Genomic DNA, 57,168 nt, shown 5'->3' with positions numbered 1-57,168 from the left:
CATGCGCCGTCCCGCCGCCCTCCTCCTCGTCGCCCTCGCCGCGGCGGCCCTCTCCGGCTGCTCCCCCGCGGCCGACCCGGAGCCGAGCGCGAGCGGCGCCGTCAGCGGCACGCCGATCCCCCTCGCCTGCGAGCAGCTGGTCCCGGCCTCGGCGCTCGCGGGCCTGTGGGGCGGATTCTCCCCGGACGACGGCATCGGGACCACCGCCGTCTCCGAGGAGATCGCCCAGTACGACGGCCTGGTCTGCGGATGGTCCGACGATTCGGGCGCCGAGCTGCAGCTGGCCGTGGCCCACCTCGACCCCGCGGTGATCGAGGCGCTCAAGAACGAGTTCTTCACCACCAGCAAGGCCGTCCCCACCTACGGCAAGCCGCCGGAGATCGAGGGCTACTACCAGGTGGCCGAGGGGCGGGGCGTCGCGGACGCCTTCGTCGGCGAGTACTGGATCGAGGCGTCCAGCGCCTCCTTCGTCGAGCCGGGCGACCCCGAGCCGCTCGTGCGGTCGGCGATCGGCGTCCTCGCCGGCTGAGCCCGGGCGTCAGCCCAGGCGCACCGGCGAGACGTGGTCGTCGACGAGCGCCGCGTCGCAGTCGGCCTCCACGCTCATCCCGGTCAGGCGCAGGTCCGTCAGGTAGCTGCTGAGGAACGCGGTGTCCGCCGTGTCCCGGCCGGACGAGATGCGCAGCATCGACCCGCGCGGAGCCAGCCGGGTCGCGTCCACGACGTGCCAGGCGCCGCCCACCCAGGCCTCCGTGACCGCGTGGAAATCCCGCGGCTCGAGGCCCGGCGCGTAGACCGCCGTCACCCGGGCGGGGATGTCGAGGGCGCGGAGCAGCCCGGCGACCGTGTGCGCGAAGTCCCGGCACACGCCCTGGCCGCTCTCGATGACCTGCGCCGCTCCCCCGGTGCCGACCGTCGACCCGTAGACGTACGACAGGTGGCCGTGCACCCATTCCTCGACGGCCGTCAGCGCCTCGAAGCCCCGGGCCCGCCCGAATTCGCGCCGGGCTATCCCGCCGAGCACGTCCGCCTCGGCGTACCGGCTCGGCCGCAGGTACTCGACGAGCTCGAGCTCGCTCGGCTCGTCCGGAGCGCCGTGCCCGGCGACCCGCGCCCGGTACTCGACCCGCAGGTCGCCCTCGTTCCCCGCGACGCGGTGCACGCGGGCGCCGTGCCGCGCCGGGAACTCCCGCACCGGCACGTCCTGCCCGTCGAGCCGGACGGTGAAGGAGTCCTCGAACGAGTCGCCCGTGGGCGTCGCCGCCACCAGGAAGATCAGGTCGGTCGGGCCGTTGAGACGCAGATCCAGCGAGGCGGAGACGGTGCGCAGCATGGCTCCATCGTGGCATGCGGGAGGACCGCTCCCGGCGTCGGGGCCCGCCCCGCCCGGGTGCTAATGTGGTCAGGCACTCCTGGCCCCCATAGCTCAGGGGATAGAGCACTGCCCTCCGGAGGCAGGGGCGTAGGTTCGAATCCTACTGGGGGCACATCTGCGGTCCTCCGCTCCCCTCCCTCGCCTGCGGGAGCTCAGCTCCGGTGCTCGACGCCCCTCGAGGCGCACCCCTCCACCACGGACCGAGCGGCGTCACCCGGTGGGCGACCGAGTCCGACCGTGGCGCTCCTCACCCGGCGCTCCGACCCTCCCCGGACAGCACGAAGGCCCGCGATCGTCGATCACGGGCCTTCGAAACGTTCACCACCGGCACTCGGCCGGTCGGGCTCACTCGTAGAGGTGGAAGGTGCCGGCGCAGTCGGCCGAGCAGAAGCCGTCGCGGCGACGGGCCGAGGCCGCTCCGCAGGCTTCGCAGCGGCGGCGTCCGAGCATCCGCGAGATCAGGCTCTGAGGCGCCGACGCGACCACCGAGACCGGGGTGTCGGGGCGCACGGGGGATCCCGTGGTCGAATCGAGCTGGATCCCAGCGGTGTCGCGCGTGGCGCGAAGCATCCGTGTTCCTTCCGATCGGTGAACCATGTGCGAGCGCTGTATTGCCAGTCCCTGAGATTCTGCGAAGGGCTTGACGCGGCTCGCGATCGAGAGGAGCCGATATCGACATCTGTCGGTCAGTCGGGATCGACCCGGGGAACGACGAACAGCCGCGCCCCCTCCTGGCGGAGAGAGGCACGGCTGTTCGGGCGTCGGGGATCGGTGGGCGGACGACGCCGGAGCTCATGGGAGCGGGGCGTCGAGCCCGGAACGACCGGGAAGTGGGCCTGGTACGCGCCGCTGGTGCTCCGGGTGTCGATCGCCACCGTCGGTGCGGGAACCGGCACCGGTCGCAGGGCGGGGAGCGAGGCGCTCCTGCCCGTGCGGAACGGCAGCAGGACGAGCATGACGGGAAGAAGGACGATCCACAGGAGGACCGACAGCGCGAGACGCGCCCAGATGGAAAGAATATTGAGCACTTTGTGCCGCCTTCGGGTGACGGTAGAGGTGAACTTCGCGAACAGGATCATCGGGCCGACGGGGAGAGAAGAGTAGAAATGCGCCACTGATCGCGCCTCTCCCGCCACGCCCCCGAGCGGTCTGTTGCTCCTCATTCGTCGCCCAGCGCCGATCGGATGGGTCGATCCCGCATCCGATCGACACACGGCCCGCCCAGTGCGTCCTCCTGGGAGCCGGGCCGTAGGGTGAGCGCGTGAAGATCCTTGTCGTCGAAGACGATCCAGCCATGGGTGAGGCCCTCGTCGGCGGCCTCGAAGACGCCGGCTACGAGGCCGTGCTGACCACGAACGGCATCGACGCGCTCGTCGCGTTCAGCAACGCCGAGTTCTCGGCCGCCATCGTGGACGTCATGCTCCCGGCGATGTCGGGCTTCGAGATCTGCCGCCGGATCCGCGAGCTCGGCCGGCCCACGCCGATCATGCTGCTGACCGCGCGGGACGCGATCGAGGACCGCGTCTTCGGGCTCGACGCCGGAGCGGACGACTACCTGACCAAGCCGTTCGCGTTCACCGAGCTCAACGCGCGCCTCCGGGCCCTCCTGCGCCGCAGCCCGTCGCTGATGTCCACCTCGATCGACGTCGGACGCATCACCGTGGACGGATCGAGCATCCGGCGCACCGCCGACGGCTCGCGCATCCACGTCAGCCCGAAGGAGCTCGAGCTCCTCAAGCTCCTCATCACTCCCGTCGGCTCCGTCGTGACCCGCCAGCGGATCCTCTCCGAGATCTGGGGCGGCGGCGAGATCGTCGACAACAACATCGTCGACCAGTACGTCAGCTACCTGCGCAAGAAGCTCCCGACCGAGGACACGGGCGTCAGCATCGTGACCGTCCGCGGCAAGGGCTACTTCCTCCGCCCGGTCGAGTAGCCCGTGTCGCGGATGAGCACGGCACGCCGCCGGGTCGGCGCGCTCTCGATCCGCGCGAGGATCACCGTGGGAACGGTCGCTGTGGCGACCGCCCTCTTCGCGCTCGCGGCGCTGCTCTTCTACCAGGTGGTCACCGGCATCGTCGACCGCAGCGAGCGGACGATCCTGATGTCGATCGAGGACGAGGTGCGCCGCGACATCTCGGCGGGCAACGTTCCGCGCACGCAGGGCTCGTCGACGGGCCAGCTGTTCCTCGCCCTCGCTCCCGACGGGAGCGTCAGCACCTCGACCATGCCCTCGCGCCTGAGCGGCGAGGTGCTCAGCGCTCTGGCGGAGGAGCCCGCCGACACCTCGCCCCGGTACGCCGACGTGACGACGGCGAACGGCAGCTACCTGGTCCGCTTCACGGCCATCGAGAGCGATCGCGGCGTCTGGCAGGTCGCCTCCGCGCGCGACCAGGCCGCGTCACAGCTCGTCCTCGACGACTTCGCCCACGTGCTCGTCTACGCCGCGATCTTCCTCGTCGTCACGTTCGGGCTCGCCTCGTGGATCCTGACGGGCGCGGCCCTCGCCCCGGTGCGCCGGATGCGGGCGCGCGCGGATCAGATCGCCGCCGAGCCCGGGCAGGGCGACCAGCTCCCGGTCGTCGGCACGCGCGACGAGATCGACGAGCTCGCGGTGACGCTGAACGCGTTCCTGACCAAGCAGACCGCGTCGCTGGCCCGGGAGAAGCAGATGGTGTCGGATGCGAGCCACGAGCTCCGCACTCCCCTCGCCGCGCTCTCCGCGCAGCTCGAGATCGCCCACCATCGCGTCGACGACCCGGTCGCGGTCGACCGGGTCATCCTCGACGCGCAGAAGAGCGTCGACCGGCTCGTGCGCCTCGCATCCGCCCTCCTCGACATCTCGCGCATCGAGAGCCGCACCGTCCGCCCGACCGCTCCCTTCGCCGAGCTCGTCGACGAGCTGGTGGGCGCCGTCGACCGCACCCGCCTGCTCGCCTCGGAGTCGGGGGTGGAGATCGACTACGAGATCGACGAGCGCGAGCCGGCGCGGCTCTACGCGGTCGCGTCCCAGGACTTCGGCCGGGTGATCGACAACCTCGTGAGGAACGCGATCCAGGCGATGAACGGCGGCGGCATGATCGTCGCCTCCCTCTCGCAGTCGGACGGGCGCCTGATGCTCAGCGTCTCGGACGACGGACCGGGGATGCCCGACGCCTTCATCCCGGTCGCCTTCGACCGCTTCTCCCGCCCGGACGACTCCCGGACCCTCGCCTCCGGCGGCAGCGGTCTGGGGCTGGCCCTGGTGCACACCACCGTGCTCTCGGCCGGCGGGACGGTCGCCCTGGTCAACCGCTCCCCCCGGGGTCTCGCGGTCGACATCGTCCTCCCGCCCGTCGGCTCCGCCTGATCCGCCCCGCCCCGGGAACGAATAAGGCCCCCGGCGGACCGGGGGCCTTCGTGGAGGATCGTCAGCGCGGGTCGTCCTCGGGGCGGACGGGCTGCGGCTGCGGGTCGCCGACCGCGGCGGGCGGCGGAGCCCAGGCCGTCTGCGGCGCCTCCGCCGGGGAGGTGCCGCCGTCGAGCAGGTTGCGCGCGCGGTTGACCACCTCGGGGTCCACGAGCACGGAGTAGCTGGTCGCGATCACCTGCATGGTCGAGGTGAAGTCGCGACGGCGGCGGTTCACGGCGTAGGAGGCGAGCCCGAAGAGCATCCCGAAGCCGGCGCCGAGGAGGACCGCCGCGATGAGGAAGGAGAACTCCGTCGTCGGCGAGAAGATGATGAGCAGGAGGCCCAGGAAGACACCGAGCCAGGCGCCGGAGGCCGCTCCGGCGAGGGCGACGCGGCCCCAGGTGAGCTTGCCGGTCACCCGCTCGACGCTCTTGAGCTCGTTGCCGATGATGGCGAGCTGGCGCACCGGGAAGTCGGCGCGGGCGAGCACGTCGACGGCTGCCTGCGCCTCCTGGTACGTGTCGAACGTGGCGAGGATCTCCCCGCGCGGGATCGTGGGGAAGGCCGGCCCTCGGCCGCTGAACGGCGTCTGCTGAGTCACCCGGACAGAATCGCACAGGCCACTTGAAGGTCTCTGAACGGATTCGGAGAACCGGCCGAGGGCGAGCCGGGAACGCTCGGCGTCCGCCCGGCTGCACGGGACTAGGTTTGTAGCCGTGAGTTCCGCCAGAGTCTTCGTCGCGCGCTTGGCCGGATGCAGTGTCTTCGACCCGGCCGGCGATCGCGTCGGCAAGGTCCGCGACGTGCTCCTGGTCTACCGGCAGAACGACGCCCCGCGGGTGGTCGGCCTGGTGGTCGAGATCCCCGGGCGCCGTCGCGTCTTCGTGTCGATCGGCCGGGTCACCAGCATCGGCAGCGGCCAGATCATCACCACCGGGCTCATCAACGTGCGCCGCTTCGAGCAGCGGGGCGGCGAGGTCCGCGTCATCGCCGAGCTCCTCGGCCGCCGGGTGACCTTCGTGGACGGCTCCGGTGACGCGGTCGTCGAGGACGTCGCGATCGAGGAGGCCGCTCCCGGCGAGTGGGAGCTCGCGCAGCTCTTCGTCCGCCGGCCCAAGACCAGCCCCTCCCCCTTCGCCAAGGGCGCGACCGCCTTCGCCGGCTGGCGCGAGGTCCGCGAGAGCGTCTCGACCGAGGCGCAGTCCGCCGAGCAGTACGTCGCCAGCCTCTCCGAGCTCAAGCCCGCCGACCTCGCCAGCACGCTCCTCGATCTGCCGCAGCAGCGGATGCTCGAGGTCGCCGGCGAGCTCTCGGACGACCGCCTCGCGGACGTGCTCGAGGAGATGCCCGAGAGCGAGCAGGTCGAGATCCTCGGCCGGCTCGACGACGACCGCGCCGCCGATGTGCTCGACCAGATGCAGCCGGACGACGCGGCCGACCTGATCGCCCAGCTCTCGGAGGAGCGCGGCGAGGCGCTCCTGGAGCTGATGGAGCCCGAGGAGGCGGACGACGTCCGCATGCTCCTCACCTACGCCCCGGAGTCCGCCGGCGGTCTGATGACCACGGAGCCGATCATCGTCTCCTCCGAGGCGACCGTCGCCGAGGGTCTCGCCCTCATCCGCCGCCACGAGCTCGCCCCGGCCCTCGGCGCCGCCGTCTGCGTCACACTGCCGCCCTACGAGCCGCCGACCGGCCGCTTCCTCGGCATGGTGCACTTCCAGCGGATGCTCCGCTACCCGCCGCACGAGCGCCTCGGCACCCTGCTCGACCAGAGCATGGACCCGATCACGCCCGAGACCTCGGCGGCCGAGGTCGCCCGGATCCTGGCCAGCTACAACCTCGTCTCGGTGCCCGTCGTCGACGCGTCCCACCGCCTCGTCGGCGTCGTGACCATCGACGACGTCCTCGACTACCTCCTCCCCGACGACTGGCGCAGCCACGGCGACGACGACGAACCGAGGAAGCCGGTGACGACGGCGACGCAGGGCGTCCCGCTCGTGCCGCCGGCACCCGCGGCGACAGGCAGGACACGACGGGGACGGAGGGGCGCGCGTGGCTAGGGACACCAAGCAGGACCGGCGCCTCGACGCTCCCAAGGGCTTGCGCACCCGCGTCCTCTCGCGGCGGAACCGCCCGAGCAGCGACCGCTTCGGCCGCCTGACCGAGTCGTTCGCCCGCGGCATGGGCACGCCGTGGTTCCTGGTCGGGATGACGATCTTCTGCGTCTTCTGGCTGATGTTCAACACCTACGGGCCCGCGGACGCGCGCTTCGACTCGCAGGCCCTCGGCTTCACGGTGCTGACGCTGATCCTCTCCCTGCAGGCCTCCTACGCCGCGCCGCTGCTGCTGCTCGCGCAGAACCGCCAGGACGACCGCGACCGCGTGCAGATCGAGCAGGACCGTCAGCGGGCCGAGCGCAACCTCGCGGACACCGAGTACCTCGCGCGCGAGGTCGTGGCCCTGCGCCTGGCGATCCGCGACATGGCGAGCAAGGACTTCATCCGCTCGGAGCTGCGCGGCCTGCTCGAGGAGCTCGAGAAGGATCGGGCGCAGGAGCCCGAGCGGCGCGATGCCTGACGTCGCCGCCATCGAGACCGCCGTCAGGACGGCGCTGGCCCGCGTCGTCGATCCGGAGATCCGGAAGCCCATCACCGAGCTCGACATGCTCGAGTCGGTCGAGGCGGGGGCCGACGGAGCCGTCCGCGTCGCGATCCGGCTGACCATCGTCGACTGCCCGGCCGCCTCCGCGATCGAGCGCGACGTGCGCGAGGCCGCGGCCTCGGCTCCCGGAGTCACGGCGGTCGACGTCGTGGTCGGAGTCATGACGCCGGCGCAGCGCACCGCCCTCACCGAGCGCCTCCAAGGCGGGCGCCGGAGCATGCCCTTCGGCCCGGACTCGCTCACCCGCGTGTACGCGGTCACCAGCGGCAAGGGCGGTGTCGGCAAGTCGACCGTCACCGCCAACCTCGCGGTCGCCCTCGCTCAGCGGGGGCTCGCGGTCGGCCTCGTGGACGCCGACGTGCACGGCTTCTCCATCCCCGGCCTGCTCGGCCTGATGCACGACGGGCGCGTCGCGGGGCCCACCCGCGTCGGCGAGCTGATGCTGCCGCCGGTGGCGCACGGCGTGAAGGTCATCTCGATCGGGATGTTCCTCGAGGGCGACACCCGGGGGGCGGCCGTCTCCTGGCGCGGACCCATGCTGCACCGCACCATCTCCCAGTTCCTCACCGACGTTTACTTCGGCGACCTCGACGTGCTCCTGCTCGACCTGCCTCCCGGCACGGGGGATGTGGCGATCTCCATCGGGCAGCTGCTCCCGCATGCGGAGGTCCTCATCGTCACCACCCCGCAGCCGGCGGCCGCCGACGTGGCCGAGCGCAGCGGCGCGCTCGCCCGCCAATCGGGTCAGCGCATCGTCGGAGTGGTCGAGAACATGTCGGGGCTTCCGCAGCCCGACGGCTCGGTGCTGGAGCTCTTCGGCAGCGGAGGCGGGGCCGAGGTCGCGCGTCGGCTCACTGCGATGGGCGACGAGGTGCCGCTGCTCGCGTCGCTGCCGATCTCCGTGGCGCTGCGGGCAGGGGGCGACGAGGGCGTGCCCGTCGTCGTCGGCGATCCGGAGGATCCTGCCGCCCGGGCGATCGACGCCCTGGCGGCGACGCTCGCCGCGCGGCCGCGGGGACTGACCGGCCGTCGTCTTCCGCTCGCCGTCGGCTGACGCCTCCGCGCGGCTTCGTGCGGGCGGCGTCGGTCGAGACGCCCGCCCGACGCTCCTCGCGGAGCAGGGCTCAGGTGGCCTCGGAGTCGATCGGCGGCGGCGCGACGCTCGAGAGCGTGCCGGACGAGACGGAGCGCTGCATCGTCGTGTAGTAGCTGTCCTGCGCGGAGCCGGTGCCGCCCGGCACGACCGGAGCGGCGACAGCGGTGGGCGGCTTCACGGTGGGGGCCGGATCGTCCTCGAGCAAGGCGTCGCGGATGATGCGGCGGGGATCGTACTGGCGCGGGTCGAGCTTCTTCCAGTCGACGTCGTTGAACTCGTCGCCCATCTCGTCCTTGACGCGCTCCCGGGCCTGCGTGGCGAATCCGCGCACCTTGCGCACGAGCTGCCCGAGCTGGGCGGCGTAGTGCGGGAGGCGGTCGGGACCCAGCACGAAGACAGCGATGACCCCGATGATGAGGAGCTTGTCGAACGTCAGACCGAACACGAGGACAACACTAACCCGCCGCGCCTCCCTCGCGGAGCCCGCGCGCCACCGTACCCTGACGATGCCCGGGCGCGATCCGCTCGGTGCACCGATCAGAGGAGCGCCCCCGTGTCCGACAAGGATGCCAACTGGAAGTACGCCGAGGACGCGGTCGTCGAGTCGGAGGCCATCGCCTCGGCCCGCCGGCTCTCGGTCGAGCTGGGCATCGACGCCGTCTCCCCCTCGATCGGAGCGCAGGCCGCGCTGGTCGCCGCCGCGGCGCGCGCGACCTCCATCATCGAGATCGGCACCGGCACCGGAGTGAGCGGCCTGTGGCTGCTCGACGGCGCCCCCGAGGCGATGCTCACCTCGATCGACTCCGAGGCCGTGCACCAGCAGCACGCGCGCGCCCAGTTCCACGAGGCGGGCATCTCGCCCAACCGGCTGCGGCTCATCCCGGGCCGCGCCCTCGAGGTGCTGCCCCGGATGAACGAGAACTCCTACGACATCGTCTTCGTCGACGGCGATCCGCTGCAGGTCATCGAGAACGTCGAGCACGCGCTGCGGCTCGTCCGTCCGGGCGGGACGGTCCTCGTCCCCCACGCGCTCTGGCGCGGACGCGTGGCCAACCCCGCGCAGCGCGACGAGATCGCGACGGCGTTCCGCACGCTGGTGGCCGAGGTCTGCGCCTCCCCCGCCGTGGTCAGCGTGCTCTCGCCGATCGGCGACGGCCTGCTGCAGGCCAACAAGCGCCGCGCCTGACGAGCGCGGCCGACCGAGGAAAGACGGAACGCCCGCCGCACGGTGTGCGACGGGCGTTCACGACGGTGCGGATCAGGCGGGAGACACCACCGACGCGAGCGCGTCGTGCAGCTCTTTCGCCTCTGCATCGTTGACCGAGACGACGAGGCGTCCGCCTCCTTCGAGCGGAACGCGCACGACGATGAGTCGGCCCTCCTTAACAGCCTCCATCGGTCCGTCTCCGGTCCTCGGCTTCATGGCCGCCATAGAGTTCCCCTTTCGTGACGTATCCCCCTATTATCGTGCATCCGCGGGGGTGTTCCGAACCGCGCCCGGAAGTCGGGCGTCAGCCGATCACGGCGGGGACCAGTCGCCCGGGGTGAACACCCAGCACAGCAGCACCCAGACGATCTGCCCGACGATCGATGCGGCCACCACGAACACCCTCAGGAGAGTCGACCGCGGCACCGCGAGCGCCCCGGCCAGCGGGAACATCGGCATCAGGATGCGGAACGTGCTCGACTGCGGGTAGAAGAACGCGAAGAGGTAGATCGCGTAGCCGCCGACCCAGAGCCGCGAGAAGACGTCGAGGCTGCGCGTGGCCCGCGAGAACAGGATCGCCAGGAATCCGAGCACCACCACGACGGTGATGCCCATGCCCGTGATCGGCGAGCCGAACCAGAGGCCTCCCCACCAGCCTCCACCGGCGAACCAGGAGGTGAAGGGGATGAGCTCGCCCTCGCCGATGAAGACGCTGCGCCAGGCGAGCTCGGTGTCGGTGTACGCGGTGAAGGAGCCGGTGACCGCCCAGGCGATGAGCAGCCAGGCGAACCCCACCGCGAGGGACCAGACCGTGAGGGCGACCGTGAAGGCGAACTCCCGGCGGGCGAACGGCTCGGTGCCGCGCACGTGCCGCCAGACGCGGTAGAGGAAGTAGAGGCCCGTCATCGCCGCGATCGCGAGGCCGCTCGGGCGCAGGGGCCCCACGACCAGCACGACGGGGAACGTCCAGATCCACTTGCGGCGAACCAGCAGGAGGAGCAGCACGGCCGTCAGGAGGATGCCGCCGGACTCCGCGTAGCCGATCTGCAGGATCGGGGAGGTCGGAGCGACGCAGAAGAAGACGATCCCCATCAGCGCCTGGCCCTCGCTGAGCGAGACGCGGAACAGCCGGTAGATCACCAGGCACGCCGCTGCACTGCAGACCAGGGCGACGAGCACCGCCGCGTTCGCCCAGTCGAGCCCGGTGATGTTCATCAGGCCGCGGACGGTGAACGGGTAGACGGGCATGAACGCCCAGGGGTTCTGCTCCACGGCTCCGGACGGCGAGAGCGGCAGGACCGACGGGTACCCCGTCATCCCGATCCGCTCGTACCAGCCGCCGTCCCACGTCGTCGCGAACCGGACGTAGGTGTCGCGGAGTCCCGTCCACTCGACGCCCTGACGCACGGCGCCGACACGGAGCATGATCACGGTCGTGACGACGCGGGACACGGCGAAGACCAGGAGCACCTGGATCCACCACGGGATCCTCCGGAGCAGACCCCAGCGGGAGCGGGACGGAGAGGCGTCCTCCGTCTCCGGCGCGATCGCGGTGGCGCTCACGCGAGAGGCCCGCGGTCCGTCGAGGAGGCGGAGGCGGTCGTCAGCGGGGAGCGGGCGGGTGTCGCCGCGGCTCGCCGGCGGGTCGGCCGGAGGAGGGGCGACGCGTGTCGCGGCTCACCGGCTGGCGTGAGGGGAGACATTCCGACGAGCATACCCGTGCGGGAGTCGGGAGTCCCCGGAGGAGCACCGCGCCGGGCGGGCGCGCGGCACGATCACGGCGGAGTCCAGTCCGATCCGGCGACGGCCCAGCAGATCGAGATCCAGACGATCTGGCCGCCGATCCCGAGCAGGACCAGCGCGACGCGGAAGACCGGCGAGCGCGGCACCGCCAGCACTCCGACGAGCGGGAACATCGGGCCCAGCAGCCGGAAGGTGCTCGACTGCGGGAAGAAGAACGCCAGCAGGTAGACGCCGTACCCGGCGACCCAGGCCCGGCTGAAGAGATCGAGCCGCCGTGTCCACGGTGCGGCGAGGATCCCGACGAACGCCGCCAGCAGGAGCACCACCAGCACGACGCCGACGGCCGGAGCACCGAACCACCACGAGCCCCACCAGGCGCCGCCCTGGAACCACGGGGTCAGCGGGAGCAGCTCCTGGTAGCCGATGTAGACCGCACGCCACGCCAGCTCGGTGTCGGTGTACGCGGTCATCGACCCGGTGACGGCCCACGCCACGGCGGGCCAGAGGAAGCCGACCACGAGCCCCCACGCCGTCAGGCCCACGGCCGGCAGCCACTCCGACCGCGGGAACGGCTCCGTGCGGCGCCGGACGAACCGGTAGACGACGTACAGGCCGAGCGCGGCGGCGAAGGCGAGCCCGCTCGGCCGCGTCAGGCCCAGCAGCAGCACGACGGGCACGACCGCGAGCCAGCGCCGCCGCACCAGGAGGAGGAGCGTGACCGCGGTCAGCAGCATCGCCATCGACTCCGCGTAGGCGAGCTGCATCAGCGGCGAGGTCGGCGCCACGCAGAACAGCAGCACCGCCGTCAGCGACTGCGACTCGCCGAGGGAGTGCCGGAAGAGGCGGTACAGGACGAGGCAGGCTCCGGCTCCGCACAGGACGGAGACGGTCACGGCGGCCGGAGCCCAGGTGAGGCCGGTGAGCGCCATCAGCGCCTTCACGACGCCCGGGTAGAGCGGCATGAAGGCCCAGGCGTTCTCCCCCACGTGGCCGTCCTGCGTGATCGGCAGGAAGCCGGGGTACCCGGTGGCCGCGATGATCTCGTACCAGCGGCCGTCCCACATCGACGCGAAGGCCGAGTAGGACGGGGAGGGTCCGGTCCACGGGTTCGCGAGCTGGTGCGCGGCGAACTGCAGCAGGATCACCGTCGTGACCACGCGGGTCGCGATGTACACCAGGAGGACCCGCGCCCACCACGGGACCAGGCGCAGGCGGAGGCGGACGGGGACGGCCGTGGCGCTCGCGCTCACGAGGACGCGGTCAGCCAGCGGCGGAGGCCCTCGGTGCACTCGGTGATCTCGTGCACCGCCACGCGCTCGTCGTCGGCGTGGGCCCGGAGCGGGTCGCCCGGTCCGTAGTTGACAGCCGGGATGCCCATGGCGGAGAACCGCGCGACGTCGGTCCAGCCGTACTTGGGCTTCGCCTCGGCTCCGACGGCGGAGAGGAAGGCCTGGGCCAGAGGTGCGTCCAGCCCCGGGCGGGCGCCCTCGGCCAGATCGTCCACCGTCACCTCGAACCCCTCGAAGAGCTCCTCGAGGTGGGCGAGCGCCTCCTCCCCGGACCGGTCGGGGGCGAAGCGGTAGTTGACCTGCACCGTGCAGAGGTCCGGGATCACGTTGCCCGCGACCCCGCCGGTGACGCGCACGGCGTTGACGCCCTCGCGGTACACGAGCCCCTCGACCTCGACCTCGCGCGGTACGTAGGCGGCGAGGCGGTCGAGGATCGGCGCGGCCGCGTGGATCGCGTTCTCGCCGACCCAGCTGCGGGCGGAGTGGGCGCGGACGCCGCGGGTGACCACGTCGACCCGGAGCGTCCCGTTGCAGCCGCCCTCCACTGCTCCGCTCGTCGGCTCGCCGAGCACGGCGAAGTCGGCGGAGAAGAGGTCGGGGCGGTGCCGGGAGAGACGGCCGAGGCCGTTGAGGTCCGCTGCGACCTCCTCGTTGTCGTACCACATCCAGGTGATGTCGACGGCCGGATCGGAGAGCTCGGCGGCGAGGACGAGCTGCACCGCCACTCCGGCCTTCATGTCGACGGTCCCGCGGCCGACCAGGTGCTCGACGCCGTCGATCGTCTCGGCGACGACGGGCAGGTTGCCGTTGACCGGCACCGTGTCGAGGTGCCCGGCGATCACGACGCGCTGGGCGAGGCCGAGGTTCGTCCGCGCCACGACGGTGTGGCCGTCGCGGATGACCTCGAGGTGGTCGTACTGCTCGAGCGCCCACTGCACCGCGTCCGCGATCTCGAGCTCGTCGCCCGAGACGGACGGGATGTCGCAGAGGATCCGCGTCAGGGCGACCGGATCGGTGCGCAGATCGAGCGGAGGGGCGGTGGTCGGATCGGCCATGCGCCCCAGGGTAGCGGCCGGACGCTCCGCGCTACCCTGATCGGCATGACCCTCGAGCACTCCGCAGACTCCTCCGCGCCCGCCTCCGCCTGGGGATACGGGCTCGCCACCGTGGCCGCCGACGGCACCGTCCTCGACACCTGGTTCCCGGAGCCGCGCCTCGGCACCATCCCGGCCGGCCGCGACCCCTGGATCGTGCCGGCGGAGTTCGAGGAGCAGGCCGGCGAGGATCCGCGCCGCGAGGTCCGCATCGACGTGGTCACGCTGCAGATCGACGTGCAGGCGCCGCCCGCCTCCACGTCCGACGCCTACCTGCGGCTGCACCTGCTCTCGCACCTCCTGGTCCGCCCGAACGAGGTGAACCTCGACGGCGTCTTCGCCCACCTGCCGAACGTGGTGTGGACGAACGCCGGTCCGGTCTCGCCGGAGTCGTTCACCCGCCTGCGCCCCTCGCTCCGGCGCCACGGCATCCAGGCCACCGGCATCGACAAGTTCCCGCGGCTGACCGACTACGTCACCCCCGCGAAGGTGCGCATCGCAGACACCTCGCGCGTCCGCCTCGGCGCGCACCTGGCACCCGGCACGACGGTGATGCACGAGGGCTTCGTCAACTTCAACGCCGGGACCCTCGGCAGCTCGATGGTCGAGGGGCGCATCTCGCAGGGCGTCGTGGTCGGCGACGGCTCGGACATCGGCGGCGGCGCCTCCATCATGGGCACCCTCTCGGGCGGAGGAGTGCAGCGCGTCTCGATCGGCGCGCGGGCGCTGCTGGGTGCGAACTCGGGCATCGGCATCTCCCTCGGCGACGACACCGTCGTCGAGGCCGGCCTCTACGTGACCGCCGGCACCAAGGTCGTCGTGGTCGGCGGAGCGCCGCGCGCCGACGGCGCCCCGCAGACCGTGAAGGCCGTGCAGCTCTCGGGCGTGCCGAACCTGCTCTTCCGCCGCAACTCCCTCACCGGGGCCGTCGAGGTCCTCCCCCGCACCGGCGCCGGCATCGAGCTGAACGCCGCTCTGCACGCCTGAGGGCGAGCGTCCGGCGCCGCCGGGCCCCGCAGGCGGCACCCCGGGACGACCCGTGCTGATCGAGTCCGCGGCGACCACGCCGCTCTGCGTCCCGCCTCGAAGAAGCGGTTCGAGCCTCGGACGGCTGACGAGAGGCGGGTGCGCCGCACGGCGAGAGCCCGCCCCCGGCGGGGACGGGCTCTCGGGGACCGGTCAGCGGTCGTTCGGCCAGTGGCGCTCGGGCGAGCCCATGTAGAGCTGCTGCGGGCGGCCGATCTTGGTCTGCTTGTCGGTGTTCATCTCACGCCAGTGGGCGATCCAGCCGGGCAGGCGGCCGATCGCGAAGAGCACGGTGAACATCCGGGTAGGGAAGCCCATCGCCTTGTAGATGACGCCCGTGTAGAAGTCGACGTTCGGGTAGAGGCGCCGCTCCTTGAAGTAGTCGTCCTCGAGAGCGAGGGCCTCGAGCTCCATCGCGATGTCGAGCAGCGGGTCCTTCACGCCGAGGGCCTGCAGGACCTCGGAGGCGCTCTCCTTGACCAGCTTCGCGCGCGGGTCGTAGTTCTTGTACACCCGGTGGCCGAAGCCCATCAGGCGCACGCCCTCCTCCTTGTTCTTCACCCGCTCGACGAACGTCGACACGCTCTCGCCCGACTCGCGGATCCGGCCGAGCATGGTGAGCACCGCCTCGTTCGCTCCGCCGTGCAGAGGGCCGAACAGGGCGTTGATGCCGGCCGAGACGGAGGCGTAGAGGTTCGCCTCGGTGGAGCCGACGAGGCGGACGGTCGACGTCGACGCGTTCTGCTCGTGGTCCTCGTGGAGGATCAGGAGGCGGTCGAGCGCCTTCGAGAGCACCGGGTCGACCTGGTACTGCTCGGCCATCGTTCCGAAGTTGAGGCGGAGGAAGTTGTCGACGAAGCTCAGCGAGTTGTCCGGGTAGAGGAACGCCTGGCCGATCGCCTTCTTGTGGGCGTACGCCGCCATCACGGGCAGCTTCGCCAGGAGGCGGATCGTGGTGAGCTCCACCGCCTCCGGATCCTTCGGGTTGGAGCTGTCCTCGTAGTACGTCGACAGGGCCGAGACTCCGGCCGAGAGCACCGACATGGGGTGCGCGCTGTGCGGGAGCGCGTCGAAGAAGCGCTTGAGGTCCTCGTGGAGGAGCGTGTGGCGGCGGATGCGCTCGTCGAAGCCCGCGAGCTCGTCGGCCGTCGGCAGCTCGCCGTAGATGAGGAGCCAGGCCACCTCGAGGTAGGTCGCGTTGGTGGCCACCTCCTCGATCGGGTAGCCGCGGTAGCGGAGGATCCCCTGGTCGCCGTCGATGTAGGTGATCTGCGACTTGGTCGCCGCCGTGTTCACGAAGCCGTAGTCGAGCGACATGAAGCCGGTCTGCTTCGACAGGGTCGAGAAGTCGATGCTCGAGGAGCCGTCGACGCTGCGCAGGACCGGGAAGTCCGCGGTGCGGTCGCCGAAGGTGAGCGTGACCTTCTCGGGGAGCTCCTGCTCCGCCGGCGCGGGAGGCGGCGTCGTGGCGCTCCCGGTCGCGGGCTCCGTGGAGCCCACCGTCGCGGTTCCGTCGCTCTGCGTGCCGGATTCGGTCACAACGCCTCCCAGGTCGTCGCGGTCGCACCCCGGAAGCGCTCGCGCGGAGCGGGCGGCGCCGGGTCTGGATCGTGGTGCAGCCGGGGCCTCGCGAGGCGCCGTCGACCGAACCACATACAGCCTATGGGCAAAGCGGGGGCACTGTGACATCGCCCAGCGCTGGGGCCGGGGCCTTGTCGGAACCCGCCAGGATCGGCCGGGTCGAGCGCCTCAGAGGCCGCCGGACAGGCGCTCGACGGCCGCGTCGATCCGCTCGTCGGAGGCCGTCAGCGAGAGGCGCACGTGCTCGGGGAAGCCCTCCCCGTAGAAGACGCCGGGGCCCGCGAGGACGCCGAGGCGGGCGAGCCGGTCGACGGACTCCCAGGCCGGGCGGCCCTCGGTCGCCCACAGGTAGAGGCCGGCCTCGCTGCGGTCGATCCGGAAGCCCGCGGACTCGAGGGCGGGCCGGAGGCGGTCGCGGCGGGAGCGGTAGCGCTCCTTCTGCGCGGCGACGTGCTCGTCGTCGGCGAGGGCGACGATCATCGCCTCCTGCAGCGGACCGGGCACGATCATGCCCGCGTGCTTGCGGACGGTCACCAGGCGCGCGATCAGGTCCGCGTCCCCGGCGACGAAGGCGGCGCGGTAGCCGGCGAGGTTCGACTGCTTGCTCAGCGAGTAGACGCCGAGGACCCCGGTGCGGTCCTCCCCCGCCACGCGCGGGTCGAGGACGCTCGGGATCGGCTCGTCGGCCCAGCGGCCGTCCCAGCCGAGCTCGGCGTAGCACTCGTCCCCCGCGATCACAGCGCCCAGCTCACGGGCACGCGCGACGGCGCGCTGCAGGGCGGGCACGTCGAGCACGGCGCCATCGGGGTTGCCGGGAGAGTTGAGCCAGACCAGGCGGGTCGTCACAGGCCACTCGGCGGGGTCGTCGGAGGCGAGCGCCTCGGCGCCGGCGATCGCCGCGCCCATCGCGTACGTCGGGTAGGCGGCGCGCGGATGCACGACCACGTCCCCCTCCCCGAGTCCGAGGAGGAAGGGCAGCCAGGCGACGAGCTCCTTAGAGCCGATCGTCGGCAGGACCTCGTCGATCCCGAGGCCCTCGACTCCGCGCCGCCGCGCGTACCAGGCGGCGATCGCCTCGCGCAGAGCGGGGGTGCCCACGGTCGTGGGGTACGCGTGCGAGTCCGTCGCGCGGGCGAGCGCGTCGCGGATCGGGGCAGGCGTCGGGTCCACCGGCGAGCCGATCGACAGGTCGACGATCCCGCCGGGGTGCTCCGCCGCCGTGCGGGCGAAGGGCGCCATCAGGTCCCAGGGGTAGTCGGGCAGCGCGCCGAGGGCCATGGGAGCGGCCTCAGTGGCTCTGCGGAGGCAGCGCCGCGATGACCGGGTGGTCCTTCGCGATCACGCCGACCTTGGCGGCTCCGCCCGGGGAGCCGATCTCGTCGAAGAACTCGACGTTGGCCTTGTAGTAGTCGGACCACTCCTCGGGGAGGTCGTCCTCGTAGTAGATCGCCTCGACGGGGCAGACCGGCTCGCAGGCACCGCAGTCGACGCACTCGTCCGGGTGGATGTAGAGCGAGCGCTCGCCTTCGTAGATGCAGTCGACCGGGCACTCGTCGATGCAGGCGCGGTCTTTGACATCGACGCACGGAAGTGCGATCACGTAGGTCACGGTGCTCCAGGTCCCTTCGAACAGTGTCTCTATCGTACGGGGGCCGACGGGGCGTCGGCGTCCGCCGGCCGCGGGGCGGCGGCGGGAGCGGCCGCCCGCAGCCGCGGCCAGGCGATCACGACGAGGGCGATGAGGGCGGGGAGGAAGGTCCAGGCCACGCCGAGGCCGTTCGCCGGGACGAGGACGGATCCGCCCGTGCTGCGCAGGGCGAGCAGCCCGATCATCCCGAGCAGGCCCATCGCGGTGCAGAATGCGACGAACCGGTCGATGAGCACGAGGCGCAGCCCGAGCAGGAGCAGCAGCACGCCGGCGAGGGAGGCGGCGAGGCCGACCGGGAGGACGACACCGCCGACCGACACGGTGCTCTGATGGGCGACGGTCGTGATCGCTCCGACCACCGCGCCGACCAGGACTCCGGCGACGCCCGACAGCACCCGCGATCCCAGCGTCGGACGCTCCTCCGGCAGCGGCGCCGGACGCCCCGCCTGCGCGACCGGGCGGAAGCGCTCGATGCGGCCGATGGGGAACGGCGGACCGCTCGAGAGCCGGGCCTCGTCGCCCTCGACCACCAGCTGCGTCGCGTGCGCCTCGAGGGCCGCGCGCTTGCGGGCGTGGTCCTCGGCGGACAGCTCGATCACGACGTCCCCGGGGAGGGGCGGGGCCGCGTCGGGGAGGACGGCGAGGAAGCGCAGGCCCAGCAGCTCGGCGGCGCGCTCGGCGACCCGGGCGGTGCGGACGTGGTCCGGGTGGCCGTAGCCGCCGCCCGCGTCGTAGGACAGCACGACGCCCGCGTCGACCTGCCGGAGGACGGCGACGAGATCCGCCACCTCCTCGTCCTCGGGCGCGGCGGTGAAGGACGCGGGATGCACCGGCTCGAGCGGCACCGGGACGCGGCCGGGCCCCCACTGCATGCCGGAGTCCCGGTAGACGCGCGGAGCGAGGCCGGGTGCGCGGGCGCCGGCCTCGCCGAGGAAGCGGTGGTCGGCGACGCCGAGGGCCGTCAGGGCGACGACGAGCTCGGTCGTCCGGTGCGCGGCCAGCTCGGCCGAGCCCTCGAGCGGAGCGAGGTCCTCGGGGATGACCTCGCCGCACTCGCCCCGCGTGGCGGTGACGACGGTGACGGAGGCGCCCTGCGCCACCAGCCGCGCCAGGGTCCCGCCCATGGTGATCGTCTCGTCGTCGGGGTGGGCGTGCACCGCCACCACCCGCTCCGCTGCTGCGTCCCGGCCCGCGTCCACTCTCCGCCTCTCGTCCTGCGCGGCCTCCGCTGCGGGCGCTTCTGGACAGCGACCGGGCAGCGGACTACAGTCGACCCGGGTTAGGCAAGGCTTACCGAACAACGGAGCCCCGCCGACCGGATCGACTCGGGGCGGGAGTCGCCCCCTCCTCGTCCACCATCGACCAAGAGAACACGCGTGCTCGCAAACTACCTCATCGGCCTCCGCGAAGGCCTCGAAGCCGGCCTCGTGGTCGGCATCCTCGTGGCCTACCTGACCAAGCTCGGCCGGCGCGACGTGCTGCCGCGGCTCTGGACCGGCATCGCCGCCGCGATCGCGATCTCGCTCGTCACCGGTGCGATCCTCACCTGGGGCCCCTCGACCCTGTCGTTCCAGGCTCAGGAGCTCATCGGCGGCGGCCTCTCGATCCTCGCGGTCGGCCTGGTCACCTGGATGATCTTCTGGATGGGCGCGAACGCCCGCAGCCTCAAGGGCGACCTCGAGTCCCGGCTCGACGGCGCCGTCGCGGGTTCGGCCCTCGGCATCGTGGTCCTCGGCTTCATCAGCGTCGGCCGCGAGGGCATCGAGACGGCGCTCTTCGTCTGGGCGAGCGTGTCCTCGAGCAGTGCGGGGTCGGGATCCAGCGCGTGGGTCGGCACGGTCGGCGCGCTGCTGGGCATCCTCAGCTCGGTCGTCATCGCGTACCTGATCTTCCGGGGCTTCGTCCGGATCGACCTCGGGCGCTTCTTCACCTGGACGGGCGGCTTCCTCATCCTCGTCGCGGCCGGCGTCCTCTCCTACGGCGTCGGCGACCTGCAGGAGGCGTCGCTCCTGCCCGGCTGGGGCACCCCGCTGTTCTCGCTCGGCCCGATCCTCCCGCCGCCCGTGACCGCGGTGGTCGGCGGCCTCTTCAACTACACGCCCGAGCCGACCGCTCTGCAGTTCGCCGCCTGGCTGCTCTACCTCGTCGTCGTCGGTGCCCTGTTCGTCCGCCAGGTCCGCCTGCGCGGCCCGCGACGGGGCAGCGCGGCCCCGGTCGCCGCTCCCGCTCCCACCTCCGTCTGACCCGCTCCGGCACCGCCGGCGCACTCGCCCCGATCCAGGAGAAGCATGTCCTCGCGCGCTCGTCCCACCCTCCCCCGCGTCACCCTCGGCCTCGCCGGAGCCGGCGCCCTGGCGCTGATCCTCACGGGCTGCGTGCCGAACACCCCCGCGTCCTCCTCCTCCGCCGCGCTCGACGTCGCGATCAGGGACGACGCCTGCGAGGTGTCGACGGCGACCGCCGAGGCGGGAGCGGTGACGTTCTCACTGACCAACGGCGGCTCGGACGTCAACGAGTTCGAGATCCTGGCCGAGGACAAGCTGCGGATCGTGGGCGAGAAGGAGAACGTGACCCCGGGTCAGAGCGTCTCCTACGTCGCTCAGCTCGAGCCGGGCACCTACTACACCGCCTGCAAGTTCCAGCAGGTCGGCGCCCCGGTCGGGCTGAGCGAGTTCACCGTGACCGGTGAGGCCACCGCGCAGTCGGCGGACGAGAAGGCGGCGACGGAGGCGGCGGTCACCAACTACGTGGCGTACGTGAAGTCGCAGGTGGGCGAGCTGCTCCCCGCGGTCGCCGAGTTCGCGCAGGCCTACGAGGCAGGCGACGACGAGAAGGCGCGCGGCCTCTTCGCGTCGACCCGCGTCTTCTACGAACGGATCGAGCCGACCGCGGAGGCGTTCGGCGACCTCGACCCGCGCATCGACTACCGCGAGGTCGACGCCGTCGCCGAGGGCCTGGACTGGACCGGCTTCCACCGCATCGAGAAGGACCTGTGGGCCCCCGCGGAGGGTGCCCTCAACTCCGACGGCACGAGCGCGCTCCTCGACTGGGCGCCCTCCACCCCCGAGCAGCGCGCCCAGTTCGGCCAGGGCCTCGTCGACGACGTGCAGAGCCTGGCCGACCTCGTGAACGCGTCCGGCTTCACCGTCTCGGTGGGCGACATCTCGAACGGCGCCATCGGCCTGCTCGACGAGGTCGCGGCCGGCAAGATCACGGGCGAGGAGGACTGGTGGTCGAGCACTGACCTCACCGACTTCGCCGCGAACGTCCAGGGCGCGGAGGTGGCGTTCGGCAACGTCGAGCCGATCGCGACCGCCAGCGGCGACGAGGGCGCCGACCTCACCGGACGGATCACGCAGCGGTTCTCCGAGCTCGACGCTCTGCTCGCGCAGTACGGCTCGATCGACTCCGGCTTCGCCGCGTACTCCACTCTCACCGCGGAGCAGAAGAAGGAGCTCTCGGACGCGGTCAACGCTCTCTCCGAGCCGCTCTCGCAGCTGACCCACACGGTGCTGGGCGTCGAGGAGCCGACCGCATAGTGGACGCCGAGCAGCACGAGGGAGCCCGGCCGACGGAGTCCGAGCAGCCCGCCGACGAACCCCGCCGCCTCTCGCGGCGCGGGCTGCTCGGCCTCGTCTCGGCGGGGACGGCCGGGCTGGCCGCCGGAGTGGGCGGCACGGTGGCCGTCACATCGTCCGCGAGCGCGACAGCCTCCTCCGCCCCGCGCACCGTGCCGTTCTTCGGCGCGAACCAGGCGGGCATCACCACCGCCGCGCAGGACCGGCTGCACTTCGCCGCGTTCGACCTCGCCGCGGGCACCACGCGCGAGGACCTCGTCGAGCTCCTGAAGGACTGGACGCTCGCCGCCTCCCGGATGACCCAGGGCCTCGAGGTCGGCGAGAACGGCGCGGTGGACGGGCCGGACACGGCTCCCCCGGAGGACACCGGAGAGGCGCTCGGGCTCGACGCCGCGTCCCTCACCGTCACGGTCGGCTTCGGACCCACCCTCTTCACGGACGAGTCCGGCGCCGACCGCTTCGGCCTCGCCGACCGCCGGCCTCCGCAGCTGCAGGCCCTGCCCCGCTTCCGCGGCGACGCGCTCGTCCCGTCGGCCGGCGGCGGCGACCTCTGCATCCAGGCCTGCGCCGACGATCCGCAGGTCGCCGTGCACGCCATCCGCAACCTGAGCCGGATCGCGTTCGGCCGGGCCTCGCTCCGCTGGTCGCAGCTCGGCTTCGGCCGCACCTCCTCGACGTCCACCGCCCAGGCGACTCCGCGCAACCTGTTCGGCTTCAAGGACGGCACGGCGAACGTGAAGTCCGAGGAGGCCGACGCCGTCCAGGAGCACGTCTGGGTCCCCTCCTCCGACGGCCCCGCGTGGATGGTCGGCGGCAGCTACCTGGTCGCGCGGAAGATCCGGATGATCATCGAGACGTGGGACCGCAGCCAGCTGGGCGAGCAGGAGCGGGTCATCGGCCGCAGCAAGGGGTCCGGAGCCCCGCTCTCGGGCGGCACGGAGTCCACCGAGCCGGACTTCGCAGCGGCCGGCGCCACCGGTGCCCCGCTGATCGATCAGGAGTCGCACGTGCGCCTCGCGCATCCGAGCGTGAACAACGGAGTGCGGCTCCTGCGCCGCGGCTACAACTTCGTCGACGGCAACGACGAGCTCGGACGCCTGAACGCGGGGCTGTTCTTCCTCTCGTTCCAGCGCTCCCCGGAGCAGTTCGTCACCGTGCAGCGGAACCTCGCGACGGACGCGCTGAACGAGTACGTGAAGCACGTCGGCTCGGCCGTGTTCGCGGTGCCGCCCGGTGCTCGCGACGAGACCGACTTCCTCGGCTCCGGCCTCTTCGCCTGATCCCTGAGAGGACCCGCACTCCGTCCCAGGATCCGGCGGGCTCACTCCACGGCGCGCCGAAGCCTCCGCCCGTAGCGTCGTCGGCGATGTCCGGGAACAGTGCGAGAAGCGGCCTGACCAAGCGCGAGCGCCAGGAGCTCGCCCGAGCGCAGGCGCGGGAGCGCCGCGAAGCCGAGAGGCGCCGGCGGCGCCGGAACCGGCTGCTCGGGCAGGGCGGAGCGGTCGTCGGGCTCCTCGCGGTCGTGGCCCTGGTCTGCTGGAACGTCTGGTCGCAGCAGGAGGTCGCGAGCGCCGGCCCGGCGAACATGCTCAGCGACGGCATCGTCCTCGCGGGCGACGGCTCGGCCGTGACGGCGACGACGAGCGCGGCGATCGCTCCGGGAGCATCCCCCGTCCCGACCGATGAGAGCGCCACGCGTGCGGGCGGAGTCGTCGCCGTCGACCTCTACGTCGACTACCTCTGCCCGTACTGCGGGCAGTTCGAGAAGGCGAACGCCGAGCAGCTGCAGTCGTGGCTGACGAAGGGGGCGATCACGCTCGAGATCCACCCGGTGGCGATCCTCGACTCCTCCTCGGCCGGCTCCGAGTACTCCAGCCGGGCCGCGAACGCCGCCGCGTGCGTCGCCGACGAGGATCCGGACCGCTTCCTCGCCGTGAACGCGGCGCTCTTCGCGCAGCAGCCGGCGGAGGGGACGACGGGCCTCGACGACGACGCTCTGCGGGCGCTGGTGACCGGAGCGGGCGTCACCGACGACGACGTCCTCGCCTGCATGACCGGGGGCGAGTTCCGGCCCTGGGTGAAGGCCGCGACCGAGCGGGCCACCTCGCTCCCCCTCGCGAACTCCTCGCTGCCGAAGCTCGAGTCGACGCCCACCGTGCTGGTGAACGGCGAGCAGTACACGGGGAAGCCGGACGACGCGGCGGCGTTCGTCTCCTTCGTCACCTCGACGCTCGAGGCGGAGTCCTCGACCCCCTCTCCCTCTCCGAGTCCGGCGGGCTGATCCGGACCGCGAGGGACGGGATCGGCGCTGCACGCTGCAGCACCGGGGCGGAGACGACGAGACCGGCCGGAGCATCGCTCCGGCCGGTCTCGTCGTGGGCGGGCGCCGAGGCGCCCGGGGCTCAGCCCTGCTTCTTGAGGCGGCTCGTCATGCGCGCGCGGGCGTTCGCATCGAGCTCCACCTTGCGGATGCGGACGACCTCGGGGGTGACCTCGACGCACTCGTCCTCGCGGGCGAACTCGAGGCACTCCTCGAGCGTCAGCTGACGCGACGGCGTCATCGACTCGAAGGTGTCGGAGGTGGACTGACGCATGTTGGTCAGCTTCTTCTCCTTGGTGATGTTCACGTCCATGTCGTCGTTGCGCGAGTTCTCGCCGATCACCATGCCCTCGTAGACCTCCTCGGTGGGGTTCACGAAGAAGGTCATCCGCTCCTGGAGCGCGATGATGGCGAACGGGGTCACGACGCCGTTGCGGTCCGCGACGATCGACCCGTTGTTGCGGGTGACGATCGCGCCGGCCCACGGCTCGTAGCCGTGCAGGATCGCGTTCGCGATGCCGGTGCCGCGCGTGGTGGTGAGGAACTCGGTGCGGAAGCCGATCAGGCCGCGCGACGGAACGATGAACTCCATGCGGACCCAGCCGGTGCCGTGGTTCGACATGCCGTCCATGCGGCCCTTGCGGGCGGCGAGGAGCTGCGTGATCGCACCGAGGTACTCCTCCGGGGCGTCGATCGTGAGGTGCTCGAAGGGCTCGTGCGTCTTGCCGTCGACCTGGCGGGTGACCACCTGGGGCTTGCCGACGGTCAGCTCGTAGCCCTCGCGGCGCATCTGCTCGACGAGGATGGCCAGCGCGAGCTCGCCGCGGCCCTGGACCTCCCACGAGTCGGGGCGTCCGATGTCGACGATCTTGAGCGACACGTTTCCGATGAGCTCGCGGTCGAGGCGGTCCTTGACCATGCGCGCCGTGAGCTTGTGGCCCTTCACCTTGCCGACGAGCGGCGAGGTGTTGGTGCCGATCGTCATCGAGATCGCCGGGTCGTCGACCGTGATGGCCGGCAGCGGGCGGATGTCCTCGGGGTCGGCGATGGTCTCGCCGATGGTGATCTCGGGGAAGCCCGCGATCGCGACGATGTCGCCGGGGCCCGCGGACTCGGCCGGGTAGCGGTCGAGCGCCTTGGTGATCAGCAGCTCGGTGATGCGCGCGTTGGTGTGGGTGCCGTCGTGGTGGACCCAGGCGACCGTCTGCCCCTTCTTGATCGTGCCGTTGAAGACGCGGAGGAGGGCGAGGCGGCCGAGGAACGGCGACGCGTCGAGGTTGGTGACGTGGGCCTGGAGGGGCGCGTCGTCGTCGTAGGTCGGCGCGGGGATGTGCTTGAGGATCGCCTCGAACAGCGGCTCCAGGTCCTCGGCGTCCGGCAGCGTGCCGTCCTCGGGCTTGTTCGCCGAGGCGCGGCCGGCCTTGCCGGAGGCGTAGACCACGGGGACGTCGAGGATCGCGTCGAGGTCGAGGTCCGGCACGTCGTCGGCCATGTCGGAGGCGAGGCCGAGGAGCAGGTCCTGGCTCTCGGCGACGACCTCGTCGATGCGCGCGTCGGGGCGGTCGGTCTTGTTGACCAGGAGGATGACGGGGAGCTTCGCCTCGAGCGCCTTGCGCAGCACGAAGCGGGTCTGGGGCAGCGGGCCCTCGGACGCGTCGACGAGGAGGCAGACGCCGTCGACCATCGACAGGCCGCGCTCGACCTCGCCGCCGAAGTCGGCGTGGCCCGGGGTGTCGATGACGTTGATGGTGATGGGACCGTCGCTCGCGTGCTTGCCGCTGTACGAGACAGCGGTGTTCTTCGCGAGGATCGTGATGCCCTTCTCGCGCTCGAGCTCGTTGGAGTCCATCGCGCGCTCGTCCACGTGGGCGTGCGCGTCGAAGGAGTTCGTCTGCTTGAGCATGGCGTCGACCAGCGTGGTCTTGCCATGGTCGACGTGGGCGACGATCGCGACGTTGCGCAGGTCGGAGCGGGTGGCACTTGCCATGGATACGGACTCGTCTCGTGTTCTCGTGCAAAAGGGGGACCATCCATCGTACCGCAGCGAGGCGTCCGCACGGCGAAGGGCCCCGGATCCCCGCTCCGGAGGGCTCCGAGGAGCGCTCCAGGCGGGGCCGGGGCCCAGGTGACGGTCGGTCAGACCGCGAACTCGATGCCGGCGCCGGGGATGGCGTCGAGCAACTCGCGGGTGTACTCCTGCTGCGGCGAGTCGAACACGGTGTCCGTCGGGGCGTGCTCGACGATCCTGCCCTTCTGCATCACGCAGACGTCGTCGGCGATCACGCGGACCACCGCCAGGTCGTGCGTGATGAACAGGTAGGTCAGCCCGAGCTCGGCCTGCAGGTCGGCGAGGAGGCGGAGGATCTGCGCCTGGACGAGGACGTCCAGAGCCGACACGGCCTCGTCGAGCACCACGATCTCCGGCTTCAGCGCGAGCGCGCGGGCGATCGCCACGCGCTGGCGCTGGCCGCCGGAGAGCTCGTTCGGGTACCGGCTCGCGATCACGCGCGGGAGGGACACCTGGTCGAGCAGCTCGAGGACGCGCTCGCGCTGCGACGTCCGGTCGCCGACCTTGTGCACTCGCAGCGGCTCCGAGATGGTGTTGCCGATGTTGTGCAGCGGGTCGAGCGAGCCGTACGGGTCCTGGAACACCGGCTGCATGGAGCGCCGGAGCGCCAGCATGTCGCGGCCCTTGAGCTTCTCGGTCCGGCGACCGGCGATCGAGATCGCTCCGGACGTCGCCGTCTCGAGGCCCAGCACCAGGCGGGCGATCGTCGACTTGCCCGATCCGGACTCGCCCACGAGCGCCGTGGTGGTGCCCTTCGGGATCGAGAACGACACGTTGTCGACGGCGGTGAAGTCCTCGGCCTTCAGGCCGCCGCGGCGGATCTTGAAGACCTTCGTGAGGCCGTCGACCTCGATCATCGGGGCGCCCGAGGCGACCGCGCCGGCGTGGTGCGCGGCGCCCGCGCCGACCAGGTCGACCTCGCGCACGGCCTCCGACTCGCCGGAGACCGACTCCACGGCCCGGCCGGCCGTCGACTGGATGCGGCGCGACGCGAGGCTGGGCGCCGCCGCGATCAGGCGCTGCGTGTAGGGGTGCTGCGGGTTCTGCAGCACCTCCACCGAGGCGCCGGACTCGACGATGCGGCCCTTGTACATGACGATGAGCTTCTCGGCGCGCTCGGCGGCGAGGCCCAGGTCGTGCGTGATGAAGAGCAGCGCGGTGCCGTCGGTCTTCGTCAGCGTCTCGAGGTGGTCGAGGATCCGGCGCTGGACCGTGACGTCGAGCGCCGAGGTGGGCTCGTCGGCGATCAGCAGCTGGGGAGCCGCGGCCAGGCCGATGCCGATCAGCACGCGCTGGCGCATGCCGCCCGAGAACTGGTGCGGGAACTGCTTGAGGCGCTTCTCCGCGTCGGCGAGGCCCGCGTTCTGCAGGACCTCGATCGCCTTGGCGCGCACCTCCTTGCGACCGGTCGCGAGGCCGTTGGCCTTGATGGTCTCCTCGACCTGGAAGCCGACCGACCACACGGGGTTCAGGTTCGACATCGGGTCCTGCGGGACGTAGCCGATCCGGCGGCCGCGGATGTCCTCGAGCTCGGTCCTCGTCGCCTTCGCGAGGTCCTTGCCGTCGAACAGCACGGAGCCGGCGGTGACCTGGCCGGTGCCGGGGAGCAGGCCGATGATCGCGGCGGCGGTCGTCGACTTGCCGGAGCCCGACTCCCCCACGATCGCGACGGTCTGGCCGTGCTCGATCGTGAGGCTCACGCCGCGGAGGGCGGGGACCAGTCCGCTGCCGGTCTGGAAGCCGACCTCGAGGTCGGTGACCTCGAGCAGCGGCCCGTGCGGTGCGTTCGGTGTCGTGGCGGTCATCGGAGGGCCCTCGCCTTCGGGTCGAGCGCGTCGCGGAGCGATTCGCCGAGGAGGATGAAGCTCAGCACCGTGACCGTCAGGGCGATCGACGGGTAGATCAGCGTCTGCGGGTTGGTGCGCAGATCGCGCTGGGCCTGGCTGATGTCGTTGCCCCACGACATGACCGAGCCGGGAAGGCCGACGCCGAGGAACGACAGCGTCGCCTCCGCGGTGATGGCCGCGCCGAGCGAGATCGTCGTGACGACGATGACGGGAGCGATCGAGTTCGGCAGCACGTGCCGGAACAGGATCGCCATGCGGGAGAGGCCGGTCGCGGTGGCGGCGCCGACGAAGTCGGCCTGCTTCACGCGGAGGACCTCGGAGCGCAGGACGCGCGCCGTCGTCGGCCAGGCGAACGCGCCGATCGCCAGGGCGATGACGAACACGTTCCGGTAGGCCGAGAAGACGGACATGATGACGACCGCGGCGAGGATGTAGGGGATCGAGAAGAAGATGTCGCCGAGGCGCATGATCACGGTGTCGACCCAGCCGCCGAAGAAGCCGGCCAGAGCGCCGCCGATGACGCCGGAGACCGTCGTGATCACGATCACGATGAGGCCGACGGTCAGCGACGTGGACGTGCCGTGGATGATCCGCGAGAAGACGTCGCACCCCTGCTTGGTGTAGCCGAGCAGGCTGCCGTCGCCGGGGCCCTGGTTGCTGAACGAGAGCGCGCACTGGCGGGGGTCCACCGAGGTGAACAGGCCCGGGAACAGCGCGACGGCGATGATGACGAGGATCAGGACGCCCGAGATCCAGAACATGGGCCGCTTGCGCAGGTCGCGCCACGCGTCGGTCCAGAGGTTGCTGGGCTTCTCGTCGAGGCTGACGGCGTCGACCGACGCGATCGGCGTCTCCTCGAGCGGGGCCACGAAGTGGTCGATGCGGCGGGCCTTCTGCGCGCCGCCGGTGGACTCATTTGGCATAGCGGATCCTCGGGTCGAGTACGGCGTAGAGCAGGTCGACGAGGATGTTCACCACGAGGTAGAACAGCACCATGACCGTGACGAAGGAGACGACGGTCGGCCGCTCACCTCGGATGATCGCCTGATAGAGCGTGTTCCCGACTCCGGGAACGTTGAAGATGCCCTCGGTCACGGTCGCGCCGACGATCAGGAGGCCGAAGTCGGCTCCGAACTGCGTCGTGACCGGGATGAGCGAGTTGCGCAGGACGTGCACGGGGATGACGCGGCGTCGCGAGAGCCCCTTGCTGTACGCGGTGCGGACGAAGTCCGAGCCGGCCGTCTCGATGACCGAGCCGCGCGTGAGGCGGATGGCCGAGGCGACCACGAAGAGGGCGAGCACGATCGCGGGCAGCAGCAGCCTCTGGAACGACGCGTCGGCTCCGACGGTCGGAGGGAACCATCCCAGCTGGATCGCGAAGAAGGACTGCGCGATGAAGCAGAGCACGAAGATCGGCACCGACACGAGCAGGAGGCTGACGACCAGCGCGCTCGCGTCGAAGAAGCTGCCCTTGCGCAGACCGCTGATGAGACCGATGGTCAGCGCGACGACGATCTCGATGACGATCGCCATCATGGCGAGCGTCAGGGTGACCGGGAAGGTGCGGGCGAGGATCTCGTTGACGGACTGGCCGGAGAACGAGATGCCGAAGTCGCCGCGGACGACGCCTCCCAGGTAGTACAGGTACTGGACGAAGAAGGGCTCGTTCAGGTGGTACTGCTCCTCGAGGCGGGCGAGGAGTGCGGGGCTCGGCGTCTTGTCGCCGAAGAGCGACAGAAGCGGGTTCCCCGGCATGGAGAAGACCATGAAGTAGATGAGGAACGTGGTGCCGATGAGCACGGGGACGGCTTGCAGGATGCGTCGGACGATGTAGGCGAGCATGTCAGCCCAGCCGGTTCCGGAGTCGCATGGATGGGGACCTCATTCGATTGTGACCGAAACAGGGCGCTCCGCCCGTGCCGTGACCTGGTGGCCGACGGCACGGGCGAAGCGCCCCAGTGGTTCGAGCTTAGTTCTTGGTGATCTCGTAGTAGAGCGGCACCGAGTTCCAGCCGAACTCGACGTTCGACACGCCCTCGCCGTAGCCGCCGGTCACGTTCGCGTACCACAGGGGCAGCGACGGGAGGTCCTTCAGGAGGATCTCCTGGGCCTGCTGGAACGTCGTGTTCGCAGCGTCGGCGTCGGCGTCCGACAGGCCCTGCTGGAGCAGGGTGTCGAACTCGGGGTTCGAGTAGTCGCCGTCGTTGGACGAGGCGCCGGTCACGTAGAGCGGTCCGAGGAAGTTGTAGAGGCTCGGGTAGTCGGCCTGCCATCCGGTCCGGAACGCGGTCTCGATCGAGCGGTCGACGATCTTGGTGCGCGCCTCGGCGAAGGTCGGGTACGCGTCGCCCTCGGCGTCGATGCCCAGCGTGTTCTTGATCGAGTTGGTCACCGCGTCGACCCAGCCCTGGTGGCCGCCGTCGGCGTTGTAGGCGATCTTGAAGGTGCCGTCCCAGGGGCTGATCGCGTCGGCCTGAGCCCACAGCGCCTTGGCCTCGTCGGGGTTGTACTCGAGCACGTCGGCGCCGGAGAGGGCGTCGCTGTAGCCGTCGATCACCGGGGAGGTGAAGTCGGAGGCCGGGGTGCGGGTGCCCTCGAAGATCACGTCGGTGATCTCCTTGCGGTCGAAGGACATCGAGATCGCCTGGCGGCGGAGCTGGCCCTCCTCGCCGTCGAAGTGCGGAAGACGGCCCGGGATGGTGAAGGACTGGAACACGGCCGAGGGCTGGTTCACGGCGCGGTCGCCGAGGTCGCTCTCGAAGGTGCCGAAGGCGGAGTCCGGGATCTGGTCGATCACGTCGACGTTGCCGCCGAGGAGGTCGGCGTACGAGGCGTCCTGGGTGGCGTAGAAGACGATCTTCAGGCCGCCGTTCTGGGCCTCGCGGGGGCCGGTGTACTCGTCGTTCTTGACGAGCTCGATCTGGACGTCGTGCTGCCACGCGTCGTCGCCGTCGAGCTTGTACGGGCCGTTGCCGATCGGGTTCTCGCCGAAGGCGGCCATGTCGTCGAACGCGGCGGCGGGCAGCGGGTAGTACGCCGAGTAGCCGAGGCTGATCGGGAAGTCCGACTGGGGGGACTTGAGCGCGACGGTGAAGGTGGTGTCGTCCACGGCCTTGAGGCCGGTGAGCTCGCTGTCCTCGGTGTCGCTGAAGCCCTCGAAGTTCGAGAAGAACGACGCGCTGAGCTGGTTGTTCGACAGCTTGGCGCCGTAGTTCCAGGCGTCGATGAACGAGCTGGAGGTGACCGGGTCGCCGTTCGTGAAGGTCAGGCCCGACTTGATTGTGATCGTGTAGTTCTGCGCGTCGTCCGACTCGATGGACTCGGCGACGTCGTTCTCGGGGGCGCCCTTGGCGTCGTAGTAGACCAGGCCCGCGAAGATCTCGTCGAGGATCTTGCCGCCGCCCACCTCGTTGGTGTTCGTCGGGATCAGCGGGTTCTGCGGCTCGGAGCCGTTCGTGGAGATGATCGCGGCGGCGTCGCCTCCCGATGCACCTCCGCCCGAGTCGTTCGAGCTGCTGCAGCCGGCCAGGACCAGCGTGCTCGCGGCGACGAGCGCCAGAGCCCCGAATCCGTAACGTCTGATGTTCACTATTCCTCCAGTGATGTGGGGGCGCGCGAGAAGTGGTTTCCCTGACGCGTGGAGTGCCGTGCGCGTGGCGACGGCGGCGGCGCACGAGACTGGTGGCCGTCGCGCGGATGCCTTCAACGAGACTATGTATTCGCCCGCTATCTGCACAAAAGCATGTGGCAACCGTTACACAGCGGTAACCGGGAGGTGGAATCCTTGCGCTGTTCTGCACGAAACGTGCGTACCGGGCGGCCGTCGCGCAACACATCGACTTCAGAGGAGACGCACGGAGTGTCCACGGACCTGTCAGGATCCGCGCCCGGACGGCGCCGGATCCGCATCGAGATCCTGCTGGTCCTCGGGCTCTCGCTGGGCGCCTCCGCGGTCTACTCGGTGGTCTCCATCGCCAACCGGCTCACCCGCTCGACCGCACTGGCCGACCAGACCGCGACGATCAACGGCGCCCTCAGCGACCGCCCGGGCTTCGACCTCGTCTACCAGCTGCTCGCGCTCTTCTTCGACCTGGTGCCGGTGGCCCTCTGCGCGTTCCTGCTCTGGCAGAGCTCGGGCCGTCCGCTCGGGCGCCTGGGGCTCGACCTACGCCGGCCGTTCGCGGACCTGGGGACCGGGACCGTCCTCGCGGTGGCGATCGGCGCGCCGGGCATCGCGCTGTACGCCGTCGGACGCGCGCTGGGCATCACCGTGGCGGTGGTGGCCTCGCCGCTGGACGCGTACTGGTGGACGGTGCCGGTGCTCGTGCTCTCCGCGATCCGGGCGGGAGTGCAGGAGGAGGTCGTCGTGATCGGGTACCTCTTCGCCCGCCTGGGCGATCTGGGCTGGGGGCGGTGGCGGATCCTGGTGACCAGTGCGCTGCTCCGGGGCAGCTACCACCTGTACCAGGGCATCGGGCCCTTCATCGGGAACGTGGTCATGGGCCTGGTGTTCGGACTGTTCTACCAGCGCTTCGGCCGCACCCTGCCCCTGGTGATCGCCCACTCGATCATCGACATCGTCTCGTTCGTCGGGTACCCGCTGGCCGTCGCCCTCTGGCCCGAGCTGTTCGCGCCGCCGGCTCCGCGGACGTGACGTCGGACCGATCGCATCCGAGGAGCCGCAGGACCGCGCCGCGGCTCTCCACTGCCGCGGCGTGACGCCCGCACGGTGGAGCTGCTCGCTCGTCGCTACTCCGTCGAGCCCTGCCTGCCAGCACCTCCACCACGCGTTCCCCACGGTCGGGCTCCCTCGTGCATCGGAGTCGCCGTGCGCCGTTCCCCCCGGATCGGGAGAACTGCGCCCCACTCCGCGCCTGTGCGGGACCGACGGTGTCCGCAGCCGAGGGTGGGAGATGACAGGACGGGCTCGAGGCTCCGTTCCTGCTCTCTCACCCTCGGTTGCGGACGAGCGCGTGCGGGCGGATCAGGCGAAGGCCTCGATGGGCGGGCAGGCGCAGACGAGGTTGCGGTCGCCGTAGGCCTGGTCGATCCGGCGGACCGGCGGCCAGTACTTGCCGCGCACCAGCGAGCGGACCGGGTAGACGGCCTGCTCGCGGCTGTAGGGGTGCGTCCACTCCTCGGCCGTCAGGCACTCCGCGGTGTGCGGGGCGCCGCGCAGCGGGTTGTCGTCCACCGGCCACTCCCCCGCGCCGACGCGGTCGGCCTCGGCCCGGATCCCGATCATCGCGTCGATGAAGCGGTCGATCTCGGCGAGGTCCTCGCTCTCCGTCGGCTCGACCATCAGGGTCCCGGCGACGGGGAAGCTCATGGTCGGGGCGTGGAAGCCGTAGTCGACGAGGCGCTTGGCGACGTCGTCCACGGTCACTCCTGTCGCCGCCGTCAGCGGGCGGATGTCGAGGATGCACTCGTGGGCGACGAGCCCGTTGTCCCCCGTGTAGAGCACCGGGTAGTGCTCGCGGAGGCGCGCGGCGACGTAGTTGGCCGAGAGGACGGCCGCCCCGGTCGCGGCACGCAGGCCCTCCTCGCCCATCATCCGGGCGTACGCCCACGAGATCGGCAGGATGCCGGGGCTGCCGTAGGGAGCTGCCGACACCGGTGCGCCGCCGTGGACGATCCGCTCGCCCTGCGTGCCCACGCCGTGCTCGAGCCGCTGCGCGAGCGGGTGGCCGGGCAGGAACGGCGCGAGGTGCGCCTTCGCGGCGACGGGACCGACGCCGGGACCGCCTCCGCCGTGCGGGATGCAGAACGTCTTGTGCAGGTTGAGGTGCGAGACGTCGCCGCCGAAGTCTCCGAAGCGGGCGAAGCCGAGGAGCGCGTTGAGGTTCGCGCCGTCCACGTACACCTGTCCGCCGGCCTCGTGGACGAGGCGGCAGATCTCGGCGACCTCGTGCTCGTAGACGCCGTGGGTCGACGGGTAGGTGATCATCAGCGCGGCGAGGGAGCCCGCGTGCTCGGCGATCTTCGCCCGGAGGTCGTCCAGGTCGACGTTGCCGAGCTCGTCGCAGGCCACGACGACGACGCGCATGCCGGCGAGGACCGCGCTCGCGGCGTTGGTGCCGTGGGCGCTCGAGGGGATCAGGCAGACCGTGCGGTCCTCGTCGCCGTTCGACCGGTGCCAGCCGCGGATCGCCAGCAGGCCCGCGAGCTCGCCCTGCGAGCCGGCGTTGGGCTGGAGCGACACGGAGTCGTAGCCGGTGAGGTGGGCGAGCCACCCCTCCAGCTGGTCGATCAGCGCCAGGGAGCCCTGCACGTCCGCCTCGGGGGCGAACGGGTGCAGGTCCGCGAACTGGGGCCAGCTGACCGCCTCCATCTCGGTGGCGGCGTTGAGCTTCATGGTGCAGGAGCCGAGCGGGATCATGCCGCGGTCCAGCGCGTAGTCCGAGTCGGCGAGGCGCTTGAGGTAGCGCATCATCGAGGTCTCGCTGTGGTGGCTGCTGAAGACCGGGTGCACGAGGAACGGCGTGCGGCGGTCGAGCTCGGCGGGGATGCTCCGCGCGGAGCCGCTGAGGAAGCCGAACGACGAGTCCAGCTGCCCGACGGCGGTCGCGACGGCGATCACCTCGAGGTCGGTGACCGTCTCGTCGATCGACACCGAGACCGTGTCGGCGTCGACCAGGCGCACGTCGAAGCCGGCCTGGCGGGCGCGGGCGACCGCCGCCTCCGCGCCGCCGGGCACGACGACCGAGACGGTGTCGAAGAAGTCGGCGTGCCGGAGGGAGTGGCCCCGGTCGAGGAGGAGGCGCGCGAGGAGCGCGGCCCGGCCGTGCACGCGCTCGGCGATCGCGGCGAGCCCGTCCGGCCCGTGGTAGACCGCGTACATCGCCGCCATGACCGCCAGGAGGACCTGCGCGGTGCAGATGTTCGAGGTCGCCTTCTCACGGCGGATGTGCTGCTCGCGGGCCTGGAGGGACAGGCGGTAGGCGGGGTGGCCGTCCGCGTCCTGGCTGACGCCGACGAGGCGGCCGGGCAGCTGGCGCTCGAGTCCCTTGCGGACGGCGAGGTAGCCGGCGTGCGGCCCTCCGAAGCCCAGCGGGACGCCGAAGCGCTGCGTGGTGCCGACCGCGACGTCCGCGCCGAGCTCGCCCGGCGAGCGCACCAGGGTCAGCGCGAGCAGGTCGGCGGCGACGACCGCCAGGCCTCCGTGGGCCTTCGCCGCGGCGAGCACCGCCGACGGGTCCCAGAGGTGCCCGGACGCGCCGGGGTACTGCACGAGGGCGCCGAAGCACTCCGGCACCTCCTCCGCGGCGGTGCGCGAGAGCGGGAGCTCGACGATGCGGATGCCGACGGCCTCCGCGCGGCCGCGCAGCAGCGCGAGGGTCTGCGGGAGAGCGTCGGAGTCGACGACGAAGACGTCGGTGCGCGCCTTCGAGGCGCGGCGCGCGAGCAGCATCGCCTCGACGACGGCCGTGCCCTCGTCGAGCATCGACGCGCCGGCCGTGTCGAGGCCGGTGAGGTCGGAGACCATCGTCTGGAAGTCGATCAGCGCCTCCAGGCGCCCCTGCGAGATCTCGGGCTGGTACGGGGTGTAGGCCGTGTACCAGCTGGGGTTCTCGAGCACGTTGCGCTTGATCACGGCGGGGGTGTGCGTGCCGTAGTAGCCGAGGCCGATCATCGGCCGACGCACCGTGTTCCTCGCGGCGAGGGCGCGCAGCTCGGCGAGCGCCTCCGTCTCGGTGGCCGGAGCGGGCAGCACCTGCGGGAGGTCGCGGACGTGGATCGACTCGGGGACGGCGGCGGTGACGAGCTCCTCCACGGAGTCGTACCCGAGAGCCGCGAGCATGGTGCGCTGCGCGTCGGCGTCGGTCCCGATGTGGCGGGACTCGAAGGCGCCGGGGGTCCTGGTGGCCGCCATCTACTCGCCGACCAGCTCGGTGTAGGCGGCGGAGTCGAGGAGGCCGTCGGGCAGGGCGTCGAAGCGGACCCGGATCAGCCACCCCTCGCCGAACGGGTCGGAGTTGACGAGCTCGGGGCTGTCGACGACGGCCGTGTTGGTCTCGAGGACCTCGCCGTCGACGGGGGCGAACAGCTCGCCCACCGACTTGGTCGACTCGATCTCGCCGACGACGCTGCCGCCCTCGACGCGGGCTCCCGCCTCGGGGAGCTCGACGAAGACGACGTCGCCCAGCTTGTCCGCGGCGTAGGCGGTGATGCCGACGGTCGCGACCTCTCCGTCGACCCGGATCCACTCGTGGTCGGAGGTGTACTGCAGCTCGGTGCGCACGGCCATGTCAGTTCTTCTTTCTCGAGTAGAAGGGGAGCTCGGTGACGGTCATCGGGAGGCGCGTGCCGCGGATGTCGACGGCGAGCGCCGTCCCGGGCTGCGCGGAGGCGGGGGCGACGTAGGCCATCGCGATCGGGACGCCCAGGGTCGGCGAGAGGACGCCGCTGGTGACCACTCCGACCTCGTCGTCGCCGGAGAGGACGGTGTAGTCGGCACGGGCGGCGCGGCGGCCCTCGCCGACGAGCCCGACGAGCACGGGAGCGTCTCCGGAGGGACCCTCCTCGCTGGCCGCGCGGCCGACGAAGTCGATCGGCTTCCCGAAGGCGACGACGCGGCCGAGGCCGGCCTGTGCGGGGAAGACGTCGCGGGAGAGTTCGTGGCCGTAGAGCGGCATGCCCGCCTCGAGGCGGAGGGTGTCGCGGGCGGCGAGGCCGGCGGGGACGAGGCCCGCTCCGGCGCCGGTCTCGGCGAGAGCCTGCCAGAGCGTGGGAGCGGAGTCGGGCGAGACGTAGATCTCGAAGCCGTCCTCGCCTGTGTACCCGGTGCGCGCGATCAGGATCGGGTGCGCCTCGAAGGTCGCGGGCACGGCGCGGTAGTAGCGCAGCTCCGCGAGCAGGCGGGCGGCGTCGTCCGTGTCGAGCACCGACTCCGCTCCCCGCTCGGTCTCGACGGCGAGGCCCTGGACGTTCTGCAGGATCTCGAGCGAGCGCGGGCCCTGCAGCGCGATGAGGGCGACGTCGTCGCTCTCGTCGAACAGCTCGCACTCGAACATCGCGGTGCGGTCGCGGAGCGTCTCGACGACGATGTGCCGGTTGGCCGCGTTCGCGACGACCATGAAGCGGTCCTCGCCCGTGCGGTAGACGACGAGGTCGTCGATCACGCCGCCCGTGCGCTCCAGGAGAAGGGTGTACTTCGCGCGGCCGGCGGCGACGGCCGAGATGTCGCTCGCCAGCGCGTAGTCGAGGGCGTCGACCGCCTCGGGGCCGACGACGAGGATCTCGGCCATGTGCGAGAGGTCGAAGAGGCCGGCGGCGGTGCGCACGGCGTGGTGCTCGGCGAGATCGCCGGAGTAGCGGACCGGCATCTGCCACCCGGCGAAGTCGGTGAAGGACGCGCCGGCGGCGACGTGCACCTCGTGCAGGGGCGAGTAGCGGGCTTCGGGGCTGGTCGTCGGGGTCTCGGACATGAGTTCTCCATTTCGTCGCAGTGCTGGACTCGCGCCGCGTTCGCGGCAGAGCACAGCAGTGCCGTGGGAACTCCCCCTCTGTCGTGGAGCCTGAGAGATTCGCGACGCCCCGAGGGGTCGAGCGCTTTCACCATGGGCGGATCCGAGCGGATCGCTTTCCAGAGTGGCCAGTTCGACGCGGTACAAGACCTGAGAGATTGGCGGGGAGGCTTGCTCCTTCGGTGCCGACCGGAGTCGGCTCTCCCGCGTCGCGTATTGCGGCCCGGTATTCGGTTGTGCGGTCAGCCTAGCGGTGAGGGCGGACCCTGCGCGGCGTGTCGCCTCTTCCGCTAGGCGTTCAGGTGTTCGTGACACTAAGGTGATCCCAGCACTTACAGTCGGTGCGACTCTTAGTAGGGACATCGGATGCCGGACGTGCAGCTCGCCGTGTCGACGGTGATCTTCGCCCTGCGGCCGCACCCGGAGACCGGAGCGAGCACCGTCTGGATCCCCGTCGTCCGGCGCATCCGCGAGCCGTTCGAGGGACTCTGGGCACTGCCCGGCGGACCGCTGCATCCGGACGAGGACCTCGCCGAGTCGGCCCGCCGCACTCTCCGCGAGACCACGGGCCTGGCTCCGCGCTACCTCGAGCAGCTCTACGCCGTCGGCGGCACCGACCGCTCCCCCGGTGAGGACCGCGTCGTGTCGATCGTCTACTGGGCGCTCGTGCGCTCCGCCGAGGCCGACGAGGCCATCGTGGGAGAGAACGTCGCCTGGCTCTGCACCGATCTGCCGCTCGAGCTCGCCTTCGACCACGGACTGATCGTCGACTACGCCCTCTGGCGCCTGCGCAACAAGATGGAGTACTCCCGCATCGCGCAGGCCTTCCTCGGCGGCGCCTTCACCCTGTCCCAGCTGCGGGAGGTCCACGAGGCCGTCCTGCAGAAGCCTCTCGACCCGGCCAACTTCCGCCGGACGATCGAGAGCTCCGGCACCGTGGTGCCCACCGGGGAGCGCCTGACGGGCACCCGCCACCGTCCCCCGCGCCTCTACCGCTACGACGAGTCGGCGGCGCTCGTCGACAACGGCCCGCTGCCCGTCTGAGCGCGCCGCCCGACTCCCCCACCCGCCTCACGAGGAGAACACCGTGACATCCGTCGACAGCACCATCCGGCTCATCGAGGGCGGCTCCGCGCCCGGCGCCACCTGCGCGCCCGAGCTCGCGGAGGCCCCCTGGTCGTTCGACCTCGGCTTGCCCGCCTACGGGCCCGGCGCCTCCCAGGCCGACCCGATCCCGGCCGACGCCCCGGTCCAGGGACGTCTGCCGGAGGAGTACACGACGGCGAGCGCCGACGAGCTGCACCACCGCATCCTCGCGGCGAAGGAGACGCTCGGCGAGCGGGTCGTCGTGCTCGGGCACTTCTACCAGCGGGACGAGGTGGTGCAGTACGCCGACTACGTGGGCGACTCGTTCCAGCTGGCGAAGGCGGCGACGAGCCGGCCCGACGCCGAGGCGATCGTCTTCTGCGGCGTGCACTTCATGGCGGAGACGGCCGACATCCTCTCCGGTCCGGAGCAGGCCGTGATCCTCCCGAACCTGGCGGCCGGCTGCTCGATGGCGGACATGGCCGACATCGACTCCGTCGAGGACGCGTGGGCCGAGCTCACCGAGCTCTACGGCACCGAGCCGGACGCCGACGGCCGCGTGCCGCTCGTCCCGGTCACGTACATGAACTCCTCCGCCGCGCTGAAGGCGTTCTGCGGCCGCAACGGAGGCGTGGTCTGCACCTCCTCGAACGCGGCGACCGTGCTCGAGGACGCGTTCGCGCGCGGGCAGCGGGTGCTGTTCTTCCCCGACCAGCACCTCGGCCGCAACACCGCCAAGGCGATGGGCGTGCCGCTGGAGCGGATGCCGATGTGGAACCCGCGGAAGCCGCAGGGCGGCTCCGACACCGCGACGCTCCTGGACGCGCAGGTGATCCTCTGGCACGGATTCTGCTCGGTGCACAAGCGCTTCACGACGGCCCAGATCGCGAAGGCGCGCGCCGAGCACCCGGGCGTGCGCGTGATCGTGCACCCGGAGTGCCCGATGGCGGTCGTCGACGCGGCCGACGAGTACGGCTCGACCGACTACATCGTGAAGGCGATCCAGGCGGCACCCGCGGGATCGACCTTCGCGATCGGCACCGAGATCAACCTGGTGCAGCGCCTCGCCGTCCAGTACCCGCAGCACACGATCTTCTGCCTCGACGACGTGGTCTGCCCCTGCTCGACCATGTACCGCATCCACCCCGGCTACCTCGCCTGGGTGCTCGAGGGACTGGTCGCGGGGACGGTGCTCAACCGGATCGAGGTCGCGGAGTCGGTGCAGGCCGAGGCGCGCATCGCCCTCGAGCGGATGCTCGCGGCCGTTCCGCCCGCCGGGCCGGCGGCGGTCTGACATGGCGCGGGTCGTCGTCGTCGGCAGCGGCATCGCCGGGCTGGTCGCCGCGCTGACGGCGCAGCGCCGCCACGAGGTGCTGCTCGTCACCAAGGGCGCGCTGGCGGAGTCGTCGACGCGCGCCGCGCAGGGCGGGATCGCCGCGGTCACGGCGCCGGGCGACTCCGTCGCGCTGCACGTGGAGGACACGCTCACCGCCGGTGCGGGCCTCGCCGTGCGCTCGGCGGTCGAGGTGCTCTGCGCCGAGGGGCCGGAGGCGGTCGCGGTGCTGCAGGAGTGGGGCGTCGGCTTCGACCGCGAGGGCGGCGAGCTGGCGCGGGGACTCGAGGGCGCCCACTCGCGTCCGCGGATCCTGCACGCCGGCGGCGACGCGACGGGCGCCGCGATCGAGGCCGCGCTCGTGGCGGCGGTGCGGGGCTCGTCCGTCAAGGTGCGCGAGCACGCCGCCCTGGTCGACCTGGTGCGGGAGGGCGGCTCGGTCACGGGCGCCGACGTCCTGCACGACGGCGTGCTCGAGCGCCTGACGGCCGACGCGGTCGTGCTGGCCACGGGAGGCGCCGGGCAGCTCTACCGGCACACCACCAATCCGTCCGTCGCGACCGGGGACGGGCTGGCCGCCGCACTGCGGGCGGGAGCGGAGACGGCGGACCTGGAGTTCTACCAGTTCCACCCGACCACGCTCGCGCTGCCGGGCGGCTTCCTCGTCTCGGAGGCGGTGCGCGGCGAGGGCGCGGTGCTGCGCGACGCCGCGGGCGAGCGGTTCCTGGTCGGGGTGCACCCCGAGGCCGAGCTGGCGCCGCGCGACGTCGTGGCGCGCGCGATCGCGGAGCGGATGCGGCTGCAGGGCGGGCTGCCCGTGCACCTGGACGCCCGGGCGATCGACCCCGAGGTGCTGGCGAAGAGGTTCCCGACGATCTCGGCGGCCTGCCGCGAGAACGGGCTCTCGCTCGCCGACGACCTGCTGCCCGTGACTCCGGCCGCGCACTACTGGATGGGCGGGATCGCGACCGACCTGGACGGGCGCACCAGCCTCCCCGGGCTGCTCGCAGTGGGCGAGGTCGCCCGCACCGGCGTCCACGGTGCGAACCGCCTCGCCTCCAACAGCCTGCTCGAGGGCGTCGTGTTCGCGCGCCGCGCGGCGCTCGCCCTCGACTCCCTCTCCTGGAGCGGCGGCCCGGTCGCGCCTCCCCGCGCCGTCGTCCCGATGACGCTCGACCGCACCGCTCTCCAGGACGCGATGTGGGCGGGAGCCGGCCTCTCCCGGGACGCGGCGGGGCTCACAGCGGCGCGCGACGCGCTCGTCGCCTCCGCCTCGCCCGCTCCGCTCGGACTGAGGACGCTCGAGGACGCGAACCTGCTGACCTGCGCCCTCGCTCTCATCGACGCCGCGACCGCGCGCACGCACTCCGTCGGCGCCCACCACCGCACCGACTCCCCCGACCCCGCGACGGCGAGCGCCGCCGCCCCCACCAGAGAGGCGGCCCTTCCGTGCTGACCCGCCAGAGCATCGACCGCGTCGTCACCCTCGCCCTCGAGGAGGACGCGCCCTGGGGCGACCTGACCTCCGACACCCTCCTCCCCGCGGACGCCACCGCGAGCGCAGCCCTCGTGGCCCGCGAGCCCGGCGTCTTCAGCGGCGGCGCCGTCCTCGTCGGCACGATGCGGCAGGCCGACTCCCGGATCCGCTGCTCTGTGCTCGTGGAGGACGGCGCGGTCTTCGAGGCCGGGCAGACCCTCGCCCGGATCGAGGGCCCCGCGGGCGGCGTGCTCCGCGGCGAGCGCGTCGCGCTCAACCTCGTGCAGCGGATGAGCGGCATCGCCACCCTGACGGCGCAGTACGTCGCCGCGGTGGAGGGAACGCGCGCCCGCATCGTCGACACCCGCAAGACCACGCCGGGTCTGCGTGCGCTCGAGAGGCACGCCGTCCGCAGCGGCGGCGGCCGCAACCACCGCTTCTCGCTCTCGGACGCGGTGCTGGCTAAAGACAACCACCTCGCGGTGCTCGCCGCGCGCGGGATCGACCTGACCGCGGCCCTGCGGGCCGCGCGCGCCTCGATCCCGCACACGGCGCACCTCGAGGTCGAGGTCGACCGGCTCGACCAGATCGAGCCCGCGCTGGCGGGAGGCGCGGACACGATCATGCTCGACAACTTCACCCCCGAGCTGCTCCGCCAGGGCGTCGCCCTCATCGGCGGGCGGGCCGTGGTCGAGGCGAGCGGCGGCGTCGACCTCACGACCGTGCGCGCGATCGCGGAGGCGGGAGTCGACGTGATCTCCGTCGGCGCGCTCACCCACAGCGTCCGCTCGCTCGACCTCGGCCTGGACATCGCAGTCGAGTGATCTACCTCGACCACGCCGCGACCTCGCCCGTGCGCCGCGAGGTGCTGGAGGCCATGTGGCCGTTCCTCACCGCCGAGTACGGCAATCCGTCGAGCAGCCACTCGCTCGGCGACGCCGCGGCGCGCGCGCTGGAGGCGGCGCGCGCTCACGTGGCCCGCTTCCTCGGCGGCCGCGCCTCCGAGACGCTCTTCACCTCCGGCGGCACGGAGTCGATCAACACGGCGGTCAAGGGCCTCGCGCTGGGATCGCCGCGCGGACGGCACCTGGTGATCTCAGCGCTCGAGCACGAGGCGACCGTCGAGTCGGCCGACCACCTCCGGCGCCTGCACGGCTTCGAGGTGTCGACGGCCCCCGTCGACGCGACCGGCCTGCTCGACCTCGACGCGCTCGCCGCGCTGGTCCGGCCGGACACCGCGCTGGTCTCGGTGATCGCGGCGAGCAACGAGATCGGGACGGTGCAGGACGTTCCGGCGATCGCGGCGCTCTGCCGATCGCGGGGCGTGCCGCTGCACGTGGACGCCGTCCAGGCCGCCGGCTGGCTGGACGTCGCGGGCTGGGGCGCCGACGCGGTCTCGGTCTCGGGGCACAAGCTCGGGGCGCCGAAGGGCGTGGGGGCGCTGCTGCTGCGCAGCCGGCTCCCGTTCGAGCCACTGCTGCACGGCGGCGGCCAGGAGCGGGAGCGGCGCTCGGGCACCGAGAACGTGGCCTTCGCGGTCGCGCTCGGCACCGCGGTGCGCCTGCTCGACCCGGACCGCGCGGCGCGGGTCGGAGCCGTCCGGGACGCGTTCGCCGAGCGGGTCGCGGCCCTGGCGCCCCGGGCCGTGCCGCTGGGCTCCGCGGCGCACCGGCTCCCCTCGATCGCCGCCTACGCCGTCCCCGGGCGCAGCGGCGAGTCGACGCTCCTCGAGCTGGAGGAGCGCGGCGTCGTCGTCTCGAGCGGCTCGGCGTGCGCCGCCGGGCGCGACGAGCCCTCGCCCGCGCTGCTGGCCCTCGGCCTCGACCCCGACGTCGCCCGGACCGCCGTGCGGTTCAGCTTCGGCGAGGGCGCCACGCTCGAGGAGGCCGACGCCGCGTCCTCCGCGCTCTGCGCGGTCCTCGCCTGAGACCGCTCGCAGCGGATCCCCGTCGATCGGGAATGTCCGGGGCGTCCGCCGCTGTTCTCCCTCCGTACCCCGCATCCGCGCCCGCGAGTCGAGCCGTCGATGCGCCCTTCACACCGATCCCCCTCACGACCGGAGAACACCTGTGACCGAGCGCAGCACCCTTCCCGCCGCGCGGCCCGCCGCACCCGCCGCCGCCACGACCCTCGAACCGCGCAGCCGCCTGGTCATCAGCCTCCTGCTGGTGTCGGCGTTCGTCGTGATCCTCAACGAGACGATCATGAGCGTGGCGCTGCCCGACCTCATGCGCGACTTCGACGTCGAGGCGCACGTGGGCCAGTGGCTCTCGACCGCCTTCATGCTCACGATGGCCGTCGTCATCCCGATCACGGGCTACCTGATCCAGCGGCTGCACACCCGCACGCTCTTCGCCGCCGCGATGATCCTCTTCAGCCTCGGCACGCTCACCGCCGCGCTCGCCCCGACCTTCGCGGTCCTCCTGGCGGCCCGCGTGGTGCAGGCCGGCGGCACGGCCATCATGATGCCGCTGCTGATGACGACCGTGATGACGCTGGTGCCCCCGGCGATCCGCGGCCGGATGATGGGCAACATCTCGATCGTCATCTCGGTGGCTCCGGCCGTCGGACCGACGATCTCGGGCGTCATCCTCAACTTCCTCGGCTGGCGCTGGATGTTCTGGATCGTGCTGCCGATCGCGATCGGCGCGCTGCTCCTGGGCCTGCGCAAGGTCGAGAACGTCACCGAGCCCCGCTCCATCCCGATCGACTCGCTCTCGGTCGTCCTCTCGGTCTTCGGCTTCGGCGGCCTCGTCTACGGCCTGTCGAGCCTCGGCGAGGGCGGAGCCGCGGTCGTCGCGCCGTGGATCCCGTTCGTCGTCGCGGGTCTCGGCCTCGCGGGCTTCATCGCGCGCCAGCTGCTGCTGCAGCGCACCGACCGGGCCCTGCTGGACCTCCGGACCTTCTCCTCCGCGAACTTCACCATCGTCATCGCGATGATGGCGGTCAGCATGTCGGCGCTCTTCGGCACCCTGATCCTGCTGCCCCTCTACACGCAGAACGTGCTGGGCCTCACTCCGCTGGAGACCGGGCTGCTCCTGCTCCCCGGCGGCCTGCTGATGGGCCTGCTCGCGCCGTTCGTCGGCCGCGGCTACGACCGCTTCGGCCCGCGCGTGCTGCTCGTGCCCGGCTCGATCGTCGTCGCCGGCGCACTGTGGGGGTACACCCTGCTCGCGGCGGACTCGTCGCCCTGGTTCGTCCTCTCGCTGCACGTCACCCTCAGCCTGGGCCTCGCCTTCGTCTTCACGCCGCTGTTCACCGCCGGCCTCGGCTCGGTGCGCCCCTCGCTCTACTCCCACGGCAGCGCCATCATCGGCACCGTGCAGCAGCTGGGCGGCGCGGCCGGCACGGCGCTGTTCGTCACCGTCCTCTCGATCCGGTCGGCGGAGCTCGCGCAGGGCGGCGCCGACGAGGTCGCCTCCTACGCCGGCGGCATCCACTCCGCGTTCCTGTGGGGCGCGTCGATCGCGACGGTCGCGATCGTGGCCGCGTTCTTCGTCCGCCGCCCGGCGGAGTCGGACGCGCCGCTCCCGATGGCGCACTGAGCCGGGCGGGCCGACCCCGCCTGTTCACCTCCGCGTCACCCCGCCTCCCTACGGTGTCGCCCCGGCCGCCGCGCTCCCGATCGCGCGGCCGGGACGGAGACGAGACGTGACCGAGACGGCCGGCCCCCAGGACGTGCTCGACGCCGGAGCGGCCACCCCGCCTCCCCGCACGCTGGTCGACGTCCTCCGCGACACCGCGGAGCGCCACCCGGACGCCTCCGCGCTGGAGGACCCGGCCGGAGCGCTCAGCTACCGGGAGCTGCTGGCCCGCACGGTGCAGCTCGCGGGCGAGCTCACCACCGCAGGGGTCCGACGCGGCGACCGCGTCGGGATCCGCATGCCCAGCGGCTCCCGCGAGCTCTACCTCGCGATCCTGGCCGTCCTCGCCGCGGGAGCCGCGTACGTCCCGGTGGACGCGGACGACCCCGAGGAGCGGGCGCGCCTCGTCTTCGGCGAGGCCGCCGTCCGCGGCGTGATCACCGGCTCCGGCCGCTTCGAGCGCACCGGCGCCGACGAGCCGGCCGCGCGCCTGTTCACCGCGAGCGCGCCGCACCCGAGCACGGCGTCGATCCCGCTGCTGCAGCCGCCCTCGCTCGAGGACGACGCCTGGATCATCTTCACCTCCGGCTCCACCGGAACCCCCAAGGGAGTGGCGGTCAGCCACCGCTCCGCCGCCGCCTTCGTCGACGCCGAGGCGCGCCTGTTCCTCCAGGCGGAGCCGCTCGGCCCCGGGGACCGCGTGCTGGCCGGTCTCTCCGTCGCGTTCGACGCGTCCTGCGAGGAGATGTGGCTCGCCTGGCGGCACGGCGCCTGCCTCGTCCCCGCTCCCCGCTCGCTGGTCCGCAGCGGCATGGACCTCGGCCCCTGGCTGACCACGCACGGCATCACCGTGGTCTCGACCGTGCCGACCCTCGCGGCGCTCTGGCCCGCGGAGTCGCTCGAGAACGTCCGCCTGCTGATCTTCGGCGGCGAGGCGTGCCCGCCGGAGCTCGGCGAGCGCCTGGCCGTCGAGGGCCGCGAGGTCTGGAACACCTACGGGCCGACCGAGGCCACCGTCGTCGCCTGCGCCGCGCCCCTCGGCGGGCCTCCCCCGGTGCGCATCGGGCTGCCGCTGGACGGCTGGCGGCTCGCCGTCGTGGATGCGGACGGGCAGCGGGTCGGCGAGGGCGACGTCGGCGAGCTGGTCATCGGCGGGGTCGGGCTCGCGCGCTACCTCGACCCGGTCAAGGACGCCGAGAAGTACGCGCCGGCACCGCTCCTGGGCTGGGAGCGGGCCTACCGCTCCGGCGACCTGGTGCGCTTCGAGAGCGCCGGCCTGGTCTTCCAGGGGCGCGCGGACGACCAGGTGAAGCTCGGCGGTCGGCGGATCGAGCTCGGCGAGGTCGAGGCGGCGCTGCAGGCGCTCCCCGGAGTCTCGGGGGCGGCGGCCGCGGTCCGCACCACGGCGGCCGGCAACCAGGTCCTCGTCGGCTACCTGGCCCTCGCCGGCGGCCGGGAGCTCGACCGCGACGCGGCGCTCGCCCGCCTGCGTGAGGAGCTGCCCGCATCCCTCGTGCCGCTGCTGGCCGTGGTCGAGGAGCTGCCGACCCGCGTCTCCGGCAAGGTCGACCGCGCCGCACTCCCCTGGCCGCTCGCCGTGGGCACGACCGAGGACGCCTCCCTCGACCCCGAGGAGGCGTGGCTCGCCGCCCTTTGGCGCGACGTGCTCGGCGTGCCGGTCGACGAGCGGGCGAACTTCTTCGACCTCGGCGGCGGCTCCCTCGCCGCCGCCCAGCTGGTCGCGCGGATCCGCGAGCGCGACCCCGAGTTCACGGTCGCCGACGTCTACGCCCACCCGCGTCTCGCGGCGATGGCCGCCGAGATCCAGAGCCGCTCGACCGGCACTGCGGAGGTGTCCGCTCACCGCATCGCGCCGGTCCCCCTCCGGATGCGCGTGCTGCAGACCCTCCTCGGCGCACCGCTGCTCGTGCTCGGCAGCGCCCGCTGGGTCACTGCGATCCTCACCGTCACCGCGGTGCTCGACCTGGTGCCGGGGTTCGGCTGGCTGCCCACCGCTCCGCTCGCCGCGCTGATCCCCGCGTTCGCGCTCTTCCTCACGCCGTTCGGGCGGATGGGGCTCACCGTCCTCGCCGCGCGCACCCTGCTGCGCGGGATCCGAGCCGGAGACCACCCGCGCGGCGGGAGCGTGCACCTCCGGCTCTGGCTGGCCGAGCAGATCGCGTTCCAGCTCAAGGCCGTGAGCCTCGCGGGCGCGCCCTGGGTCGCCTACTACGCCCGCGCGCTCGGCGCCCGCATCGCCGACGACGTCGACCTGCACTCCCTCCCTCCGCTGACCGGGATGCTCACGCTCGGGCGCGGCGCCGCGATCGAGCCGGAGGTCGACCTCTCCGGCTACTGGATCGACGGCGACGTCCTGCGCGTCGGTGCCGTCCGGGTCGGCGCCGGCAGCACGGTGGGCGCGCGCAGCACGCTCCTCCCCGGCGCCCGGATCGGCAAGCACGCGCAGATCGAGCCGGGATCGGCCGTCTTCGGGCGGGTGCCGGCCGGGCAGCGCTGGGGAGGATCCCCCGCCCAGCGGCTCGGCAGGGCGAACGCCGGGTTCCCCTCGGAGCGCCCGGCGCGCCGCCCGGGCTGGGTCTGGGCGTACGGAGCGTCCGCGGTCGGCCTCGCGGCGGTCCCGGTCCTCGCCCTCGCGGCCGGGCTCGCCGTCGTGGCCGCCGCCGTGCGCGGCTCGGCCGGCCTCGGCGCCGCGCTCGGGCCCGCTCTCGCCGCCCTCGTGCCCGCCGTCGCCGTCTCCGGAGTCGTCCTCGCCGCTCTCGTCGTCGTCCTGGTGCGCCTGCTCGGCCGGGGCGTCGAGCCGGGCACCCACCCCGTGCGCGGTCGGATCGGCTGGCAGGTCTGGTCGACGGAGCGGCTGCTCGACTCCGCGCGGGTCCTGCTCTTCCCTCTCTACTCGGGCCTGTTCACCCCGGTCTGGCTGCGGCTCCTCGGCGCGAAGGTCGGACGCGACGTCGAGGCCTCGACGGTGCTGCTCCTGCCCGCGATGACGACCATCCGCGACGGCGCGTTCCTCGCCGACGACACGCTCGTCGCCTCCTACGCGCTCGGCGGCGGCTGGATGCGGCTCGCCCGCGCCGAGATCGGCGAGCGCGCGTTCCTTGGCAACTCCGGCATGGCCGCGCCCGGCCACACCGTGCCCGCCGGCGGACTCGTCGCCGTCCTCTCCTCCGCGCCCCGGAAGTCGAAGGCGGGCTCGTCGTGGCTGGGCTCACCTCCCGTGCGGCTGCGGCGCACCGTCGTCGAGGCGGAGTCGGCGCGCACCTTCCGCCCGGCCCGCCGACTCCGCGCGGCCCGCATCGCGTGGGAGCTCGGCCGCTTCGTCCCGGTGGTCGTCTCGGTCGCGATCGGCCTCGGCGTGGTCGCCGGACTGCTCGCGCTGATCCAGACGCTCGGGGCGGTGCTCGCCGCGCTCGTGGGAGGCGTCGTGCTGCTGGCCGCCGGGGCGGTCGCCGCGGCCGTCTCCACCGCCGCGAAGTGGATCCTGATCCAGCGGGTCGAGCCGAGCGAGCAGCCGCTGTGGTCCTCGTTCGTCTGGCGGAGCGAGCTGGCCGACGCCTTCACCGAGATGGTCGCCGCGCCCTGGTTCGCCCACGCCGCCGCGGGTACTCCGGCGCTGGTCTGGTGGCTGCGGAGCCTCGGCGCCCGGATCGGACGCGGCGTCTGGTGCGAGAGCTACTGGCTCCCCGAGGCCGATCTGATCTCGCTCGGCGACGGAGCGACCGTGAACCGGGGCTGCGTCGTGCAGACGCACCTGTTCCATGATCGAATCATGAGCATGGATCTCGTGAGCCTCGACGCCGGCGCAACCCTGGGCCCGCACAGCGTGATCCTCCCCGCCGCGCGGATCGCCGAGCACGGCACGGTCGGCCCGGCCTCGCTCGTCATGCGGGGGGAGCTCGTGCCCGCGGGCAGCCGCTGGAGCGGCAACCCGATCGGCCCGTGGCGCGAGGTGCGCGTCGCCGACTACCACGCGCCCGTCGCGTGAGCCCCGCGCTGACCGGGCTCGAGACCGCCGGCGACCCCTACGTCCCCGGCATCGGGAACACCGGCTACCGCGTCGAGTCCTACGACCTCGACCTCGACTACCGCGTCGCCTCGAACCGCCTGGCCGGCCGGGCCGTGCTGCGGATCGTCGCGCTGCAGCCGCTCCGGCGGTTCTCCCTCGACCTCTCCCGGCTCCGCGTGGCCCGCGTCCGGATCGAAGGACGCCGCGCCCGCCACGAGCAGGCGCCGCACAAGCTGCGGGTGTCCCCCGCCGAGCCGCTGGCCGCCGGCGAGAGCGTCGACGTCGAGATCGAGTACAGCGGCCACCCCGCCCCCCGCGCCACCCACTGGGGCGAGCTCGGCTGGGAGGAGCTGGAGGACGGGGTGCTCGTCGCCTCGCAGCCCTCCGGCTCCTCCACCTGGTTCCCCTGCAACGACGACGTCGCCGAGAAGGCTCCGTACCGCCTGCGCGTCACCGCCGAGGAGGGCTACGCCGTGCTCGCGAACGGGGTGCTCGTCGACTCGAGCGCCCGCTCCGGCCGCCGCACCTGGCTCTACGAGCAGCGCGAGCCCAGCGCCGCGTACCTCGCCTCGGTGCAGATCGGCCGCTACGCGATCGAGGAGCGCGTGCTCGCCGGCGTCGCGGTGACCCTCGCCCGCCCCGCCGCCCTGGCCGCTCGGGTCGCGCACGACTTCGCTCCGCTCGAGCGCATGCTCGCCCTGTTCACGCGGCTGTTCGGGCCCTACCCCTTCGCCCGCTACTGCGTCGTCGTCACGGCGGACGAGCTGGAGATCCCGCTCGAGGCGCAGGCGATGGCGGTGTTCGGCGCCAACCACGCCGACGGCCGCGGCGGCTCGGAGCGCCTCATCGCGCACGAGCTCGCGCACCAGTGGTTCGGCAACAGCGTGGGCATCGCCCGGTGGCGCCACATCTGGCTCAACGAGGGGTTCGCCTGCTACGCGGAGTGGCTGTGGTCGGAGGAGTCGGGCCGCGCCACCGCCGACGCCTGCGCCCGCCGCCACCACGCGGTGCTGCGGGCTGCGGCGCAGGATCTCGTGCTCGCCGATCCGGGGCCGGTCGCACTCTTCGACGACCGCGTCTACAAGCGCGGCGCGCTCACCCTGCACGCGCTGCGGCTCACCGTCGGCGACGAGCCCTTCCTCCGGCTGCTGCGGGAGTGGACGTCCCGCTACTCCTCCGCCGCCGTCACCGACGAGGAGTTCCGCGAGCTCTGCACCGAGGTCCTCGGCGAGGGCGTGGACGACCTGCTCGACACCTGGCTCCTCGACGAGGAGCTGCCGCCGCTACCGTCCCGGCGCTGACACCAGCGAGTCCGCGAGCGCGTCGCCGTGCTCGCGCCGCCAGCCGATGATGGGCCCGGCGCCCGCGTCCCCCATCGGCCCGAGGGCGACGCTGACCCGCAGCGCGGGGTCCAGCTGCGGCTCGGCCAGCCGGAAGCGGACGCCGTCGATCCGCGCCTCCGCCGCGTGGTGCGACTCGTGCACGTGCACCCGGCGCGGGTCGAGCTCGAGCCCGCGGCCGTCCGCCTTCAGCGCGGCCTCGATCCGGGTCCAGTGCAGGACGGGGTCGGCGGGGCGCATCCCGCCCGTGGCGAAGGGCGCCCCGGCGATGCGCGTGATCCGCTCCCCGCGCTCGGGCGTGCCCAGCGTCGGCTCCACATCGACGCCGACCGCACCGGCGCTGCTCGCCGCGACCACGACGGCGCCCGCGCAGTGCGCGATGCTGACCGACAGCAGCTCGAGCGCGATCCCGCGTCCCTCCAGCCGCGGCCGGCCGTGCGCGCCCCCGCAGCGCGGGCAGCACGCGACGACCCGGACCTCCGACGCGCGCGTCCCCGTGAGCTCGGCCGCGAGCATCCGCAGGAGCACCCGCCCGAAGACGAAGCGCTCGGCCGCCGACGCGGCGACCGTGCCGGCGTAGCGCTCGCGCTCCTCGTCGCTCAGCAGCGGCAGCAGCCGCTCGGCGTCCAGCGTCTGCTCGTCGAGCGCCAGCCAGCGCAGGTGCACCCCCGGCAGCTCCGCGCCGATCCCCGACTCCCCCATGTCCGTCCCCCCGGTCAGCTCGTCGCGGCGTGCTCGCCGCGCTCGTACACGTCCGCGGCCGATCCGACGATCAGCGGGTCCGGACCCAGCGGGCCCACGACCTCCTCGTCGCGTCCGTCGTAGTCGTAGAGGCTCAGGACGTAGCGCATGGCCTCGAGCCGGGCGCGCTTCTTGTCGTTGCTCTTCACGATGGTCCAGGGAGCGTCGGCGGTGTCGGTCGCCGCCATCATCGCCTCCTTGGCCGCGGTGTAGTCGCCCCACTTGTCGAGCGAGGCGAGGTCCATCGGCGAGAGCTTCCACTGGCGCACGGGGTCGATCATGCGGATCGTGAACCTGGTGCGCTGCTCCTCCGCCGAGACCGAGAACCACAGCTTCACCAGGTCGATGCCGTCGCCGACGAGCATCCGCTCGAACAGCGGCGTCTGGCGGATGAACTCCTCGTACTGCGCCGGCGTGCAGAAGCCCATCACGCGCTCCACGCCGGCCCGGTTGTACCAGGAGCGGTCGAAGAGGACGATCTCGCCGGCGGCCGGCAGGTGCGAGACGTAGCGCTGGAAGTACCACTGACCGGCCTCGCGCTCGGTCGGCTTCTCGAGCGCGACCACGCGGGCTCCGCGCGGGTTGAGGTGCTCGGTGAAGCGCTTGATGGTGCCGCCCTTGCCCGCGGCGTCGCGCCCCTCGAAGACGACCACGAGCCGGCGCCCGTGCTTCTTGATCCAGTTCTGCAGCTTCAGCAGCTCGATCTGGAGGAGGCGCTTGCCCGCCTCGTACTCCTCGCGCGACATCCGCTCGTCGTAGGGGTAGCCCTCGCGCCAGGTGTCGATCTGCGTGCCGTCGCGGCGCAGGAGCACCGGATCGTCGTCGTCCTCGTCCAGCACGACGAGGTCCCGCGCGTCGGCGGGTGTGAGCGTGCGGAGCAGCTCGGGAGTGGGACGGAGGGCGTCATCGGCGGTGTCGGGCACGGAGGGACGCTAGTGCGCCCGTGCGACGCTCCGGTGAACGGCGGGTATCCCCGCGTCTGCGAGGAGGACGGTGGGACGGGCTGCCGCGCCGATCGCGGTCCCGGCCGCCGGATGCGCAGGCTGATCACGACGGCTGTGCGCAGCCGAGGCTGCAGTGCTCGATCCGGGGCGTTCCCGCGAGGATCGACCGGCTCCGCCTCGTCTCGGGACGGCGTCAGCCGGTGAACGCCGCAGGAGGCAGGTCGGTCTCGCCGTCCTCGACCGCGTCGAGCAGCCGGTCGACCACGTCCTGCGGCGCCAGACCCGCGCCGAAGCGGGGCGCGTCTCCCGCGAGCGGGTGCCGGGACAGCTCGGTCTCGGTGTGGCCGGGACGCGCGTCGAGCAGGAGGACGCCCGCCCGCTTGTACTCGCGGGCCGAGGCCTTCACGAAGGAGTGCAGTGCCGCCTTCGAGGCGGAGTACGCGGCGAGGCCCGCGGTCGGAGCCTCCGCCACCACGCCGCTGATGGTCAGCGCGAACGGCTCTCGCCCCTCGCCCGCCGACGCGACGAGCGACGGCAGCGCGGCGGTCAGCACCCGGATCGGCGCCAGCGCGTTCACCTCGACGAGCTCCTCCAGAACGGCCGGATCGAGCTCGGCGGAGGGCCCGAAGGCCACGACGCCCGCGGCCACGACGACGCCGTCGAGGCGCCCGTGCCGCTCGAGCACCTCGGCGACCACGCGCCGGGGCTCGTCCTCCCCGCGCAGGTCGGCGACCAGGGGTGCCTCGCCGAGCGCCGCGCAGTCGCGCCCCGACCGCACCGCGACGGCACCGCGCGCCTCCAGCGAATCGGCCAGGAGGCGGCCGAGGCCGCCCGAGGCTCCGAGGACGAGGACGACGGCACCGTCGAGACGAGTCATGTGGCGAGCCTAGACGGGTGCGCTGGCGCGGATCGGCACTACCGTCCGAGCGACCGGGCCCCTACCGTGAGGCCCATGACACGACTGCAGAGCCGTGCCGTGCTGCACCGCCTGCTCGAGGTCCTCGAGGATCCCGCCCCCGTCCCCATCGGCCACGCGCGTCACGTCCGGATGCTCGTCCGCGAGGCTCTGGAGTGGATCGCCGGCCCTCGGGCGCACGAGTCCGGTGCGTGGAGCGGCCCCGCTTCGGGAGAGCCCGCGGCCGCGCTCGCCCCCCAGGATCCCGCCGCCACGGACCCGGGTCTCTGACGCTCCCGCCCTCCTCGTAGACTCGTTCGCCGGAGGAACGGGGGGGGTCGATGGACGAGGGTGCGCCGGCGGGCTGGTACCGCGACGAGGCCGATGCGGCCGAGATGCGCTGGTGGGACGGCAGGCGGTTCACCGGGGCGCGCCGCTCCGCGCAGGACAGTGCCGCGGTGGTGCGGGACGCACCCGTCACCCCCGTCACGGAGCGCGTCGTCTACCGCCTCCCGAACGCCGACGGCGCCCCGAGCGTCGACGCCCTCGCCGAGGCCGAGCGGATCGAGGAGATCGCCGATCTGATCGGCCGCACGCTCGAGCAGGGCGAGATCGACGAGCGGACCCTCGAGGTCGACCTGATCCCCGAGCCCGACCACCCCACCGGCCTCGACGCCGTCTCGGTCCGGGCCGGCGGCCGCGTCCTCGGCTACCTGCCGAACGCCTCCGCCCACCGGGCCGCTCTCGACCGGGTCGTGGCGAGCGGAGCCGTCCCGGTCACGACCGCGCGCCTCCGGGTCGAGCGCGGCGAGGAGGGCCTGCGGGCCGTCCTCCGCGTCGCCCTCGTCGCCCCCGAGCTGCTCGTGCCGCTCAACGAGCCGCCCGTCGAGCGCCACTCGATCCTCCCCTGGTCGCGGGGCCTGCCGGTCCTGCGCGAGGACGAGCACTTCGCCCGCCTCTCGACGGTCGTTCCGGCGAGCGGCCGCGGCCTGCTGCTGGTGACCCTGCACCCGGCCGGCGACCTCGTCGAGCTCCGTCTCGACGGCGAGCGGGTGGGCGGGCTCTCCCCGACCCTCTCGGCGGATTTCGCCCCGACCCTCCGCCACCTCGCGAGCCTCGGCCTCACCGCCGCCGCCTACGCCTCCCTCCGCGGATCCCCGCTGAAGGTCGAGCTCACGCTGCAGGCCGCGAAGGCCGCGGAGCTGCCCGCCGAGTGGGTCGACGGCCGTCCGGTCACTCTCCCCCGACTCCTCCCGCCGGCCCGGACCTACACCGTCCCGCCCTCGTACACGGCGCCGCTGCGTCCCACTCCCCGCAGCTCGGAGGCGGTCTCCCGCTCGGTCCGCCGGACCGTCGCCTGGGTGGTCGTCGGCGTCTGCACCCTCGTCGGGCTGTCGAGCTGGCTGATCGGGGACGTGCTGAACTGACGGGGCGGGGCGGACGTCCGGGGATGTGACCGGCCTCGTGTCGGACTCCCGGGGTCGGCGATCCCGCACCTCCGTGCAGAAGCGCCCGGCTCGCGGATCCGGGGATCCGAGCGAACCGGGCGCCTCGAGCCGAGCGCGGCCGTCCTACACGTTGAAGCGGAACGTTGGTGCCGGTGTAGCGGGTGGTTGTGAAGGACAGGAATCCGCGAGATACCGGGCTTCTGAGCGTTGGTACTGATGGTGCGAACCCACCGGGAACTGGGGTTCTTGCGGACTCGCTGCGGACTGCAGAGTCCTGCGGGTCGCCCACTACGCAGTACACCCATGGGCCAAGAAACATCGGGCGATCCCGTCTGCGTCTACGTCGACAGAATCGTCCAGAGGGAACGCGCCATGGAGGGAAAGGCAGGACGCCAACTAGGCATCGGTTGTTCCGTTTCTAGGACAGCCCGCGGGCCCCCTCCTGGTTCGAGGTACGCGCCACGTTCGGACCCCTCGTCAGGAACTAGCGCCACTCGAGATCATCGGGGTCACTAGGATCGCGCCATGAGACGCCTTCTTCCGTGTATTGCCATCGTTTTCGCGCTGGCGGGCTGCACTGCTCAGCCGGCCGAGCCGGCAGTGACGGTGACCGTGACGCCTGAAGCAGAAGCGACTCCGACTCCGACGCCGACGCCGACATCCACAATGCGGCTGACGACCAACGGTGCGCCCTATCGAGCCGACATGGACGAGACGACTCGCGTCTACGCGGAGGCCGAGTTCATCAACGCGGTAAACACGCACATCCCGGAGACGGCTTCGTTCACCGACGCTTCGCTCCTAGGCGCAGGAAGTGCCTTCTGCGACTCCATGGACCGCGGGGACTCGTTGCAGGCCGGCTTCATCGTTGTCGCGGGCTTGCTCCCGAATCTCCCGAGCACGGACGCCGTGGCGTACCTGTCCTCGGACGCGTCCCTCTGGTTGTGCCCCGAGCATGCGCCCGGAGCTACCGGCTAGTGCGTGATCGCCTGATCGGAACCGACCCGTCCGACGGTGTGATCCTCCACCGCGTCCGCAAGGCCGAGCACGCGATGGAGGTCCCCTCGCCGGCTGAAGTCGGAGCGATCCTCGCTGCGGCGGAGGATTGGTTCGAGCCGTTCGTCGCCCTCGCCGCTTTCGCCGGCCTGCGTATAGGCGAGGCCGCGGCGGTGCAGCTCGCGGACGTGGACTTCCTGCGTCGGCAGCTCAGCGTCCGTCGTCAGGTGCAGCGATCCGGTCCGGGCGAGATCGCGGTCACTCCTCCGAAGTACGGGTCCTTACGTGTCGTGTTTCTGCCGGACGAGCTGCTGCTCCTACTGAGTCGGCACGTCGAGCAGATCGGGGTCCGCGGCGACGAGGGCTGGCTGTTTGTCGGGGACCGCGGACTTCCGCCGCATCAGAATACGGTCGGCTACTGGTGGCGCCGGACGGTCGAGCGTGCAGGCCTCGAGCCGCTGCGACTGCACAATCTCAGACACTTCTTCGCGTCGGGACTGATCGCCGAGGGCTGCAACGTCGTGACCGTGCAGCGCGCGCTCGGACACGCGAAGGCGACGACGACCTTGCAGACGTATTCGCATCTCTGGCCGACTGCTGAGGACCGCACGAGGGCCGCGGCGAGCAACCTCATGCGAAGCTCTGTCGTCGCTCCTGCGGACTCTGTGCGGACCGGCGAGCCTACAGCCCAGTCATTACGCGGGCAGTAGGGCCGTCCTACACGTTGAAGCGGAACTCGACGACGTCGCCGTCCTGCATCACGTAGTCCTTGCCCTCGATGCGGGCCTTGCCCTTCGCGCGGGCCTCGGCGATCGAGCCGGTCTCGACGAGGTCGTCGAACGAGATGATCTCGGCCTTGATGAAGCCCTTCTGGAAGTCGGTGTGGATGACACCGGCGGCCTGGGGCGCGGTCCAGCCCTTCCCGATGGTCCAGGCGCGCGTCTCCTTCGGGCCGGCCGTGAGGTACGTCTGGAGGCCCAGGGTGTCGAAGCCGATGGTCGCGAGCTGGTTGAGGCCCGACTCCGTCTGGCCGGTCGACTCGAGCATCTCGGCGGCGTCGGCCTCGTCGAGGTCGATCAGCTCGGACTCGATCTTCGCGTCGAGGAAGATCGCCTTCGCCGGCGCGACGAGGGCCGCGAGCTCGACCTTCCGGGCGTCGTCGGTCAGCACGGCCTCGTCGACGTTGAAGACGTAGATGAACGGCTTGGCGGTCAGCAGGCCCAGCTCGCGGATCGGCTCCAGATCGATCGAGGAGGCCGACAGCGGCTTGCCCTGGTCGAGGAACTCGCGCGCCTTCTTCGCGGTCTCGACCACGATCGGCTCGATCTTCCTCCCCTTGAGCTCCTTCTCGTAGCGGGCCTCGGCCTTCTCGAGGGTCTGGAGATCGGCGAGGACCAGCTCGGTGTTGATCGTCTCCATGTCGCTGGCGGCGTCGACCTTGCCGTCGACGTGGACGACGTCGGAGTCCTCGAAGCCGCGGATGACCTGCGCGATCGCGTCGGCCTCGCGGATGTTCGCGAGGAATTTGTTGCCCAGGCCCTCGCCCTCGGACGCGCCGCGCACGATGCCGGCGATGTCGACGAAGGAGACGGGCGCCGGGAGGATGCGCTCGGAGCCGAAGATCCCGGCGAGCACCTCGAGGCGGGAGTCGGGCAGGTTCACCACACCCACGTTCGGCTCGATCGTCGCGAACGGGTAGTTCGCCGCGAGCACCGTGTTCTTGGTCAATGCGTTGAAGAGCGTCGACTTGCCGACGTTGGGGAGACCGACGATTGCGATAGTGAGAGCCACGGGCATCTATCCTACGGCGTGGCGGCGGATGAGCCAGCCGGCGCGGTCGACGACGCGGCCGTCGCGGACCTTCACGAGCCCGACGGAGCAGGCGGAGGCCCCGTGCGAGTTGGCG

General features: G+C 72.2%; 50 protein-coding genes, 1 tRNA gene, 1 pseudogene and 1 riboswitch. Of the genes and pseudogenes, 26 read left to right on the top strand and 26 right to left on the bottom strand.

Going from position 1 to position 57,168, the window contains the following annotated elements:
- Window position 1: 1 nt before the first annotated feature.
- The gene (locus C5B98_RS02695) at window positions 2-529 is read left to right on the top strand and encodes a hypothetical protein (RefSeq protein WP_104237561.1); all 528 of its coding nucleotides are present in this window, start codon (window positions 2-4) and stop codon (window positions 527-529) included.
- A gap of 9 nt (window positions 530-538) precedes the next feature.
- Here C5B98_RS02695 and C5B98_RS02690 read toward each other — a convergent pair whose 3' ends face one another.
- The gene (locus C5B98_RS02690; RefSeq protein WP_104232730.1) at window positions 539-1,333 is read right to left on the bottom strand and encodes a transglutaminase family protein; all 795 of its coding nucleotides are present in this window, start codon (window positions 1,331-1,333) and stop codon (window positions 539-541) included.
- Between the two features lie 82 nt (window positions 1,334-1,415).
- Between C5B98_RS02690 and C5B98_RS02685 the strand changes: the two genes are divergently transcribed.
- Window positions 1,416-1,487 (top strand) — tRNA-Arg (locus tag C5B98_RS02685).
- A gap of 233 nt (window positions 1,488-1,720) precedes the next feature.
- Here C5B98_RS02685 and C5B98_RS02680 read toward each other — a convergent pair.
- Window positions 1,721-1,945, bottom strand: coding sequence for a hypothetical protein (locus C5B98_RS02680; protein ID WP_104246599.1), 225 nt, complete (start codon window positions 1,943-1,945; stop codon window positions 1,721-1,723).
- Between the two features lie 116 nt (window positions 1,946-2,061).
- Window positions 2,062-2,490: a hypothetical protein gene (locus C5B98_RS02675; RefSeq protein WP_146076875.1), complete on the bottom strand. Its 429-nt coding sequence runs from the start codon at window positions 2,488-2,490 to the stop codon at window positions 2,062-2,064.
- 146 nt (window positions 2,491-2,636) lie between these two features.
- On the opposite strand from C5B98_RS02675, the gene C5B98_RS02670 reads away from it, so the two are divergent.
- Both C5B98_RS02670 and C5B98_RS02665 read left to right on the top strand, forming a co-directional pair.
- On the top strand, window positions 2,637-3,311 hold the full coding sequence (locus tag C5B98_RS02670; RefSeq protein WP_258059273.1) for a response regulator transcription factor: 675 nt from the start codon (window positions 2,637-2,639) through the stop codon (window positions 3,309-3,311).
- Window positions 3,312-3,323: 12 nt separating this feature from the next.
- A complete protein-coding gene (locus tag C5B98_RS02665) occupies window positions 3,324-4,724 on the top strand; it encodes a cell wall metabolism sensor histidine kinase WalK (protein WP_146076469.1) in 1,401 nt (466 codons plus the stop codon).
- Window positions 4,725-4,785: 61 nt separating this feature from the next.
- Here the strand turns inward: C5B98_RS02665 and C5B98_RS02660 are convergent, their stop codons facing one another.
- On the bottom strand, window positions 4,786-5,367 hold the full coding sequence (locus tag C5B98_RS02660; protein ID WP_258063423.1) for a general stress protein: 582 nt from the start codon (window positions 5,365-5,367) through the stop codon (window positions 4,786-4,788).
- Between the two features lie 115 nt (window positions 5,368-5,482).
- On the opposite strand from C5B98_RS02660, the gene C5B98_RS02655 reads away from it, so the two are divergent.
- The 3 genes from C5B98_RS02655 to C5B98_RS02645 are packed head-to-tail and all read left to right on the top strand — an operon-like array spanning window position 5,483 to window position 8,481.
- Window positions 5,483-6,826, top strand: coding sequence for a magnesium transporter MgtE N-terminal domain-containing protein (locus tag C5B98_RS02655; protein WP_104222992.1), 1,344 nt, complete (start codon window positions 5,483-5,485; stop codon window positions 6,824-6,826).
- Window positions 6,819-7,343: a DUF1003 domain-containing protein gene (locus C5B98_RS02650; protein ID WP_104222991.1), complete on the top strand. Its 525-nt coding sequence runs from the start codon at window positions 6,819-6,821 to the stop codon at window positions 7,341-7,343. The genes C5B98_RS02655 and C5B98_RS02650 overlap by 8 nt, the downstream gene beginning before the upstream one ends.
- Window positions 7,336-8,481 (top strand): Mrp/NBP35 family ATP-binding protein, encoded by a 1,146-nt coding sequence (locus C5B98_RS02645; RefSeq protein WP_104327263.1) that lies wholly within the window; start codon window positions 7,336-7,338, stop codon window positions 8,479-8,481. Before C5B98_RS02650 ends, C5B98_RS02645 begins: the two co-directional genes overlap by 8 nt.
- A gap of 70 nt (window positions 8,482-8,551) precedes the next feature.
- On the opposite strand, the gene C5B98_RS02640 is transcribed toward C5B98_RS02645, so the two are convergent.
- Window positions 8,552-8,968: a twin-arginine translocase TatA/TatE family subunit gene (locus C5B98_RS02640; RefSeq protein WP_146076468.1), complete on the bottom strand. Its 417-nt coding sequence runs from the start codon at window positions 8,966-8,968 to the stop codon at window positions 8,552-8,554.
- A 108-nt stretch (window positions 8,969-9,076) separates the two neighbouring features.
- Here C5B98_RS02640 and C5B98_RS02635 point away from each other — a divergent pair, with 108 nt between their 5' ends.
- Window positions 9,077-9,709, top strand: a complete 633-nt coding sequence (locus C5B98_RS02635) for an O-methyltransferase (protein ID WP_104222989.1) — start codon at window positions 9,077-9,079, stop codon at window positions 9,707-9,709.
- 72 nt (window positions 9,710-9,781) lie between these two features.
- Here the strand turns inward: C5B98_RS02635 and C5B98_RS02630 are convergent, their stop codons facing one another.
- The 4 genes from C5B98_RS02630 to dapE all read right to left on the bottom strand — a co-directional run bounded on the left by C5B98_RS02630 (window position 9,782) and on the right by dapE (window position 13,817).
- Window positions 9,782-9,955: a DUF3117 domain-containing protein gene (locus C5B98_RS02630; RefSeq protein WP_068208299.1), complete on the bottom strand. Its 174-nt coding sequence runs from the start codon at window positions 9,953-9,955 to the stop codon at window positions 9,782-9,784.
- An 87-nt stretch (window positions 9,956-10,042) separates the two neighbouring features.
- Window positions 10,043-11,293, bottom strand: coding sequence for a hypothetical protein (locus C5B98_RS02625; RefSeq protein ID WP_104327262.1), 1,251 nt, complete (start codon window positions 11,291-11,293; stop codon window positions 10,043-10,045).
- Window positions 11,294-11,505: 212 nt separating this feature from the next.
- Window positions 11,506-12,723, bottom strand: coding sequence for a hypothetical protein (locus C5B98_RS02620; RefSeq protein ID WP_258063422.1), 1,218 nt, complete (start codon window positions 12,721-12,723; stop codon window positions 11,506-11,508).
- Window positions 12,720-13,817 carry a succinyl-diaminopimelate desuccinylase gene (gene dapE / locus C5B98_RS02615; protein ID WP_104249555.1) on the bottom strand — a complete coding sequence of 366 codons (1,098 nt, stop codon included), beginning with the start codon at window positions 13,815-13,817 and terminating at the stop codon, window positions 12,720-12,722. The genes C5B98_RS02620 and dapE overlap by 4 nt, the downstream gene beginning before the upstream one ends.
- A gap of 45 nt (window positions 13,818-13,862) precedes the next feature.
- On the opposite strand from dapE, the gene dapD reads away from it, so the two are divergent.
- Window positions 13,863-14,843 carry a 2,3,4,5-tetrahydropyridine-2,6-dicarboxylate N-succinyltransferase gene (gene dapD / locus C5B98_RS02610; RefSeq protein ID WP_104232738.1) on the top strand — a complete coding sequence of 327 codons (981 nt, stop codon included), beginning with the start codon at window positions 13,863-13,865 and terminating at the stop codon, window positions 14,841-14,843.
- A gap of 192 nt (window positions 14,844-15,035) precedes the next feature.
- Here dapD and C5B98_RS02605 read toward each other — a convergent pair whose 3' ends face one another.
- The 4 genes from C5B98_RS02605 to C5B98_RS02590 all read right to left on the bottom strand — a co-directional run bounded on the left by C5B98_RS02605 (window position 15,036) and on the right by C5B98_RS02590 (window position 19,310).
- Entirely contained in the window at window positions 15,036-16,421 is a 1,386-nt protein-coding gene (locus C5B98_RS02605) for a citrate synthase (protein ID WP_258062828.1), read from the bottom strand.
- A gap of 210 nt (window positions 16,422-16,631) precedes the next feature.
- Window positions 16,632-17,741 (bottom strand): succinyldiaminopimelate transaminase, encoded by a 1,110-nt coding sequence (gene dapC, locus C5B98_RS02600; RefSeq protein WP_104327261.1) that lies wholly within the window; start codon window positions 17,739-17,741, stop codon window positions 16,632-16,634.
- A gap of 10 nt (window positions 17,742-17,751) precedes the next feature.
- Entirely contained in the window at window positions 17,752-18,072 is a 321-nt protein-coding gene (fdxA, locus tag C5B98_RS02595) for a ferredoxin (RefSeq protein WP_104222984.1), read from the bottom strand.
- A 29-nt stretch (window positions 18,073-18,101) separates the two neighbouring features.
- A complete protein-coding gene (locus tag C5B98_RS02590) occupies window positions 18,102-19,310 on the bottom strand; it encodes a PIG-L family deacetylase (protein WP_146076874.1) in 1,209 nt (402 codons plus the stop codon).
- A 177-nt stretch (window positions 19,311-19,487) separates the two neighbouring features.
- Here C5B98_RS02590 and efeU point away from each other — a divergent pair, with 177 nt between their 5' ends.
- From efeU to C5B98_RS02570, 4 genes are all read left to right on the top strand, one after another.
- Window positions 19,488-20,354 carry an iron uptake transporter permease EfeU gene (efeU, locus tag C5B98_RS02585; RefSeq protein ID WP_104232741.1) on the top strand — a complete coding sequence of 289 codons (867 nt, stop codon included), beginning with the start codon at window positions 19,488-19,490 and terminating at the stop codon, window positions 20,352-20,354.
- Window positions 20,355-20,399: 45 nt separating this feature from the next.
- Window positions 20,400-21,650, top strand: a complete 1,251-nt coding sequence (efeO, locus tag C5B98_RS02580; RefSeq protein WP_104249553.1) for an iron uptake system protein EfeO — start codon at window positions 20,400-20,402, stop codon at window positions 21,648-21,650.
- A complete protein-coding gene (gene efeB, locus C5B98_RS02575) occupies window positions 21,650-22,969 on the top strand; it encodes an iron uptake transporter deferrochelatase/peroxidase subunit (protein ID WP_104225546.1) in 1,320 nt (439 codons plus the stop codon). Before efeO ends, efeB begins: the two co-directional genes overlap by 1 nt.
- An 86-nt stretch (window positions 22,970-23,055) precedes the next feature.
- Window positions 23,056-23,970 (top strand): thioredoxin domain-containing protein, encoded by a 915-nt coding sequence (locus C5B98_RS02570; protein ID WP_104222979.1) that lies wholly within the window; start codon window positions 23,056-23,058, stop codon window positions 23,968-23,970.
- Between the two features lie 121 nt (window positions 23,971-24,091).
- On the opposite strand, the gene typA is transcribed toward C5B98_RS02570, so the two are convergent.
- The 5 genes from typA to C5B98_RS02545 form a co-directional block, all read right to left on the bottom strand.
- A complete protein-coding gene (gene typA / locus C5B98_RS02565; RefSeq protein WP_104222978.1) occupies window positions 24,092-25,996 on the bottom strand; it encodes a translational GTPase TypA in 1,905 nt (634 codons plus the stop codon).
- 149 nt (window positions 25,997-26,145) lie between these two features.
- Entirely contained in the window at window positions 26,146-27,882 is a 1,737-nt protein-coding gene (locus tag C5B98_RS02560) for an ABC transporter ATP-binding protein (protein ID WP_104260189.1), read from the bottom strand.
- Window positions 27,879-28,847 carry an ABC transporter permease gene (locus C5B98_RS02555; RefSeq protein WP_104222976.1) on the bottom strand — a complete coding sequence of 323 codons (969 nt, stop codon included), beginning with the start codon at window positions 28,845-28,847 and terminating at the stop codon, window positions 27,879-27,881. The genes C5B98_RS02560 and C5B98_RS02555 overlap by 4 nt, the downstream gene beginning before the upstream one ends.
- A complete protein-coding gene (locus C5B98_RS02550) occupies window positions 28,837-29,766 on the bottom strand; it encodes an ABC transporter permease (protein ID WP_104222975.1) in 930 nt (309 codons plus the stop codon). The genes C5B98_RS02555 and C5B98_RS02550 overlap by 11 nt, the downstream gene beginning before the upstream one ends.
- Window positions 29,767-29,893: 127 nt before the next feature.
- Complete coding sequence (locus C5B98_RS02545) at window positions 29,894-31,513, bottom strand: ABC transporter substrate-binding protein (RefSeq protein ID WP_104315220.1); 1,620 nt, start codon at window positions 31,511-31,513, stop codon at window positions 29,894-29,896.
- A 270-nt stretch (window positions 31,514-31,783) separates the two neighbouring features.
- Here C5B98_RS02545 and C5B98_RS02540 point away from each other — a divergent pair, with 270 nt between their 5' ends.
- On the top strand, window positions 31,784-32,578 hold the full coding sequence (locus C5B98_RS02540) for a CPBP family intramembrane glutamic endopeptidase (RefSeq protein WP_258059269.1): 795 nt from the start codon (window positions 31,784-31,786) through the stop codon (window positions 32,576-32,578).
- 330 nt (window positions 32,579-32,908) lie between these two features.
- Here the strand turns inward: C5B98_RS02540 and gcvP are convergent, their stop codons facing one another.
- The 3 genes from gcvP to gcvT are packed head-to-tail and all read right to left on the bottom strand — an operon-like array spanning window position 32,909 to window position 37,352.
- A complete protein-coding gene (gcvP, locus tag C5B98_RS02535) occupies window positions 32,909-35,797 on the bottom strand; it encodes an aminomethyl-transferring glycine dehydrogenase (RefSeq protein WP_104327260.1) in 2,889 nt (962 codons plus the stop codon).
- Complete coding sequence (gene gcvH / locus C5B98_RS02530; RefSeq protein ID WP_104222971.1) at window positions 35,798-36,172, bottom strand: glycine cleavage system protein GcvH; 375 nt, start codon at window positions 36,170-36,172, stop codon at window positions 35,798-35,800.
- A 1-nt stretch (window position 36,173) separates the two neighbouring features.
- Complete coding sequence (gcvT, locus tag C5B98_RS02525; protein WP_104222970.1) at window positions 36,174-37,352, bottom strand: glycine cleavage system aminomethyltransferase GcvT; 1,179 nt, start codon at window positions 37,350-37,352, stop codon at window positions 36,174-36,176.
- A 168-nt stretch (window positions 37,353-37,520) separates the two neighbouring features.
- Window positions 37,521-37,608, bottom strand: a riboswitch (glycine riboswitch).
- Between the two features lie 149 nt (window positions 37,609-37,757).
- Between gcvT and C5B98_RS02520 the strand changes: the two genes are divergently transcribed.
- From C5B98_RS02520 to C5B98_RS02485, 8 genes are all read left to right on the top strand, one after another.
- On the top strand, window positions 37,758-38,435 hold the full coding sequence (locus tag C5B98_RS02520) for an NUDIX domain-containing protein (protein ID WP_104222969.1): 678 nt from the start codon (window positions 37,758-37,760) through the stop codon (window positions 38,433-38,435).
- A 43-nt stretch (window positions 38,436-38,478) separates the two neighbouring features.
- Window positions 38,479-39,771 (top strand): quinolinate synthase NadA, encoded by a 1,293-nt coding sequence (nadA, locus tag C5B98_RS02515; protein WP_104222968.1) that lies wholly within the window; start codon window positions 38,479-38,481, stop codon window positions 39,769-39,771.
- Window position 39,772: 1 nt separating this feature from the next.
- Entirely contained in the window at window positions 39,773-41,266 is a 1,494-nt protein-coding gene (gene nadB / locus C5B98_RS02510) for an L-aspartate oxidase (protein ID WP_104327259.1), read from the top strand.
- The gene (gene nadC, locus C5B98_RS02505) at window positions 41,260-42,111 is read left to right on the top strand and encodes a carboxylating nicotinate-nucleotide diphosphorylase (RefSeq protein WP_104222966.1); all 852 of its coding nucleotides are present in this window, start codon (window positions 41,260-41,262) and stop codon (window positions 42,109-42,111) included. Before nadB ends, nadC begins: the two co-directional genes overlap by 7 nt.
- Complete coding sequence (locus C5B98_RS02500) at window positions 42,108-43,214, top strand: cysteine desulfurase family protein (RefSeq protein ID WP_104222965.1); 1,107 nt, start codon at window positions 42,108-42,110, stop codon at window positions 43,212-43,214. The genes nadC and C5B98_RS02500 overlap by 4 nt, the downstream gene beginning before the upstream one ends.
- Before the next feature lie 142 nt (window positions 43,215-43,356).
- Complete coding sequence (locus C5B98_RS02495) at window positions 43,357-44,832, top strand: DHA2 family efflux MFS transporter permease subunit (protein WP_104222964.1); 1,476 nt, start codon at window positions 43,357-43,359, stop codon at window positions 44,830-44,832.
- A 106-nt stretch (window positions 44,833-44,938) separates the two neighbouring features.
- A complete protein-coding gene (locus tag C5B98_RS02490; protein ID WP_181065440.1) occupies window positions 44,939-48,877 on the top strand; it encodes a Pls/PosA family non-ribosomal peptide synthetase in 3,939 nt (1,312 codons plus the stop codon).
- Window positions 48,874-50,199, top strand: a complete 1,326-nt coding sequence (locus C5B98_RS02485; protein WP_258063163.1) for a M1 family metallopeptidase — start codon at window positions 48,874-48,876, stop codon at window positions 50,197-50,199. The genes C5B98_RS02490 and C5B98_RS02485 overlap by 4 nt, the downstream gene beginning before the upstream one ends.
- Here C5B98_RS02485 and C5B98_RS02480 read toward each other — a convergent pair.
- The 3 genes from C5B98_RS02480 to C5B98_RS02470 form a co-directional block, all read right to left on the bottom strand.
- Window positions 50,182-50,940 (bottom strand): 4'-phosphopantetheinyl transferase superfamily protein, encoded by a 759-nt coding sequence (locus tag C5B98_RS02480; protein ID WP_104222962.1) that lies wholly within the window; start codon window positions 50,938-50,940, stop codon window positions 50,182-50,184. The genes C5B98_RS02485 and C5B98_RS02480 overlap by 18 nt on opposite strands.
- A gap of 14 nt (window positions 50,941-50,954) precedes the next feature.
- Window positions 50,955-51,815: a polyphosphate kinase 2 gene (ppk2, locus tag C5B98_RS02475; RefSeq protein ID WP_258063176.1), complete on the bottom strand. Its 861-nt coding sequence runs from the start codon at window positions 51,813-51,815 to the stop codon at window positions 50,955-50,957.
- Between the two features lie 301 nt (window positions 51,816-52,116).
- Entirely contained in the window at window positions 52,117-52,800 is a 684-nt protein-coding gene (locus tag C5B98_RS02470) for an SDR family oxidoreductase (protein WP_104287605.1), read from the bottom strand.
- A gap of 75 nt (window positions 52,801-52,875) precedes the next feature.
- Here C5B98_RS02470 and C5B98_RS02465 point away from each other — a divergent pair, with 75 nt between their 5' ends.
- The 4 genes from C5B98_RS02465 (at window position 52,876) to C5B98_RS02450 (ending at window position 55,972) form a co-directional block, all read left to right on the top strand.
- Window positions 52,876-53,109 (top strand): hypothetical protein, encoded by a 234-nt coding sequence (locus C5B98_RS02465; protein WP_104287606.1) that lies wholly within the window; start codon window positions 52,876-52,878, stop codon window positions 53,107-53,109.
- A gap of 50 nt (window positions 53,110-53,159) precedes the next feature.
- Window positions 53,160-54,245: a DUF2510 domain-containing protein gene (locus C5B98_RS02460; RefSeq protein ID WP_104287607.1), complete on the top strand. Its 1,086-nt coding sequence runs from the start codon at window positions 53,160-53,162 to the stop codon at window positions 54,243-54,245.
- A gap of 726 nt (window positions 54,246-54,971) precedes the next feature.
- Window positions 54,972-55,244, top strand: coding sequence for a hypothetical protein (locus C5B98_RS16800; RefSeq protein WP_104327257.1), 273 nt, complete (start codon window positions 54,972-54,974; stop codon window positions 55,242-55,244).
- Window positions 55,244-55,972 (top strand): site-specific integrase, encoded by a 729-nt coding sequence (locus tag C5B98_RS02450; protein ID WP_258063420.1) that lies wholly within the window; start codon window positions 55,244-55,246, stop codon window positions 55,970-55,972. Before C5B98_RS16800 ends, C5B98_RS02450 begins: the two co-directional genes overlap by 1 nt.
- 7 nt (window positions 55,973-55,979) lie before the next feature.
- Here the strand turns inward: C5B98_RS02450 and ychF are convergent, their stop codons facing one another.
- Together ychF and C5B98_RS17185 are read right to left on the bottom strand one after the other, a co-directional pair.
- Complete coding sequence (gene ychF / locus C5B98_RS02445; RefSeq protein ID WP_104255102.1) at window positions 55,980-57,053, bottom strand: redox-regulated ATPase YchF; 1,074 nt, start codon at window positions 57,051-57,053, stop codon at window positions 55,980-55,982.
- Window positions 57,054-57,077: 24 nt separating this feature from the next.
- Window positions 57,078-57,168, bottom strand: a pseudogene (locus C5B98_RS17185) (DNA polymerase III subunit epsilon); the annotation flags it as partial.

Origin of the sequence: Rathayibacter sp. AY1A5 (assembly GCF_002930875.1) — a bacterium.
Classification (GTDB): Bacteria; Actinomycetota; Actinomycetes; order Actinomycetales; family Microbacteriaceae; genus Rathayibacter.
This window is presented reverse-complemented; position numbering and strand designations above follow the sequence as displayed.

Coding starts and splice junctions, on each gene's coding strand:
- C5B98_RS02695 (WP_104237561.1), top strand. CDS start 2: ATGCGCCGTCCCGCCGCCCTCCTCCTCGTCGCCCTCGCCGCGGCGGCC.
- C5B98_RS02690 (WP_104232730.1), bottom strand. CDS start 1,333: ATGCTGCGCACCGTCTCCGCCTCGCTGGATCTGCGTCTCAACGGCCCG.
- C5B98_RS02680 (WP_104246599.1), bottom strand. CDS start 1,945: ATGCTTCGCGCCACGCGCGACACCGCTGGGATCCAGCTCGATTCGACC.
- C5B98_RS02665 (WP_146076469.1), top strand. CDS start 3,324: ATGAGCACGGCACGCCGCCGGGTCGGCGCGCTCTCGATCCGCGCGAGG.
- C5B98_RS02645 (WP_104327263.1), top strand. CDS start 7,336: ATGCCTGACGTCGCCGCCATCGAGACCGCCGTCAGGACGGCGCTGGCC.
- C5B98_RS02630 (WP_068208299.1), bottom strand. CDS start 9,955: ATGGCGGCCATGAAGCCGAGGACCGGAGACGGACCGATGGAGGCTGTT.
- dapE (WP_104249555.1), bottom strand. CDS start 13,817: ATGGCCGATCCGACCACCGCCCCTCCGCTCGATCTGCGCACCGATCCG.
- dapD (WP_104232738.1), top strand. CDS start 13,863: ATGACCCTCGAGCACTCCGCAGACTCCTCCGCGCCCGCCTCCGCCTGG.
- dapC (WP_104327261.1), bottom strand. CDS start 17,741: ATGGCCCTCGGCGCGCTGCCCGACTACCCCTGGGACCTGATGGCGCCC.
- efeO (WP_104249553.1), top strand. CDS start 20,400: ATGTCCTCGCGCGCTCGTCCCACCCTCCCCCGCGTCACCCTCGGCCTC.
- C5B98_RS02570 (WP_104222979.1), top strand. CDS start 23,056: ATGTCCGGGAACAGTGCGAGAAGCGGCCTGACCAAGCGCGAGCGCCAG.
- typA (WP_104222978.1), bottom strand. CDS start 25,996: ATGGCAAGTGCCACCCGCTCCGACCTGCGCAACGTCGCGATCGTCGCC.
- C5B98_RS02560 (WP_104260189.1), bottom strand. CDS start 27,882: ATGACCGCCACGACACCGAACGCACCGCACGGGCCGCTGCTCGAGGTC.
- C5B98_RS02555 (WP_104222976.1), bottom strand. CDS start 28,847: ATGCCAAATGAGTCCACCGGCGGCGCGCAGAAGGCCCGCCGCATCGAC.
- C5B98_RS02550 (WP_104222975.1), bottom strand. CDS start 29,766: ATGCTCGCCTACATCGTCCGACGCATCCTGCAAGCCGTCCCCGTGCTC.
- gcvP (WP_104327260.1), bottom strand. CDS start 35,797: ATGGCGGCCACCAGGACCCCCGGCGCCTTCGAGTCCCGCCACATCGGG.
- gcvH (WP_104222971.1), bottom strand. CDS start 36,172: ATGGCCGTGCGCACCGAGCTGCAGTACACCTCCGACCACGAGTGGATC.
- gcvT (WP_104222970.1), bottom strand. CDS start 37,352: ATGTCCGAGACCCCGACGACCAGCCCCGAAGCCCGCTACTCGCCCCTG.
- C5B98_RS02520 (WP_104222969.1), top strand. CDS start 37,758: ATGCCGGACGTGCAGCTCGCCGTGTCGACGGTGATCTTCGCCCTGCGG.
- nadB (WP_104327259.1), top strand. CDS start 39,773: ATGGCGCGGGTCGTCGTCGTCGGCAGCGGCATCGCCGGGCTGGTCGCC.
- C5B98_RS02480 (WP_104222962.1), bottom strand. CDS start 50,940: ATGGGGGAGTCGGGGATCGGCGCGGAGCTGCCGGGGGTGCACCTGCGC.
- C5B98_RS02470 (WP_104287605.1), bottom strand. CDS start 52,800: ATGACTCGTCTCGACGGTGCCGTCGTCCTCGTCCTCGGAGCCTCGGGC.
- C5B98_RS02465 (WP_104287606.1), top strand. CDS start 52,876: ATGACACGACTGCAGAGCCGTGCCGTGCTGCACCGCCTGCTCGAGGTC.
- C5B98_RS02460 (WP_104287607.1), top strand. CDS start 53,160: ATGGACGAGGGTGCGCCGGCGGGCTGGTACCGCGACGAGGCCGATGCG.
- C5B98_RS16800 (WP_104327257.1), top strand. CDS start 54,972: ATGGACGAGACGACTCGCGTCTACGCGGAGGCCGAGTTCATCAACGCG.